The 56,342-nt window shown below is 64.4% G+C and carries 55 protein-coding genes (2 of these 55 only partly in view); 32 read left to right on the forward strand and 23 right to left on the reverse strand.

What is annotated here, in order from left to right; genetic code table 11:
• From coaBC to argB, 4 genes are all read left to right on the forward strand, one after another.
• A protein-coding gene (gene coaBC, locus KXR72_RS12825) for a bifunctional phosphopantothenoylcysteine decarboxylase/phosphopantothenate--cysteine ligase CoaBC (protein ID WP_437421489.1) crosses the window boundary here: on the forward strand, positions 1-1,177 show its 3' portion. Its footprint begins 32 nt before the window's first position; only the last 1,177 of its 1,209 coding nucleotides appear in the window; its start codon lies off the left edge, out of view; its stop codon occupies positions 1,175-1,177.
• A gap of 63 nt (positions 1,178-1,240) precedes the next feature.
• Positions 1,241-1,696 (forward strand): dUTP diphosphatase, encoded by a 456-nt coding sequence (gene dut, locus KXR72_RS12830; RefSeq protein WP_437421490.1) that lies wholly within the window; start codon positions 1,241-1,243, stop codon positions 1,694-1,696.
• A 1,227-nt stretch (positions 1,697-2,923) separates the two neighbouring features.
• Complete coding sequence (algC, locus tag KXR72_RS12835) at positions 2,924-4,315, forward strand: phosphomannomutase/phosphoglucomutase (protein WP_437421975.1); 1,392 nt, start codon at positions 2,924-2,926, stop codon at positions 4,313-4,315.
• 15 nt (positions 4,316-4,330) lie between these two features.
• A complete protein-coding gene (argB, locus tag KXR72_RS12840; protein ID WP_437421491.1) occupies positions 4,331-5,242 on the forward strand; it encodes an acetylglutamate kinase in 912 nt (303 codons plus the stop codon).
• A 75-nt stretch (positions 5,243-5,317) separates the two neighbouring features.
• Here the strand turns inward: argB and KXR72_RS12845 are convergent, their stop codons facing one another.
• Both KXR72_RS12845 and pyrE read right to left on the reverse strand, forming a co-directional pair.
• The gene (locus KXR72_RS12845; RefSeq protein WP_437421492.1) at positions 5,318-5,902 is read right to left on the reverse strand and encodes a DUF4124 domain-containing protein; all 585 of its coding nucleotides are present in this window, start codon (positions 5,900-5,902) and stop codon (positions 5,318-5,320) included.
• 316 nt (positions 5,903-6,218) lie between these two features.
• Positions 6,219-6,860: an orotate phosphoribosyltransferase gene (gene pyrE, locus KXR72_RS12850; protein ID WP_437421493.1), complete on the reverse strand. Its 642-nt coding sequence runs from the start codon at positions 6,858-6,860 to the stop codon at positions 6,219-6,221.
• Between the two features lie 84 nt (positions 6,861-6,944).
• Here pyrE and KXR72_RS12855 point away from each other — a divergent pair, with 84 nt between their 5' ends.
• Positions 6,945-7,724 carry an exodeoxyribonuclease III gene (locus KXR72_RS12855; protein WP_437421494.1) on the forward strand — a complete coding sequence of 260 codons (780 nt, stop codon included), beginning with the start codon at positions 6,945-6,947 and terminating at the stop codon, positions 7,722-7,724.
• Between the two features lie 78 nt (positions 7,725-7,802).
• On the opposite strand, the gene KXR72_RS12860 is transcribed toward KXR72_RS12855, so the two are convergent.
• Both KXR72_RS12860 and rph read right to left on the reverse strand, forming a co-directional pair.
• A complete protein-coding gene (locus tag KXR72_RS12860; protein ID WP_437421495.1) occupies positions 7,803-8,171 on the reverse strand; it encodes a DUF4870 domain-containing protein in 369 nt (122 codons plus the stop codon).
• A gap of 16 nt (positions 8,172-8,187) precedes the next feature.
• Entirely contained in the window at positions 8,188-8,910 is a 723-nt protein-coding gene (gene rph / locus KXR72_RS12865; protein ID WP_437421496.1) for a ribonuclease PH, read from the reverse strand.
• Positions 8,911-9,087: 177 nt separating this feature from the next.
• Between rph and KXR72_RS12870 the strand changes: the two genes are divergently transcribed.
• From KXR72_RS12870 to KXR72_RS12895, 6 genes are all read left to right on the forward strand, one after another.
• Complete coding sequence (locus tag KXR72_RS12870) at positions 9,088-9,951, forward strand: YicC/YloC family endoribonuclease (protein WP_437421497.1); 864 nt, start codon at positions 9,088-9,090, stop codon at positions 9,949-9,951.
• A 65-nt stretch (positions 9,952-10,016) separates the two neighbouring features.
• Complete coding sequence (gene gmk / locus KXR72_RS12875; RefSeq protein WP_437421498.1) at positions 10,017-10,637, forward strand: guanylate kinase; 621 nt, start codon at positions 10,017-10,019, stop codon at positions 10,635-10,637.
• Positions 10,638-10,800: 163 nt separating this feature from the next.
• Complete coding sequence (gene rpoZ, locus KXR72_RS12880; protein ID WP_243606830.1) at positions 10,801-11,064, forward strand: DNA-directed RNA polymerase subunit omega; 264 nt, start codon at positions 10,801-10,803, stop codon at positions 11,062-11,064.
• A gap of 61 nt (positions 11,065-11,125) precedes the next feature.
• Positions 11,126-13,234 (forward strand): bifunctional GTP diphosphokinase/guanosine-3',5'-bis pyrophosphate 3'-pyrophosphohydrolase, encoded by a 2,109-nt coding sequence (gene spoT, locus KXR72_RS12885; protein ID WP_437421499.1) that lies wholly within the window; start codon positions 11,126-11,128, stop codon positions 13,232-13,234.
• A gap of 134 nt (positions 13,235-13,368) precedes the next feature.
• The gene (locus tag KXR72_RS12890) at positions 13,369-13,749 is read left to right on the forward strand and encodes a RidA family protein (protein ID WP_437421500.1); all 381 of its coding nucleotides are present in this window, start codon (positions 13,369-13,371) and stop codon (positions 13,747-13,749) included.
• Positions 13,750-13,799: 50 nt separating this feature from the next.
• Positions 13,800-15,902, forward strand: a complete 2,103-nt coding sequence (locus KXR72_RS12895; RefSeq protein WP_437421501.1) for a CHASE2 domain-containing protein — start codon at positions 13,800-13,802, stop codon at positions 15,900-15,902.
• A gap of 6 nt (positions 15,903-15,908) precedes the next feature.
• Here KXR72_RS12895 and KXR72_RS12900 read toward each other — a convergent pair whose 3' ends face one another.
• A complete protein-coding gene (locus KXR72_RS12900) occupies positions 15,909-16,502 on the reverse strand; it encodes an OmpA family protein (RefSeq protein WP_437421502.1) in 594 nt (197 codons plus the stop codon).
• A gap of 5 nt (positions 16,503-16,507) precedes the next feature.
• Entirely contained in the window at positions 16,508-16,996 is a 489-nt protein-coding gene (locus tag KXR72_RS12905) for a FecR family protein (protein WP_437421976.1), read from the reverse strand.
• A 117-nt stretch (positions 16,997-17,113) separates the two neighbouring features.
• Here KXR72_RS12905 and KXR72_RS12910 point away from each other — a divergent pair, with 117 nt between their 5' ends.
• Complete coding sequence (locus KXR72_RS12910; protein ID WP_437421503.1) at positions 17,114-19,207, forward strand: HD domain-containing phosphohydrolase; 2,094 nt, start codon at positions 17,114-17,116, stop codon at positions 19,205-19,207.
• Positions 19,208-19,220: 13 nt separating this feature from the next.
• Here KXR72_RS12910 and KXR72_RS12915 read toward each other — a convergent pair whose 3' ends face one another.
• On the reverse strand, positions 19,221-19,418 hold the full coding sequence (locus tag KXR72_RS12915; RefSeq protein ID WP_437421504.1) for a hypothetical protein: 198 nt from the start codon (positions 19,416-19,418) through the stop codon (positions 19,221-19,223).
• Between the two features lie 418 nt (positions 19,419-19,836).
• On the opposite strand from KXR72_RS12915, the gene KXR72_RS12920 reads away from it, so the two are divergent.
• The 15 genes from KXR72_RS12920 to KXR72_RS12990 all read left to right on the forward strand — a co-directional run bounded on the left by KXR72_RS12920 (position 19,837) and on the right by KXR72_RS12990 (position 33,852).
• Complete coding sequence (locus KXR72_RS12920; RefSeq protein ID WP_437421505.1) at positions 19,837-21,207, forward strand: ABC transporter substrate-binding protein; 1,371 nt, start codon at positions 19,837-19,839, stop codon at positions 21,205-21,207.
• Positions 21,208-21,259: 52 nt separating this feature from the next.
• The gene (locus KXR72_RS12925) at positions 21,260-22,165 is read left to right on the forward strand and encodes an ABC transporter permease (RefSeq protein ID WP_243364282.1); all 906 of its coding nucleotides are present in this window, start codon (positions 21,260-21,262) and stop codon (positions 22,163-22,165) included.
• Positions 22,162-23,034 carry an ABC transporter ATP-binding protein gene (locus tag KXR72_RS12930; RefSeq protein ID WP_267934925.1) on the forward strand — a complete coding sequence of 291 codons (873 nt, stop codon included), beginning with the start codon at positions 22,162-22,164 and terminating at the stop codon, positions 23,032-23,034. Before KXR72_RS12925 ends, KXR72_RS12930 begins: the two co-directional genes overlap by 4 nt.
• A gap of 71 nt (positions 23,035-23,105) precedes the next feature.
• A complete protein-coding gene (locus KXR72_RS12935) occupies positions 23,106-23,849 on the forward strand; it encodes a GntR family transcriptional regulator (protein WP_437421506.1) in 744 nt (247 codons plus the stop codon).
• A gap of 11 nt (positions 23,850-23,860) precedes the next feature.
• Positions 23,861-25,597, forward strand: coding sequence for a fumarate reductase/succinate dehydrogenase flavoprotein subunit (locus KXR72_RS12940; RefSeq protein ID WP_133456522.1), 1,737 nt, complete (start codon positions 23,861-23,863; stop codon positions 25,595-25,597).
• 99 nt (positions 25,598-25,696) lie between these two features.
• On the forward strand, positions 25,697-25,930 hold the full coding sequence (locus tag KXR72_RS12945) for a 4Fe-4S dicluster domain-containing protein (RefSeq protein WP_014597289.1): 234 nt from the start codon (positions 25,697-25,699) through the stop codon (positions 25,928-25,930).
• A 10-nt stretch (positions 25,931-25,940) separates the two neighbouring features.
• Entirely contained in the window at positions 25,941-26,900 is a 960-nt protein-coding gene (locus KXR72_RS12950; RefSeq protein ID WP_133456521.1) for a HEAT repeat domain-containing protein, read from the forward strand.
• 181 nt (positions 26,901-27,081) lie between these two features.
• Positions 27,082-27,405, forward strand: coding sequence for a ferredoxin FdxA (gene fdxA / locus KXR72_RS12955; RefSeq protein ID WP_041014673.1), 324 nt, complete (start codon positions 27,082-27,084; stop codon positions 27,403-27,405).
• 3 nt (positions 27,406-27,408) lie between these two features.
• Complete coding sequence (locus KXR72_RS12960) at positions 27,409-27,606, forward strand: hypothetical protein (protein ID WP_423707005.1); 198 nt, start codon at positions 27,409-27,411, stop codon at positions 27,604-27,606.
• Positions 27,607-27,629: 23 nt separating this feature from the next.
• Entirely contained in the window at positions 27,630-27,983 is a 354-nt protein-coding gene (locus tag KXR72_RS12965) for a DUF971 domain-containing protein (RefSeq protein WP_437421507.1), read from the forward strand.
• Complete coding sequence (locus tag KXR72_RS12970) at positions 27,980-28,978, forward strand: YeiH family protein (RefSeq protein ID WP_437421508.1); 999 nt, start codon at positions 27,980-27,982, stop codon at positions 28,976-28,978. Before KXR72_RS12965 ends, KXR72_RS12970 begins: the two co-directional genes overlap by 4 nt.
• Positions 28,979-29,009: 31 nt before the next feature.
• The gene (locus KXR72_RS12975; protein ID WP_437421509.1) at positions 29,010-29,786 is read left to right on the forward strand and encodes a ferredoxin--NADP reductase; all 777 of its coding nucleotides are present in this window, start codon (positions 29,010-29,012) and stop codon (positions 29,784-29,786) included.
• A 176-nt stretch (positions 29,787-29,962) separates the two neighbouring features.
• Entirely contained in the window at positions 29,963-30,415 is a 453-nt protein-coding gene (locus KXR72_RS12980) for a (2Fe-2S)-binding protein (protein ID WP_423707008.1), read from the forward strand.
• Between the two features lie 11 nt (positions 30,416-30,426).
• A complete protein-coding gene (locus KXR72_RS12985) occupies positions 30,427-32,625 on the forward strand; it encodes a molybdopterin cofactor-binding domain-containing protein (protein WP_437421510.1) in 2,199 nt (732 codons plus the stop codon).
• 9 nt (positions 32,626-32,634) lie between these two features.
• The gene (locus KXR72_RS12990) at positions 32,635-33,852 is read left to right on the forward strand and encodes a c-type cytochrome (RefSeq protein WP_437421511.1); all 1,218 of its coding nucleotides are present in this window, start codon (positions 32,635-32,637) and stop codon (positions 33,850-33,852) included.
• A 27-nt stretch (positions 33,853-33,879) separates the two neighbouring features.
• Here KXR72_RS12990 and KXR72_RS12995 read toward each other — a convergent pair whose 3' ends face one another.
• On the reverse strand, positions 33,880-34,638 hold the full coding sequence (locus KXR72_RS12995; RefSeq protein WP_437421512.1) for a substrate-binding periplasmic protein: 759 nt from the start codon (positions 34,636-34,638) through the stop codon (positions 33,880-33,882).
• Positions 34,639-35,160: 522 nt separating this feature from the next.
• On the opposite strand from KXR72_RS12995, the gene KXR72_RS13000 reads away from it, so the two are divergent.
• A complete protein-coding gene (locus KXR72_RS13000) occupies positions 35,161-37,128 on the forward strand; it encodes an AAA family ATPase (RefSeq protein ID WP_437421513.1) in 1,968 nt (655 codons plus the stop codon).
• 106 nt (positions 37,129-37,234) lie between these two features.
• On the opposite strand, the gene KXR72_RS13005 is transcribed toward KXR72_RS13000, so the two are convergent.
• From KXR72_RS13005 to KXR72_RS13025, 5 genes are all read right to left on the reverse strand, one after another.
• A complete protein-coding gene (locus tag KXR72_RS13005) occupies positions 37,235-37,852 on the reverse strand; it encodes a TPM domain-containing protein (protein WP_437421514.1) in 618 nt (205 codons plus the stop codon).
• A 43-nt stretch (positions 37,853-37,895) separates the two neighbouring features.
• Positions 37,896-38,648 carry a TPM domain-containing protein gene (locus KXR72_RS13010; RefSeq protein WP_437421515.1) on the reverse strand — a complete coding sequence of 251 codons (753 nt, stop codon included), beginning with the start codon at positions 38,646-38,648 and terminating at the stop codon, positions 37,896-37,898.
• Entirely contained in the window at positions 38,645-39,253 is a 609-nt protein-coding gene (locus KXR72_RS13015) for a LemA family protein (protein WP_437421516.1), read from the reverse strand. Before KXR72_RS13015 ends, KXR72_RS13010 begins: the two co-directional genes overlap by 4 nt.
• Positions 39,254-39,542: 289 nt before the next feature.
• Positions 39,543-40,766, reverse strand: coding sequence for a CaiB/BaiF CoA transferase family protein (locus KXR72_RS13020; RefSeq protein WP_437421517.1), 1,224 nt, complete (start codon positions 40,764-40,766; stop codon positions 39,543-39,545).
• A gap of 127 nt (positions 40,767-40,893) precedes the next feature.
• A complete protein-coding gene (locus tag KXR72_RS13025) occupies positions 40,894-42,075 on the reverse strand; it encodes an acyl-CoA dehydrogenase (protein WP_437421518.1) in 1,182 nt (393 codons plus the stop codon).
• A 179-nt stretch (positions 42,076-42,254) separates the two neighbouring features.
• Between KXR72_RS13025 and KXR72_RS13030 the strand changes: the two genes are divergently transcribed.
• Positions 42,255-43,160, forward strand: coding sequence for a LysR family transcriptional regulator (locus tag KXR72_RS13030; protein ID WP_437421519.1), 906 nt, complete (start codon positions 42,255-42,257; stop codon positions 43,158-43,160).
• Between the two features lie 54 nt (positions 43,161-43,214).
• Here the strand turns inward: KXR72_RS13030 and KXR72_RS13035 are convergent, their stop codons facing one another.
• The 10 genes from KXR72_RS13035 to glcD all read right to left on the reverse strand — a co-directional run bounded on the left by KXR72_RS13035 (position 43,215) and on the right by glcD (position 54,309).
• Positions 43,215-43,601, reverse strand: coding sequence for an SCP2 sterol-binding domain-containing protein (locus KXR72_RS13035; protein ID WP_437421520.1), 387 nt, complete (start codon positions 43,599-43,601; stop codon positions 43,215-43,217).
• A 137-nt stretch (positions 43,602-43,738) separates the two neighbouring features.
• Complete coding sequence (locus KXR72_RS13040; RefSeq protein WP_014854330.1) at positions 43,739-44,011, reverse strand: HU family DNA-binding protein; 273 nt, start codon at positions 44,009-44,011, stop codon at positions 43,739-43,741.
• Positions 44,012-44,162: 151 nt separating this feature from the next.
• Complete coding sequence (locus KXR72_RS13045; protein WP_437421521.1) at positions 44,163-45,362, reverse strand: NAD(P)/FAD-dependent oxidoreductase; 1,200 nt, start codon at positions 45,360-45,362, stop codon at positions 44,163-44,165.
• Between the two features lies 1 nt (position 45,363).
• Positions 45,364-45,531: a rubredoxin gene (locus tag KXR72_RS13050; RefSeq protein WP_437421522.1), complete on the reverse strand. Its 168-nt coding sequence runs from the start codon at positions 45,529-45,531 to the stop codon at positions 45,364-45,366.
• Positions 45,532-45,685: 154 nt separating this feature from the next.
• Positions 45,686-47,395 (reverse strand): L-lactate permease, encoded by a 1,710-nt coding sequence (locus KXR72_RS13055; protein ID WP_437421523.1) that lies wholly within the window; start codon positions 47,393-47,395, stop codon positions 45,686-45,688.
• 224 nt (positions 47,396-47,619) lie between these two features.
• On the reverse strand, positions 47,620-49,800 hold the full coding sequence (locus KXR72_RS13060; protein WP_437421524.1) for a malate synthase G: 2,181 nt from the start codon (positions 49,798-49,800) through the stop codon (positions 47,620-47,622).
• A gap of 22 nt (positions 49,801-49,822) precedes the next feature.
• The gene (locus KXR72_RS13065; RefSeq protein WP_437421525.1) at positions 49,823-50,227 is read right to left on the reverse strand and encodes a heme-binding protein; all 405 of its coding nucleotides are present in this window, start codon (positions 50,225-50,227) and stop codon (positions 49,823-49,825) included.
• Positions 50,228-50,531: 304 nt separating this feature from the next.
• Positions 50,532-51,749 (reverse strand): glycolate oxidase subunit GlcF, encoded by a 1,218-nt coding sequence (gene glcF, locus KXR72_RS13070; protein ID WP_437421526.1) that lies wholly within the window; start codon positions 51,747-51,749, stop codon positions 50,532-50,534.
• Positions 51,750-51,751: 2 nt separating this feature from the next.
• Positions 51,752-52,810, reverse strand: coding sequence for a glycolate oxidase subunit GlcE (gene glcE / locus KXR72_RS13075; RefSeq protein WP_437421527.1), 1,059 nt, complete (start codon positions 52,808-52,810; stop codon positions 51,752-51,754).
• Positions 52,810-54,309 (reverse strand): glycolate oxidase subunit GlcD, encoded by a 1,500-nt coding sequence (glcD, locus tag KXR72_RS13080; RefSeq protein ID WP_437421528.1) that lies wholly within the window; start codon positions 54,307-54,309, stop codon positions 52,810-52,812. Before glcD ends, glcE begins: the two co-directional genes overlap by 1 nt.
• A 235-nt stretch (positions 54,310-54,544) precedes the next feature.
• Between glcD and glcC the strand changes: the two genes are divergently transcribed.
• The 3 genes from glcC to ubiA form a co-directional block, all read left to right on the forward strand.
• Positions 54,545-55,315 carry a transcriptional regulator GlcC gene (gene glcC, locus KXR72_RS13085; RefSeq protein ID WP_437421529.1) on the forward strand — a complete coding sequence of 257 codons (771 nt, stop codon included), beginning with the start codon at positions 54,545-54,547 and terminating at the stop codon, positions 55,313-55,315.
• 88 nt (positions 55,316-55,403) lie between these two features.
• The gene (locus KXR72_RS13090; RefSeq protein WP_437421530.1) at positions 55,404-55,943 is read left to right on the forward strand and encodes a chorismate--pyruvate lyase family protein; all 540 of its coding nucleotides are present in this window, start codon (positions 55,404-55,406) and stop codon (positions 55,941-55,943) included.
• A gap of 46 nt (positions 55,944-55,989) precedes the next feature.
• On the forward strand, positions 55,990-56,342 hold the 5' end (the start) of the coding sequence (gene ubiA / locus KXR72_RS13095) for a 4-hydroxybenzoate octaprenyltransferase (protein ID WP_437421531.1). It continues 541 nt past the right edge of the window; only the first 353 of its 894 coding nucleotides appear in the window; it begins with the start codon at positions 55,990-55,992; its stop codon lies off the right edge, out of view.

Genomic DNA, 56,342 nt, shown 5'->3' on the forward strand with positions numbered 1-56,342 from the left:
GGGTGTAGGCGGCGGCATTGCGGCCTATAAGAGTGCCGAGCTGGTGCGCCGGCTCCGCGATCACGGCGCCGAGGTACGCGTCGTTATGACCAGCGGGGGCCGCGAATTCATTACCCCGCTGACGCTCCAGGCGCTGTCCGGCCACCCCGTCCACCTTGACCTGCTCGACCCGGCCGCCGAAGCGGCCATGGGCCACATCGAACTGGCACGTTGGGCTGATCTGGTGCTGGTTGCACCGGCCACGGCCGATCTCATGGCACGCCTGGCCCAGGGCGTGGCCAACGACCTGCTCACCACGCTGGTGCTTGCCACCCATGCTCCCGTAGCCCTCGCGCCGGCGATGAACCAGGCGATGTGGGCCGATCCAGCGACCCAGGCCAATCGCACCCTACTGCAGCAACGCGGCATTCGCCTGTTCGGGCCAGCCTCCGGCAGTCAAGCCTGTGGCGATGTCGGCCTCGGCCGCATGCTCGAACCGAACGACCTGGCGCAAGCGGCAGCTGACTGCTTCGAACGTGATCTGCTAACGGGCAGGCACCTGTTGATTACCGCCGGGCCCACCCAGGAAAACATCGACCCGGTGCGCTACATCACCAATCACAGCTCCGGAAAGATGGGCTTCGCGCTGGCCGAGGCGGCTGCGGAGGCTGGCGCACGCGTGACGCTGGTCGCCGGCCCGGTATTCCTGCCTACACCGGATCGGGTCCAGCGCATCGACGTGGTCAGCGCGCGCGACATGCTCGCCGCCTGCGAAGCCGCGATGCCCTGCGATCTGTTCATCGCCGCCGCCGCCGTCGCCGACTATCGGCCGGAAGTGATCGCACCGCACAAACTCAAGAAGGACCCCACCAACGGCGACGGTCTGCTACTGCAAATGGTGCGCAACCCGGACATCCTCGCCACCCTGGCCAGCCGGGATGACCGCCCCTTCAGCGTCGGCTTCGCTGCCGAGACGGAAAATCTGCTCGAATATGCCACGCGAAAGCTGCGTGACAAGAATCTCGACCTGATCGTGGCGAACGACGTGGCCAACCCCAGCATCGGCTTCAACAGCGAAGAAAATGCCGTTACGGTGATCGACCGCCAGCAACACGAAACGCGTTTCAGCCAGGCCAGCAAGGGGCACATTGCCCGCCAGCTGATCGGCTTCATCGCCGACCGCTACCACCAGCACTGAGCGCCAACGACAACGACAACGCTAACGCTAACGCCGCCCCATCGACCTCGAACAGGCCAGACCATGCATAAGCTCCAAGCGAAAGTCCTCGACCCGCGCCTAGGCCGCGACTTCCCTCTGCCCGCGTATGCGACGAGCGGTTCCGCCGGGCTGGACCTGCGCGCCATGCTGCAGCAGGACCACGTAATCGAACCCGGGCAGACCCTGCTGATCCCGACCGGCCTGAGCATCCACATCGGCGACCCAACCCTCGCCGCTCTGGTACTACCGCGCTCGGGGCTGGGTCACAAGCACGGCATCGTGCTCGGCAACCTGGTCGGGCTGATCGATTCGGACTACCAAGGCGAGCTAATGGTGTCGTGCTGGAACCGTGGGCAGACCAGCTTCACCATCGCCGTAGGCGAGCGCATCGCTCAGCTGATGCTGGTGCCGGTGATCCAGGCGCAATTCGAGCTGGTAAGCGAATTCGACAGCAGCGACCGTGGTGCGGGAGGCTTCGGCCACTCCGGCAGTCACTGAGCCCACCTCTCGCCCATTAAGGATGAACCGAGCCCCATGAAACTCTTCAAGCGCTCCGCCAAGGATTCAGGTGTACTCAACCCCACCGAGGCCACCCGCGCGCCCCGCCGCAGCGGCAGCCTCGCACCCTTGATGCCGGGACTGCTGCCCGGGCTGATCGGCCTGGTGGCCGCCGGCGCCCTGCTCTGGTTCGCACAACAAACGAGCCAGAAAGAAGCGGACTACCAGCTGACCCAGGTCTGGGGGCAAAGCCAGGCCTCCGGCCTCGCCCAAGCGCTTCTCCAACTGGCGGCCGACACCCGTGCGGCAGCGAGCGCACCCGAGCTGATACAGGCACTGCGCAGCGACTCGCCTAGCCAGGTTCGCGCGGCTGAGCAGGCGCTTGGTTACCGCGATGGCGTGGTCGACGCCCACCTCAGCTTGCGCGGCCAGGCTCGGCAGGACACAGGCCGCCCGGGCCCCTTGAACTTCGCCGCGCTCGACCTGCTGCAGCGTGCCGAAAGCGGCCAGGCGCCCGCGCCGGAAGCCTTCAAGGTCGGTAATACCTGGTTGCTTTACAGCGCGGTCGCGCTGCGTCCCGATCCGCAGCAGCCGGCCATCGGCTCGCTGCTCTTGGTCACAACCCTTGACCGCTTGCTGGCCACCCTTCCGGCACTTCCCGCCGAGGCAGGCCAATTACGCCTCACCCAGCAATTCGCCAACGCGCCGCTGCAACAACTTGCACAGCGTGGCGGTAGCGGGCGCGAAGACCTGGCAATCAAGCTACCCAGCGGTAACCCGAACTGGACGCTCACGTTCCTGCCTGGCTCGCAGCTGAGTGCCGCCTCGCCATCACCCCTGTTCCTGTTGGCGGCGGCGCTTCTCGCGCTCGGTGGCTTGCTGCTCGGCCTGCAGATGGCGCTCAGCGCGCAACAGCGAAAGCTGCGCGAGGACGTTATCCACTTGGGACAGATGGTGCAGGAACTCTCCAACGGCAAGGCCATCAAAACACCGACCTTGAGCCTGCCGGCGCTCGATGCGCTGGCCAAGAGTCTGGCCCGTCTGCCACCCCGCACCGCCGGAGCGGCACCGGCCAAAGCCCCGGCTGCACCACAGCCCGGCCCCCGGCAAGCCCCATCCACCGAGTACGTCGACCCCTTGTTTCAGGACACCGATATTCTCGACATCGACATTCTCGACGAGGACCAGGACTGGCTTGGCCTCGACACCAAGGAGCGAGAAACCGCAATGAGCGCCCCCAAAGCCCCGCAATTGCCCGCGAGCATTTTCCGCGCCTACGACATCCGTGGCGTCGTCGGCGACACCCTGACCAACGAGGCCGCGTACTGGATCGGTCGCGCCGTCGGTTCCGAGAGCCTGGCCAAGGGCGAACCGAACGTTTCGGTCGGTCGCGACGGTCGCCTCTCCGGTCCGACGCTGGTCGAGCACCTGATTCAGGGCTTGGTGGACAGCGGTTGCACTGTCAGCGATGTCGGCATGGTGCCGACCCCTGTGCTCTATTACGCCGCCAATGTCCTGGCCGGCAAATCCGGCGTCATGCTCACCGGCAGCCACAACCCGCCGGATTACAACGGTTTCAAGATCGTCATCGCCGGCGACACGATCGCCAACGAGCAGATTCAGGCTCTGCGCGAGCGGATCGAGACTGGCAACCTCAGCGAAGGCGTCGGCCAGGCCGAACAGGTCGACGTGCTGCAAAGCTACTTCAAGCGCATTCGTGACGACATCGCGCTGGCCAAACCGATGAAAGTCGTCGTCGACTGCGGCAATGGCGTCGCCGGCGTGATTGCACCGCAATTGATCGAAGCCCTCGACTGCAAGGTCATCCCGCTGTTCTGCGACGTTGACGGGCACTTCCCGAACCACCACCCGGATCCGGGCAAGCTGGAGAATCTTGAAGACCTGATCGCCAAGGTGAAGGCGGAAAATGCCGACCTGGGCCTGGCTTTCGACGGCGACGGTGACCGCGTGGGCGTCGTGACCAACGCCGGGACCGTGGTATTCCCGGATCGCCTGTTGATGCTCTTTGCCAAAGATGTGGTGTCGCGCAATCCGGGCGCCGACATCATCTTCGACGTCAAATGTACCCGCCGCCTGACCCCTCTGATCAGCGGCTACGGTGGTCGCCCGGTCATGTGGAAGACAGGCCACTCGCTGATCAAAAAGAAAATGAAGGAAACCGGCGCATTGCTGGCCGGCGAGATGAGCGGCCATGTGTTTTTCAAGGAGCGCTGGTACGGCTTCGACGACGGCATCTACAGCGCGGTACGCCTACTGGAGATCCTCAGCCAGGACAAGCGCAATGCCGAGCAGGTGTTCGCCTCGTTCCCCAACGACATCTCCACGCCGGAGATCAACATCAAGGTCACCGAGGAAAGCAAGTTCACCATCATCGAGGCCCTGCATCGCGACGCTCACTGGGGCGAGGCGAATATCACCACGCTTGACGGCGTACGGGTCGACTACCCGAAGGGCTGGGGTCTGGTGCGCGCCTCGAACACCACGCCGGTCCTGGTCCTGCGGTTCGAAGCCGAAAGCGAAGAAGAACTCAAGCGCATACAGGAAGTCTTCCGTGCACAGCTTTATACTGTCGCGCCTGATCTCACCCTGCCGTTCTGACCTGCGGAGCCCTGCATGACCCTCAGCCGTGAAGCCGCCACCCAATTCGCTCAGGTTCTGTCCGAAGCGCTGCCCTATATCCGTCGATTCGTCGGCAAGACGCTGGTCATCAAGTACGGCGGCAACGCGATGGAAAGCGAGGAACTGAAGACTGGTTTCGCGCGCGACATCGTGTTGATGAAGGCGGTGGGGATCAATCCAGTGGTGGTGCACGGCGGTGGGCCACAAATCGGTGATCTGCTGAAGCGGCTCAATATCGAAAGTCAATTCATCGACGGCATGCGGGTTACCGACAGCCAGACCATGGATGTGGTGGAGATGGTGCTTGGGGGGCAGGTCAACAAGAGCATTGTCAGCCTGATCAACCAGCACGGCGGCGCAGCCATTGGCTTGACCGGCAAGGATGCCAAGCTCATCCGCGCCAAGAAGCTCAAAGCCACTCGCCAGACACCGGAAATGACCTCACCCGAGATCATCGACATCGGCCAGGTCGGCGAGGTTACCGGCGTCAACACCGAGCTGCTGGAAATGCTGGTGCGCGGCAACTTCATCCCGGTGATTGCGCCCATTGGCGTGGGCCCGGACGGCGAGTCGTACAACATCAACGCTGACCTGGTCGCCGGCAAGGTCGCCGAAGCCTTGAAATCGGAAAAGCTGATGCTGTTGACCAACATTGCCGGGCTGATGGACAAGCAAGGCCAGGTGCTGACTGGCCTGACCACCGCCCAAGTGGACGAGTTGATCGCCGACGGCACCATCTATGGCGGCATGCTGCCAAAGATTCGCTGCGCCCTAGAGGCGGTGCAAGGCGGCGTTCACAGCGCCCACATCATCGACGGCCGCGTACCGAATGCCGTCCTGCTGGAGATTTTCACCGATATCGGCGTCGGGACGCTGATCACCAACCGCAAGCACACGGGTCATTGATCGCTTAAAGAACGTCGCGCAAGAAAAAGCCCGGCTCTCATCGAGAAGCCGGGCTTTTTCTTGCCTGGATAACCACTATCGGGCGTCGCCAAGCAGCTCCGCTACGCGGGCACGTTCTTGGGTGAAGCTCACTTCAGCCTGCTTGCGAGCCTGCCGATAGCGCGCGACGTCTCGCTGCAAGCTGGCCTGCTCTCGGCTCAGGTTATCGATCTGCTTCAGCAATGGATCCGGAACTGGCCGACCAGCGCGCTCGTGGTTGGCAGCCTGGCTCTGCAGGTTGGCCTGCTGGGTGCGCAGCGACTGCAGGTTGCCACGGGTAATGCCGATAACACTGTCGAGCTCCGACAGCTTGCGCGCCTTGGCACGCTCGACATCCTCGACACTGGCATACAGACGCAGTAGCCGCGCATCGGAGCCGGCGCGCTCCTTCGCTTCGAGCATGCGCTTGCGCTCCTGGGCGGTGGGCGCCGGCGGTACCACACGGGTGACCCGGCCCTGATCGTTCAGGACCTCATAGCCCTTCCCAATGAATTGCGGCGGCACGCCGTGACGGTCCAGCACGGTGACGCCCTTATCATCGACATAACGGTAGAGCTCAGCATGCGCCTGGACGGCACCCAGCAAGCTCAACAGCAACACCATCCGGCTCCCTAACTGCATTTTCCGCCTCTTCCGTATTCCACCAGCCCAAGACGGGCCATTGGACACGCCTGCTTGTCGTTGTGGGCTCAGCTTATACAAGCCCATCACAGCGGTGAGCAAGAAGCACACCAACCGTGGCGATAGGAGGCTTCGACTTCTCGCCAGACCTCGGCGACGCTGATCGATACGAGCGCAGCGGCCAACGCAGCTGACCATAATCCGCAACGAAAGCCATCGAAGTGCCACCACACAAACATGCAAAGCGTCACAAAACGTCAGTTGCTGACGAAAGCTGCAGGTCAACTTAGACCCCGGTCACAAACGGCAATCGGGGCTAAATGCCGAAGCGGTCCCGATAGGCTTCTACGGCAGGCAAGTGCTGCTTCAGTTGCACGTCGCCTGCTAGAAACTCAAGCACTTGCGCGAGCGAGACGATGCTCACCACCGGAATACCGTAATCTCGCTCCACTTCCTGGATCGCAGAAAGCTCCCCCTGGCCACGCTCCTGCCGATTGAGCGCGATCAGCACGCCGGCTGCCTTGGCCGATTGATTTTCGATGATCTGCATCACCTCGCGGATCGCAGTGCCCGCAGTAATGACGTCATCGACGATCAGCACGCGACCGTCGAGCGGGGCGCCGACCAAGGTGCCGCCCTCACCATGATCCTTCGCCTCCTTGCGGTTGAAACACCAGGGCACGTCACGTTGATGGTGCTCGGCCAGCGAAATCGCCGTCGCGCTCGCCAAGGGTATCCCCTTGTACGCCGGCCCGAATAGGACGTCGAACTCAATCCCGCTGTCCACCACAGCCGCCGCATAGAATCGGCCCAGTTGCGCCAGGGCGGTCCCGGAATTGAACAAGCCGGCATTGAAAAAATAGGGGCTGGTGCGACCCGATTTCAGGGTGAACTCACCGAAGCGCAGGACACCGCGCTCGATGGCGAAGCGAATGAAATCGCGCTGGTACGCCTGCATGAAGGATATTCCCGGAAGACACTGATTTAGCTAATTGCAAAGAGCTTGGGTTATCATACACGCACGTGTTTTTAGGGGCCATTTATGCGGATCATCAGCGTCAATGTGAATGGTATTCAAGCGGCAGCACAGCGAGGCTTACTCAGCTGGCTGCAAGCGCAGAATGCCGATGTCATCTGTCTGCAGGATACCCGCGCCTCCGTAATCGAACTTGACGACCCGGCCTACCAGCTCGACGGCTATTTTCTCTATGCCGTCGATGCGGAAATTCCGGAACAGGGTGGCGTCGCGCTCTACTCCCGCCTACAACCCAAAGCCGTGATCATGAGCCTCGGCTTCGAAACCGCCGACCGCTACGGCCGTTATCTACAGGCCGACTTCGACAAGGTCAGCATCGCCAGCCTACTGCTGCCTAGCGGTCGCGGCGGCGACGAAGAGCTGAACCAAAAATTCAAGTTCATGGACGATTTCGCCCATTACCTCGACAAACAACGGCGCAAGCGCCGCGAATATATTTATTGCGGATCGCTTTATGTGGCCCACCAAAAGCTCGACGTGAAGAACTGGCGCGATTGCCAGCAGGCGACAGGCTTTCTCGCGCCGGAACGGGCCTGGCTCGACGAAATCTTTGGCAACATGGGATACATCGATGCGTTGCGGGAGGTTTCCCGCGAAGGCGATCTGTATAGCTGGTGGCCAGACACCGAACAGGCCCAGATGCTCAACCTCGGCTGGCGCTTCGACTACCAGATCCTCACCTCCGGCATGCGCCGCTTCGTGCGCAACGCTCGCCTGCCTCGCCAGCCGCGTTTCTCCCAGCATGCACCGCTGGTAGTCGACTATGACTGGACGCTGAGTCTTTGACCTTTCGTTGAACGCAGCTTAGCCAGCCCGAGCCTGGGCAAACCAGGCAACGGGCCAACATCAGCCCCTGGCTCACGGCTACTTAACGATTCGCCAGCAGAATGGATAGCGGTACGGCTTGCCTTCATTGGCGCGGATGCCGGCGATCACCACCAGCACCAGCGCCACGACGCTTATCAGCGCCATCAGCGGGAACCCGATCAGGATCCACGCCAATACGCCGCATACCATCAGCAGGATGCTGAAGGTGATCTGGAAGTTGAGCGCCTCCTTGCCCTGCTCGTCGACGAATGGGTCCATATCCTTCTTAAGTTGCCAGACGATCAGCGGGCCCAGCACGTTGCCAATCATCGGCACCAGGAACCAGCAGAACGACGAGTAGTGACAGAACATGGCCCACTGCCGCGCCTTAGGCGACGGCAACGGCATCAACTCCTGATCGGACATGGCAATACCCTCTGGATCAGTCCGCCAGCGCCGCGAGCTGCAGGGCGAACAGTTCCTGCATTCCCGACTGCGCCAGCGCAAGCATGGCATTGAGCTCGGCGGGCTGAAACGGCGCACCCTCGGCCGTGCCCTGAACCTCGATGAAACCACCGGTACTCGTCATCACCACGTTCAGGTCGGTCTCGGCTGCCGAGTCCTCGAGATAATCCAGGTCTAACACGGGCTCGCCCTGGTAGATGCCCACCGACACCGCCGCGACCATCTGCTTGAGCGGGTCGCCACTCTTCAAGCCGCCGCGCTTCTTCAGGACTTTCAGCGCATCCGCCAGGGCAACCATCGCACCGGTAATCGACGCGGTGCGCGTCCCGCCATCGGCCTGGATCACATCGCAATCGATGTACAGCGTGTTCTCGCCCAACTTGCTCATGTCCAGCGAAGCCCGAAGCGAACGACCAATCAAACGCTGGATTTCCAGAGTCCGGCCGCCCTGCTTGCCTCGACTGGCCTCACGCTGATTACGCTCGCCAGTGGCGCGAGGCAGCATGCCGTATTCGGCGGTGAGCCAGCCCTGTCCCTGCCCTTTGAGGAAGCGCGGCACACCATTTTCGATACTTGCCGTGCAAATCACCTTGGTATCACCGAACTCGACCAATACCGAGCCTTCTGCATGCCGGGTGTAATTGCGGGTGATACGAATCTGACGCAGCTGATCGGCGGCGCGGCCACTGGGACGCTTCATGGAGGGTTCCTGCTTCTTTGCGGTATGAGTGGCGGCATTATAGGGCCCTGCAAAGTGAATAGGGGTCGTCGGCAGGGAATCGCTTGCACCGGGCGACGGGACGCGCACCCCTCACCGGGCGCCAAGGAGGCCCGTTTTCCTTTACAATCTCCGACCTTTAAATCCCGAGGGTTACCCATGATCCACAGCATGACCGCCTTCGCCCGTGCCGAATTGGCCGGCGACCACGGCACTCTCAGCTGGGAGATCCGCTCGGTGAATCACCGTTACCTGGAGCCGCACCTTCGGCTACCGGAAGCCTTTCGCGACCTGGAAGGCGCCGTGCGCGACGCGCTTCGCAAAGGCCTCTCGCGTGGCAAGGTCGAATGTACCTTGCGCTACGCAGAAGACGCCGCAGGTCGTTCGATGCAGGTCGACGAATCCCGCGCCAAGACCCTGATCGCAGCCGCCGAAGCAGTGGCCCGCTTGATCGAGCGCCCCGCCCCGATCAACCCGCTGGACGTCCTTGCCTGGCCTGGAGTCATCGTCGGCGACGCGGCTGACCCGCAGGCGCTCGGCAAAGCGGCGCTGCAACTCTTCGACAAGGCGCTAGCGGAGCTTAAGACCGGGCGCCAGCGTGAGGGGGAAGAGTTGGCACGCCTGATCAACGACCGGCTGGATGCCATCACTCAAGAAACCACGACGTTGCGCGGCCTCGTCCCGCAGATGCTCGCCGCCCAGCGGCAAAAGATGCTTGATCGTTGCGCCGAGATGCGCGTCGAGCTCGACCCCCAGCGGCTCGAGCAGGAGCTGGCGCTGCTTGCGCAGAAAAGCGATGTCACCGAGGAGCTCGACCGGCTCGCGACCCACGTGAGCGAAGTGCGCCGCGTCCTACAATCCGGTGGCGCAGCGGGGCGCAGGCTCGACTTCCTCATGCAGGAACTCAACCGCGAAGCGAATACCCTCGGCTCCAAGGCGATCGACACCCGCAGCACCCAGGCGGCAGTGACTCTCAAGGTGCTGATCGAGCAGATGCGCGAACAGGTCCAGAACATCGAATAGCGAATGCAGTCGATGAAAGCAGCACCTATCGCTGCCTAATTTCCAGTCACAGGTCCAGAAAACTCATGTCAGCCTCCACCGGTACGCTCTACATCATTTCCGCGCCCTCCGGGGCCGGCAAGACCAGCCTGGTCAAGGCACTGCTCGATGCCCAGCCGCAGGTCAAGGTATCGGTCTCGCACACGACACGCCCGATGCGACCGGGCGAGGTGGATGGCGTCAACTACCATTTCGTCACTCGCGACGCCTTTCTCGAACGCCTTGCGCAGAACGAATTCCTCGAACATGCCGAAGTATTCGACAACCTCTATGGCACTTCGCAGCGCTGGGTCGAGCAAACGTTGGATGAAGGCTTCGACCTGATCTTGGAGATTGACTGGCAGGGCGCGCAGCAGGTGCGCAGACTGATGCCACAAGCCAAGTCGATCTTCATCCTGCCGCCGACACAGGAAGCGCTCCGCCAGCGCCTGACCAACCGCGGCCAGGACAGCGACGATGTGATCGAAAAGCGGATGCGTGAAGCGGTTAGCGAGATGACCCATTACGTTGAATACGACTACCTCGTCATCAACGACGATTTTGCCCATGCATTGATTGACCTGCAGGCGATCTTTCGCGCCAATCAGTTACGGCAGGACGCCCAGCAGCAGCGCTTCGAAGGGCTGCTCAAGCAGCTACTCGCGTAACGCAGCGATCGATAGCCCACCTCGAATCGCGTCGATCATTGGCCAGCACCTTGGGCAAGGCCGCTTTTGCCTTTTACCGCTTCCCTAATGGCTGGTGATTTTTTAGACTATCCCGTCCGCTCGCCCATTCGGGCATGCTTTACCGCAATTGATGAGGAAGACCATGGCCCGCGTCACCGTCGAAGACTGCTTGGACAACGTAGATAACCGCTTCGAGCTGGTCATGCTCGCCACCAAGCGCGCCCGCCAACTGGCCACCGGTGGCAAGGAACCGAAGGTCGGCTGGGAAAACGACAAGCCCACCGTCGTCGCGCTGCGTGAGATCGCATCGGGCCTGGTGGACTACGACGTCATCGCCCAGGATGACGTCGTGGATGACGAGCCGCTGTTCATCCAATACGAGGAAGAGCCCAACGAGGCCCTCTGATACGAATGCCAGGTCGACGTCGAATCGCCCGCCAACCGTCATGCCGGCAAGGAGCACTGCCTTGCCAGCCATAGACGCGCTTGCCGATCGCCTGTCGACCTACCTCGGCGCCGAACAGGTCAACCTGGTCCGCCGTGCGTACTTCTACGCCGAGCAGGCCCATGACGGCCAGCGGCGACGCAGCGGTGAAGCCTACGTCACCCACCCCCTCGCGGTAGCCAATATCCTTGCTGACATGCACATGGACCATCAGAGCCTGATGGCCGCCATGCTGCACGATGTCATCGAGGACACCGGCATCGCCAAGGAAGCGTTGACCGCGCAGTTCGGCGAAACCGTCGCCGAACTGGTCGATGGCGTCAGCAAGCTCACCCAGATGAAGTTCGAGACCAAGGCCGAAGCGCAGGCCGAGAACTTCCAGAAGATGGCAATGGCCATGGCGCGTGACATCCGCGTCATCCTCGTCAAGCTCGCTGACCGCCTGCATAACATGCGCACGCTTGAAGTGCTCGCGGGCGAGAAGCGCCGGCGTATTGCCAAGGAAACCCTCGAAATCTATGCGCCCATCGCTAACCGCCTGGGCATGCACTCGATGCGCGTCGAGTTCGAAGACCTGGGCTTCAAAGCGATGCACCCGATGCGCTCCGAGCGGATTCGGGCCGCGGTACGCCGGGCGCGCGGCAACCGCAACGAAATCGTCGAGAAGATCGAGCAGTCGCTGATCCATTGCCTTGAACGCGAGGGCCTCGGCGGCGAGGTCGTGGGCCGCGAAAAGCACCTTTACAGCATCTACAAAAAGATGCGCGGCAAGCGCAAGGCGTTCAACGAGATCATGGACGTCTATGCCTTCCGTATCGTGGTCGACAAGGTCGACACCTGCTATCGCGTGCTCGGCGCCGTACACAGCCTCTACAAGCCGCTGCCCGGGCGTTTCAAGGATTACATTGCGATACCCAAGGCCAACGGCTACCAATCGCTGCATACCACCCTGTTTGGCATGCATGGCGTGCCTATCGAGATCCAGATTCGCACCCGCGAGATGGAAGAGATGGCCAACAATGGTATTGCCGCACATTGGCTGTACAAATCCAACGGCGAGGAGGCGCCCAAAGGCACTCACGCCCGTGCGCGCCAATGGGTCAAGGGCGTGCTCGAACTGCAGGAGCGCGCCGGCAATTCGCTGGAGTTCATCGAAAGCGTAAAGATCGACCTGTTCCCCGACGAGGTCTACGTCTTCACACCCAAGGGCAGCATCATGGAGCTGCCCAAGGGCTCGACCGCGGTGGACTTCGCCTACGCCGTGCATACCGACGTCGGCAACACCTGCATCGCCTGCCGCGTCAATCGCCGTCTGGCGCCGCTGTCACAAGCACTGGAAAGCGGCAGTACGGTAGAAATCGTCACCGCGCCAGGCGCCCGGCCGAACCCCGCCTGGCTCAACTTCGTCGTCACCGGCAAGGCCCGCACCCATATTCGCCACGCGCTCAAGCAACAACGCCGCTCGGAATCGATCAACCTGGGCGAACGCCTGCTGAACAAGGCGCTCACCGGTTTCGAGACGAGCTTGGAGAAGATTTCGCAGGAACGCATCCGCACGGTGCTCAACGAGTACCACATGGATTACGTCGAAGACCTGCTCGAAGACATCGGCCTCGGCAACCGCATGGCCTACGTGATCGCCAGGCGCCTGGTGGCCAGTGAAGGCGAGCAGGCCCCCACCGCTGAAGGACCGCTGGCGATCCGCGGCACCGAAGGCCTGGTGCTCAATTATGCCAAATGCTGCACCCCGATCCCCGGAGACCCCATCGTCGGTCACCTCTCGGCCGGCAAGGGCATGGTCGTGCACCTGGAAACCTGCCGCAATATCGCCGATGTGCGGCACAACCCTGACAAGTGCATTCAACTGTCCTGGTCCAAGGACGTCGCCGGCGAGTTCAACGTCGAATTGCGCGTCGAACTGGAACATCAGCGCGGCCTGATCGCCCTGCTCGCCGGCAGCGTAAACGCCGCCGACGGCAACATCGAGAAGATCGGCATGGACGAGCGCGACGGCCGTATCAGCGTTGTCCAGCTGGTCGTCAGCGTGCATGACCGGGTCCACCTCGCCCGGGTCATCAGAAAGCTGCGAACCATAAAGGGCGTCACGCGTATCACACGGGTGAAGGCCTGACAGCCGATCGAAGCGCCGAAGATTCGAGGCGGGTCGCGAAGGCCAGTCACGGTGCGCGCTGATTCACCCACTACGCTTTTGTCGGCTTTTCCCACTATCCTTGCCCATCCGTTCACTTCACGCAGGAGCTACCCGTGAGTAAGACTGTCATTTCCACCGACAAAGCCCCCGCCGCCATCGGCACCTACTCTCAGGCCATCAAGGCGGGTGACACCGTCTACCTGTCGGGCCAGATCCCTCTGGATCCGAAGACCATGGAGCTGGTCGAAGGCTTCGAGGCGCAGACGGTGCAAGTCTTCGAGAATCTCCAGGCGGTTGCCGAGGCCGCGGGTGGTTCGCTGAAGGACATCGTCAAGCTGAACATCTTCCTCACCGACCTCGGCAACTTCGCCACGGTCAACGAAGTAATGAGCCGTTACTTCCAGCAACCCTACCCTGCCCGTGCCGCCATCGGCATCGCCGCGTTGCCCAAGGGTGCGCAGGTCGAGATGGACGCCATCCTGGTACTCGAGTAAGCGCCTGCGATCCGGCCTGATACTCGATCCGGCAGCAGGGAGCGCGACGGATGACGCCGCCCAGCCGTCTTTGGCCACGCCTGGGGCTCGCCTGCGCTGGGCTGCTGGCGGCTTGCGCGCTCTATCTGGCTGAACCCGCCCTGCTTCAAACCTTGCGCAACGCGCTGTTCGATCAGTATCAGCGCTGGCAGCCGCGCACGGCGCCGACTCAATCCAGCGTGCAAGTGCTGGACATCGACGAAGCCAGCCTGGCCCGTATCGGCCAATGGCCCTGGCCACGAGAACGCATGGCGGAACTGGTGGAGCGCCTTCAGCAGGCTGGCGCCGCGGTGGTGGTATTCGACGTCCTCTTTGCTGAGGCGGACCGTGGCGCGGCGGCGCGCCTGCGAGATAGCCTTCCCGCAGCGCTGGCGGCACAGCTCGAACAGCTTCCCGATCCCGATCAGCGCTTCGCCTCCTCACTGGCAGGACAGCCGACCGTACTGGGCTTCGCCGCGACCCGCACGCCTTCGGGGGCGGCGCCGCAGAGCCGCTTCGGGGTGCAGCGCTCAGCCGAAGCCGGAACGCCCCGGGTGCCGGCTTATGCCGGAACCGTCAGCCCCTTGCCGAGCTTGGGGGCTGCCGCTGCGGGCAGTGGCGCCATGACCTTCGAGTCGGACCACGACGGTGTGGTGCGGCGCGTCCCGCTGATGATTCGTGTTGGCGAGCATCTTTGGCCCTCCTTGGTCGCCGAGTCGATACGCGTCTACCTGGGCCAGCGCCTGTACCGCATCGAAGCTGACGCGCGCGGCAATGTCGCCCGGTTGGACATTGGCCACCTCCAGCTCCCCACGAACCGACGGGGTGAACTCTGGATTCACTACCGCGAAGACATGCGAGCCCATCGAACGCCCGCCTGGCAGCTATTCGAGCAGGCCTCCACCTCGAAACTAGACGGCGCCATCGTGCTTGTCGGGAGCTCAGCGCAGGGTCTGCAGGATTTGCGTTTCAGCCCGCTCGGCGGCATGGTTCCCGGCGTCGAAATCCATGCGCAGGCGATCGAGCAGGCGCTGTTCGGTCGCGCGTTGCAGCGGCCGCATTGGGCGGCGCCGATCGAAGCGATGACCTTGTTGCTGGCCGCGCTACTGCTGTGCGGACTCACCCTCGGCACCGGCGCATTGAGCAGTGCGCTGGCCGCGACGGCCATGCTGCTCATACTGAATCTTGGCGCCTGGTGGGCCTATTCGCGGCACGGGTTGCTGTTCGATGCACTCAACCCATCGATAGGCCTGCTGCTGGCCTATCTCGGTGCCAGCATCGCTCGCCACCTTGCCAGCGAGCGGCAACAGCGCTGGGTCCGCGGTGCATTTTCCCGCTACATCTCACCCAATCTTGTCGAATACCTGGTGCAACATCCCGAGCAGTTGCGCCTGAGCGGGGAGCGCCGGCAGTGCAGCTTCGTCTTCACCGATTTGACCGACTCCACCCGCCTGATGGACGGGCAGCCGCCCGAGCGCGTGGTCAGCCTGCTCAACGATTACCTCGACGGCATCATCCAGATCGCTTTCCGGCATGAGGGCACGCTCGAACGCATCATGGGCGACGGCATGGCGATCCTGTTTTCCGCGCCCCTGGCCCAACCCGACCATCAACGCCGCGCCCTCGCCTGCGCGCTGGACATCCGCCGCTTCACCCGCGAGCACGCCGCAGCTCAGCAGGCGGCCGGCGTCGCCCTCGGCTGCACGAGGATCGGCGTGCACAGCGGCGACGTGGTGGTGGGCAATTTCGGTGGGTCGACGCTGTTCGATTACCGGGCGCTGGGCGATGCCGTCAACATCGCCGCACGCCTGGAAAACCTCAACCGACATCTGGGCACCGACCTGTGCGCGTCCCAGACGATCCGCGACGCCAATCCGTCCGTGCCGATGCGGCCGATCGGCGACGTGCAACTCAAGGGCAAGGCGGAGCCCGTTCGCCTGTACGAACCCTGCGAACTGACCCATGACGCTGCCTACGACGCTGCGTTCGCCCTCATCGCAACGGACGGCAACGCTGCACAGGCGGCCTTCGAACAGCTGCACGCGCAACGGCCGGGCGACGGTCTTGTGAAATTCCAGCTGGAGCGCCTGCGCGCGGGTGTGCACAGCGAGCGCATCGTGATGACGGCTAAGTAGCCGCGCTTAGCGCACGCTGATCTCGACCCGCCGATTGCGAGGCTCCGAGACACCATCCGGTGTCGCGATCAGCAGGTTGCGCTCACCATGCGACGAGACGCGCAGATCGATAACCTCGATATTCCGATTGCGCAGCATCTCGGCTACCGCCGTAGCGCGGATCAGACCGAGCTGCTCGTTCCACTGCGGGCCGCTGAGCGTGTCGGTATGTCCAATCACCGAAACCGCCGAAGGGCCGCGCTGACGGATCACCCCGACGATATGTTCGATCTCGCGCCGGGACGAGGCGGTCAGTTCGGCACTGCCTATCTCGAAATACAGCTGAAAGCGTTGCGGAAGCGCTGGCTGGGCATCCAGCGCAGCAGAGAAATCGCGAGCGATGCGCAGATCGCCAACCTCGAACGGCCCGGCGCCCAACCCTCGTGCGCCGATCCGCATGCCCTGCTGCTTGCGGTCGAGCCGCGTCTGGCCGCGCGCATCCTCGACCACCACCGCGCCGGTCGTGCCATCCGGGCTTTCCAACAACACTACGTAATCGCCCGTGGCACACCCGGTCAGCCCCAGGGCGACGCTACATGACAGCAACAACCTTCGCAGCATTCGCCTCACTCGCTGACCTTCACCAGGAAATGGGTGCCTCGCACCCCGATGGTGCCCGTCGGAGTCTTCAGCTCGACCGCTTCGGGTTTGAGCTTGGCAATCACGCCGGAGATGAAGTTGAGCGTGCCCTGGGTAATCCGTGCGCTGAGCCGCAACTCTTCGCGAGCCGGATCGAAGGCGTAGTCGTCGAGGATGAATTCACTGTTCGGCCCGAAGGACATCACCGTGTTGTCGCTCAAGGTCACGCCCATGGCGCCGCTGGCGCCGGTGCGCAGGGTCGCGCCGGCAATGACCGCCTGGCCGACTCGGGCTTCGATGGTCTGACCTCGGCTCGTAACCGTGGCCTCGCCCTGAACCTTCATGATGTAACCGACCGGCTCGCTGACCGGCTCGCTGACCGGCTCTTGCGCAGCCACCCAGCCTGGGGCCGTCAACAGGCCAAGGAGCACTGCTGTTCGGGCAAATTTCGGCATTGCATCCATCTTCGGGACCATGATCAATGTACTCTCCATAGCTGGCCAAAGGCCTGCGATCTGGCGCAACTGCCGCTGCGTAGTAGGGCCGTCATCGTTTTCTGGCACGTCCGTCAAGTAACCGCCGCAGGATGCAGTATGACCTCCAGCAAATACAAGCTCAGCTACGAAACCTGCACCGCAGCGCTCGTCATGCTGTTCGTGCTGATGCCAACCGTACCGGCTCTGATGCTAGTTGGCTTCGAATGGTTCGACCTGCGCCGCTTGCTGCTCACCGAATTGCTGATCATGTTCATCGGCCTGCCGCTGCTGTGCGCCTGCCTTACCAGCCTGCGGCGCTCCCTGGACGCGCTCGCCGACGATGCCAGGCGCATCCGCGAGCTGGATTTCAGCCGCCGCGAGCGCCCCGACTCGCCCATCCGCGAACTGGATGCGCTGCATCGTCAGCACGATGCCATGCGGCGCTCGCTGGAAACCCAGCACCGCGCCTTGGAACATGCGCAGGAGAAACTCGCCGGGCTGGTAGAAAACGGCATGCTGCTCTCATCCGAACGCGACCGGCATCGCTTGCTCGAGCACATCCTGCTGCAGGGCAAGCGCATCTGTCATGCCGACGCCGCCACGCTCTATCTGATGACCGATCACGACAGCCTGCGCTTCGCCCTACGCTCGAAGGCCGACCCGCTGCCAATCATCGAGCTGCCCCTGCACGACCCCGACACCGGCGCCCCCAACGAGCATCACGTATCGACCTACGTGGCCCTGCGCAAAGAAACGGTGGTCATCGATGACGTCTACCGTGAGCAGCGCTTCGACCTTTCGGGCACCCGCCATTTCGATCTGGAATCCGGCTATCGCACGGTCTCGATGCTTTGCGTGCCGCTGGTTGGACAGAGCGGAGACGTGCTGGGCGTACTGCAATTCTTGAACGCCACGGACCCCGGCACCGGGCTGCCTACCGAGTTTTCCAGCCACAACCTAAGGTACGTCGAGGCGCTGGCGTCGCAATCGGCCGTCGCGCTGGAAAACAAGAACCTGATCGATTCGCAGACGGCCCTGATCGACGCCATGATCGAGATTCTTGCCGGTGCCATCGACGCCAAGAGCGCCCATACCGGCGGGCACTGCGCGCGCGTGCCGGAGCTGGCCCTGCTCCTTGCAGAACAGGCCTGCGCCGCGCAGCAAGGCCCCCTGGCCGAGTTCCGCTTCGACACCGAGGAACAATGGCGAGAGTTTCGCATCGGCGCCTGGCTGCATGACTGCGGCAAGATCACCACGCCCGAGCAGCTCGTCGACAAGTCCACCAAGCTGGAAACGCTCTACAACCGCATCCATGAAATTCGCATGCGCTTCGAGGTACTACTGCGTGACGCCATGATCGAGCGGCTCCAGGCACTGGCCGCGGGCGAGCAGGAGGATCGGGTAGCGGCGCGCCATGCCGAGACAGTGGCCCGCCTGCACGAGGAGTTTGCTTTCGTCGCCGAATGCAACATTGGCGGCGAGCGGATGGCGCCCGAGCGGATAGAGCGGCTGAATCGGATCGCCGAACGGACATGGACCCGCCACTTCGACGATCGCGCCGGCCTCTCCCATGAGGAGTCCGCGCGGCTAGAGGCCTTCCCGGTGCAGCCGCTACCGGCGACCGAGGCGTTGCTGGCCGACAGACCCGAGCATCGCATCCCGCGCCTGCCGACCAAGGCGCTGGACCCGCGCTACGGGTTCAAGATGACGGTGCCGGACTACCAGGCCAACCTCGGCGAGCTCTACAACCTGAGCGTCACCCGCGGCACGCTGACGGCCGAAGAGCGATTCACCGTCAACGAACACATCGTGCAGACCATCGTGATGCTGGAAAACCTGCCATTCCCTCGTAACCTGCAGCGCGTGCCTGAATACGCCGGCACTCATCATGAAACGTTGCTCGGCACCGGATACCCGCGTCAGCTAGGGCCGGAGCAACTATCGATTCCGGCCAGGATCATGGCCATCGCCGACATCTTCGAGGCGCTGACGGCCTGTGATCGCCCCTACAAGAAGGCCAAGCCGCTGAGCGAGTCACTTCGCATCCTCGCTGGCCTGCGCGATAGCGGGCACATCGACGCCGACCTGTTCGCCCTTTTTCTCACCTCCGGCCTGCACCTGACCTACGGCGCCCGGCACCTCAAACCCGAGCAGATGGATCACGTCGATGTCGACGCGCTGCTGGAACGCCCGGCCGCACCATTAGCGTGAATCGCTGCCTCGCTCAACTGGCGACGCGGTTCTCCCACAGCGACGTATCGGCCAGCTGGCAAGTATCGACGTAGCGCGGCACGCCGCTGATCTCTTCCAGCTCGGTGGTACCGGCCAACTGGCTGACGATGCGATAGCGCTTACCGACAGTTTTGTCATGCAGCGGATAGAGCGCAGCGATCTGCTGCGCGAGTTCGGTGAGGGTGGACATGGGCGGGTACTGCTCTGGGGTTTAAAAGCCAGCCTATTTACTACGGAACCGCACCAATTGCGCGAAGCAGCCGACGCCTAGCAGGCCGCTTATCGGAACGCCTCGCAAAGCCTCGTCAGCGCCCTCGACAAACCCCTTCATCCGCCCCCAGCGGCGACCTCTCTCGACTTGTTCCACTTGTTCTAACCGCGGCATCGCCGGCTGCGCCGCGTTGGGACGGCGTGACCCGGTGCGCACCATCGGCGGGCGCCGAAGCGCTGGGCAGCCGCCTGATCGAGTAGTCAACCGCAGGCCGAAATCCATTCCCAAAACAGGGACATAGTTCCGATCCGCGGCGTTCTGGCACAGCCGGTGCACCTTCAAAAGCAGGCGTCATGCCCTGTTAGTACAAGTTGCTCAACCGCCAAGGTGAAGACAAATGGACAACCGGAATAGCCTGCTTGCGACCTCGTTACTCGGATCCGTCCTGCTGTTCAGCGGCCCGCTGGCAGCGGAAACCATCCGCATCGGTATCGGCCATCAGAGCATGGTCACCAACACCGTTTCCGGCGGCATCGTGCTGAAGAAACTCGACCTACTGAACAAGCACCTGCCGCACACGGGCAAGTACGCGGACGCCGACTACCAGATCGAGTTTCGCGACTACGATTCCGGCCCGCCGATCACCAACCAGATGCTCGCCGGCAAGCTCGACTTCGGTGTCATGGGCGACTACCCGCTGATCGTCAATGGCGCCAAGTTCCAGGCCACCGGCAAACAGCAGACGCGCTTCATCGCGGTGACCGGCTACAACCTCAAGGGCACCGGCAACGGCATCGTGGTGCCCAAGGACTCACCTGTGCAGTCGCTTGCCGACCTCGCCGGCAAGAGCCTGTCCACGCCGGTCGGCAGTGCGGCCTGGGGCATGACGCTGAAGGTGCTGCGCGACGCCGGCCTGTCCGACAAGGTGACGCTAGTCAACCAGAGCCCCCCGGTGGGCGCGGCGAACATTGCCGCCGGCAAGATCGACGCGCATGCCGACTTCTGCCCCTGGTCCGAGATCATGGAATTCCGCGGCACCGCGCGGAAGATCTACGACGGCAGCGAGGCCGGCATCCCCACCTTCCACGGCATCGTGGTGCGCGACGACTTCGCCAGGCAGTACCCCGAGGTGGTCGAGGGCGTGCTCAAGGCCACCCTGGCCGCGCAGCAATGGATCAGCGAAGACCCACGGCGCGCTGCGGAAAAGGTCGCCGAATGGACCGGCGTGGAGCAGGAGGTGCTCTACCTCTACTTCAGCCAGGGCGGCATTTCGACCATGGAGGCCAGCATCAAGCCGCAGTGGGTCGAGGCGATGAAATACGACCACGCCCTGCTGCAGCAGGAAATGCAGATCCCCGATCTGGATTTCGCCAGCTGGATCGACGACAGCTACCTGAAGAAGGCCTACGCCGACATGGGCCTGGACTACGCCGCCGCGGTCGCCAGCGTGGTCAGTCCGACGCCCCGCGCCGCCGGGCGCAAACCGGCGGAAATCTGGTTCGCCGATCAGGGCATCGTCGCCTATGACAGCACCGCCACCATGCTCGACGCCGAAGCCGACGCCAAGGCGTCCGGCAAAGCCATCAACGCCACCTACGTCTACGACAACCTCACCGGCCTGAAGCTGTTCGGCAAGGCCGCCTACCTGGTCAAGGACGCCAGCGGCGAGGTGCTGGCCTTCATGAAGAAAAGCGACTCGGAGCAGCACATCGCCCAGCACGGCGGCAGCGCCCTGCTGACCGATGCACCCGTGGCGATGCTGGACTGAGCCCCTGCGCGGCCCGTGCCACGGGCCCCGCCTCAAGCCGAGGAGTGACCGCATGAGCGTCAAACCGACCCCCCTGTTCGATAGCGATCCGGCAACGCCAGAAGCCGACCGGCCGCTGCTGACCGCTGCGCCGGCTCCGCAGCCAGCGCCGGTTGCCACCCCTTCCGCGCCGCGTCGCCTGCCGCCGATGGCCGGGCGTTACCTGGTGCGCGTGTTGGCGCTGCTCGCAGCCTTGCTGATCTGGCACCTGGCGACCGCGACGGGCTTCAACCTGTTCATCAATTTCGAGAACGTGCCGGCACCGCTGCTGGTGGGCCAGACGCTGATCCAGCAGCTGGGCAGCAGCGAGTTCTACCTGCATATCGTCCACAGCCTGGAACGCATCGCGCTGGCCTATGCCTACGCCGTGGTGCTCGGCGTCCTTTGCGGCGTGCTCATCGGCCGTTCGCGCTGGGCCGAGGACATCCTGCTGCCCTACATCGAGCTGTTCCGGCCGATTCCGGCGGTGGCCTGGATTCCGTTGGCGATCCTGATGCTACCGACCGAGCAGTCGAGCATCGTCTTCATCACCTTTCTCGGCGCCTTCTTCCCCATCGTGCTGAACACCGTGCACGGCGTGGAGCAGACGCCGGACGTGCTGGTGCGTGCCGCGCGCAGCCTGGGCGCCAGCGACCGGGCGATCCTCTGGCACGTGGTGATTCCCGGTGCGATGCCAAGCATCGTCGCCGGCCTGGCGATCGGCATGGGCGTAGCCTGGTTCTCGCTGCTGGCCGGCGAAATCATCAGCGGCCAATACGGCATCGGCTACTTCACCTGGACCAGCTACACCCTGGTCAAGTACCCGGAAATCATCATCGGCATGCTCACCATCGGCGGGCTCGGCACGCTCTGCACGCTGCTCGTGCGCAAGGCCTGCGTGCCTCTGCTGCGCTGGCAGCAGCAGGGGGGCCGGTCATGAATGCGATCGTCTCCGACAACCGCCTCGCCGTGCTCGATCACAGCCGACTGCGCGCCAAGGCCGCGGCCAAGGGCGACGGGCGCGGCCATGTCAGCGTGCGTGCGCTGTCCATCGAATTCGACCACGCCGGCGGCAAGCGCGCCGCGGTGCAACAGGCCAGCCTGGAGATTCGCCCCGGCGAGTTCGTCTGCCTGCTCGGCCCCTCGGGTTGCGGCAAGTCGACCCTGATGAACGCCATCGCCGGCTTCGTCAAACCCACCCGCGGCGAGCTGACCGTCGACGGTCAGCCCATCGCCGGACCTGGCCCGGACCGCGGCATGGTGTTCCAGCAGCACTCGCTGTTCCCCTGGAAGACGGTGCGCGAAAACGTCGCCTTCGGCCCGCTGATGGCCGGTGCCTCGCGTAACGAGGCCACCGGGGTGGCGCGCACCTTCCTTTCGCTGGTGGGGCTCGCCGCCTTCGAGGACGCCTACCCCGGCACGCTGTCCGGCGGCATGCAGCAGCGCGTCGGCATCGCCCGAGCGCTCGCCAACTACCCCAGCGTGCTGCTGATGGACGAGCCGTTCGGCGCACTGGACGCACAGACCCGGATCATGATGCAGGAGAACCTGCTGGAGATCTGGCGTGAGTTCAAGAACACCGTGGTGTTCGTCACCCACGACATCGACGAGGCGGTGTTCCTCTCCGACCGCATCGTGGTGATGAGCGCCAGCCCCGGACGGATCATCGCCGACATCCGCGTCGAGCTGCCGCGACCGCGCGAGCAGAGCCTGCTCACCGACCCTGCCTTCATCGACTACAAGCGCCAGTGCCTGGACCTGATCCGCCAGGAAACCCTGCGCGCCTTCCAGCAGCAGAACGGAGGCTGAGCCATGCATATCCGTCCTTTACCTGCGCCCACGCTCGACATGACCTGTCATGACAGGCTGGAGCCACGCCCATGAGCCGCCTCGAACCGCTCGCCCCGGGTCAGTCGCCACTGCCGCTGTACGTGCAGATCCGCGACACCCTCAGACGCAAGATCCTCGAAGGCAACTATGCCGTGCATGAACGGCTGCCCTCGGAAAACGAGCTGATGACCGCCTTCGGCGTCAGCCGCATCACCATCCGCCAGGCGCTGCGCGACCTGCACAACGAAGGGTTGGTGTTCAGCGCCCAGGGCAAGGGCACCTACGTCAGCAAGCCCAAGGCGGTGCAGAACGTGCAGCGTCTGCAGGGCTTCGGCGAGGCCATGGCCGCCCAGGGCTACGAAGCGACCGCGCGGCTGCTGTCGATTCAGGAACGCAAGCCACCCAAACCGGCGGCCGCCGCGCTGAACCTCGCGCCCGGCGCGGATGTGGTCGAGGTCAAGCGCGTGCGCTTTCTCAACCGCGCCCCGGTGTGCCTGGAGCACAGCTACTTCCCCCTGGACATCGGCCAGCGCCTGTTCGGCCTGGACCTGTCCGGCGACATCTTCCCTCTGCTGGAGAACCGCTTCGGCATCGGCCTCGGCCATGCCGCGATCGGCCTCGACGCCACCCTGGCCGACGACGAGCACCAGCCCTACCTCGGCCTGAAGGCCGGTGAACCCATCCTGCGCGTCGAGCGGCTGACCCATGACCGCAGCGGTCGGCCGATCGATTTCGAATACCTGTGCTACCGCGGCGACGCCTTCAAGTACCAGTTCCGGGTCGACCGGAAATAGAGGAGACCACCATGACCACGATTCACGACATTCCCGTCATCGAAACCGACGTGCTGGTGATCGGCGGTGGCACCGCCGGCCCGATGGCCGCCGTCACAGTCAAGGAGCAGGACCCGACGCTCAAGGTGCTGCTGCTGGAGAAGGCCAACGTCAAGCGCTCCGGGGCGATCTCCATGGGCATGGACGGACTGAACAACGCGGTCGTGCCCGGCCACGCCACGCCCGAGCAGTACGTCAAGGAAATCACCATCGCCAACGACGGCATCGTTCACCAGCCGGCGCTGATGGCCTACGCCACGCGCTCGTTCTCGATGATCGAGCAGCTCGACGCCTGGGGCGTGCATTTCCAGAAGGACGAGACCGGCGACTACGACATGAAGAAGGTCCACCACCTCGGCACCTACGTGCTGCCGATGCCGGAGGGCCACAACGTCAAGAAGATCCTCTACCGCCGCCTGCGCCGGGTGCGCGTGGATATCGAGAACCGCTTCATCGCCACCCGCCTGCTGAAGGACCCGGACGGCAACATCGCCGGCATGATCGGGGTGAACACCCGCACCGCCGAGCCGATCATCATCCGTGCCAAGGCGGTGATCATGGCCACCGGTGCCGCCGGGCGCATCGGCCTGCCAAACTCGGGTTATCTCTTCGGCACCTACGAGAACCCGGCCAACTGCGGTGACGGCCACGCCATGGCCTACCACGCCGGTGCGGACCTGGCCAACCTCGAGTGTTTCCAGGTCAACCCGCTGCTCAAGGACTACAACGGCCCGGCCTGTGCCTACGTCACCGGCCCGCTCGGCGGCTTCACCGCCAACGCCTACGGCGAGCGCTTCATCGAGTGCGACTACTGGTCCGGGCAGATGATGCTGGAGTTCTTCAAGGAGCTCGAATCCGGCACCGGCCCGGTGTTCCTCAAGCTCGACCACCTGGCCGAGGAAACGATTCAAGAGATCGAGACCGTCCTGCACACCAACGAGCGGCCTTCACGCGGGCGCTTTCACGAAGGGCGGCACATCGACTACCGCCAGCGCATGGTGGAAATGCACATTTCCGAGATCGGTTTCTGCTCGGGCCACTCGGCTTCGGGCGTGTGGACCGACGAGACCGGCGCGACCACCGTACCCGGGCTGTTCTGCGCTGGCGACATGGCTTCGGTGCCACACAACTACATGCTCGGCGCCTTCGTTTACGGGCAGATCTGCGGCGAGAGCGCAGCGGCCTTCGTCAAGGACCGCGCCGAACCCCAGCTGGACGAAGCCTTCATCGCTGCCGAACTCGCCCGCATCCAGGCGCCGCTGAAAGTCACCGAAGGCATCCCACCGGAGCAGATGGAATACAAGGTCCGCCGCCTGGTGAACGACTACCTGCAGCCGCCGAAAGTGACCAAGAAGATGGAGATCGGCCTGGAGCGCATCCTCGCCGTGCGCGAGGACGTCCCGCGGCTGGCCGCCGCCGATCCGCACGAACTGCTCCGTGCGCTGGAAGTGCAGTCGATCATTGACTGTGCCGAGATGGCCGCCCGCGCCTCGCTGTACCGCACCGAGTCGCGCTGGGGGCTGTACCACTACCGCGTCGACCACCCCGAGCAGAACAGCGCCGAGTGGTTCTGCCACACCCGCCTGTTCAAGGACGCTAACGGCCAGATGGCCCACGGCAAGCGACCCATCGCCGACTACATCGTGCCGCTCGGCGAAGAGAAGGACGCCTACAACCGCCTGCGCGTGAAGAAGGCCGCCAATGCCTGACCGTGGGGGCGAACTCGTTCGCCCAACACCTGATGCCATGGGCGAATGAATTCGCCCCTACAGGCCGGCAGCGAGCCGACCGTACCGAGGAGATCAACCATGCCCGTCGCCACCCACCGCTCCGCCGTCCCGGTCATCGTGGACGAAGAAAAATGCATCGCCGAAAAGGGTTGCCGTGTCTGCATCGACGTCTGCCCGCTGGACGTCCTGTGGATCAACCCGGACACCGGCAAGGCGCACATGAAGTACGACGAATGCTGGTACTGCATGCCCTGCGAGGCGGACTGCCCGACCGATGCGGTGACAGTGAACATTCCCTACCTGCTGCGCTGAGGGCCGACCAATGAAAACCTACGACGACCCTCTGCTGCAGGACATCGCCACCAACCTGACCTCGAGCGACCCCGGCATCCGCCGCGTGGCCGTGCTCGAGCTGGTCGACAGCGGCGAACCGGAAGCCGCCGAGCTGCTGATCCTGGCGCTGAACGACCCGGACCCGTCGGTGCGCCAGGAGGCGGCCAAGGTGGTCGACGAGTTCGACGCCGCCGACATCGCCGACGCCCTGATCGCCGCCCTGCAGGACAGCGACGAGGTGGTGCGCAACGCCGCCGCCCACGCGCTGGCGGACCTAAAGGACCCCGCCGTCGCGTTGCCGCTGCTCGAAGCGTTGGCCGGCAGCGACGATCCCTTCGTCGTCGCCGGCATCCTCCGTGCGCTCAAGCCGCTGCGCAATCCACAGGCGCAGGCGCCGGCCCTGGCGCGGATGCAGCACGCCGACCCGGGCGTGCGCCGCGAAGCGGTGGCGGTGATCGGCTGGCTCAAGCAGCCAGCGAATCTGCCGGCACTGATAGAGCGGGCGCAGCACGACGACGATGCCGACGTCCGCCGCGCCGCGACCGGCGCGCTGGTCTATGCCGCGCCCGAACAGGTCGGCCCGGCGCTGATCGGCATCCTGCGCGACGAACACTGGCAGGTGCGCGTCGAGGCCGCGGTGAGCATCGGCAAGCTCGACTACCAGGCCGCACTGCAGCCCCTGGTCGAGGCCACGCACGACAGTTTCTGGCAGGTCCGGGAAAAGGCCGTCGATGCGCTCGGCAAGCTCGGTGCGGTGGGTGCGATCCCGGCGCTCGGCGTCTGCGCCCGCGACCCGATGAGCAACCTGCGCAAGGCCGCCATCGGCGCGCTGGGCGCCATCGCACACAACGATGGCCGCCCCTTCGTCGAACTGGCCATGGACGACCCCGACCCGGACGTCCGCAAGCTCGCCCGCTGGGCCATGTCGAAACTCGAGGCCGCGGCCTGATTTTTATGCGCTTTTTGTTGCACAGAACTTGAAGCCGAAACGTCACGAGCGCAGCGGGGCGGGGGCGCCCAGCCAAGGCGAAGGTCGCGCGCGGGAGCGGAGTTTACAGGCCGTAAATGAGCATCCCGCGCGCCGCCTTCAACGCAGCATCCGCAAGCGCAGTGGTTTCGAGGAGAACGAAATGACCTACGTCGTTACAGAGAACTGCATCCGCTGCAAATACACCGACTGCGTGGAAGTCTGCCCGGCCGACTGTTTCCACGAAGGCCCGAACTTTCTCGTGATCAACCCCGAGACCTGCATCGACTGCAGCCTCTGCGCGCCGGAATGCCCGGCCGATGCGATCTTCGCCGACAACGCCTTGCCCGAAGGCCAACAGCACTTTCTCGAACTCAACGCCGAGCTGGCCGAAGTCTGGCCGGTGATCACCCAGAGCGCCTCGCCGCTGGCCGAGGCCGAAACCTGGGTGGACCAGGGCGGCAAGCTGGCCTTTCTGGAGCGCTGAAGCATGCCCCAACTTGTCATGACGAGTGGGTTGCGCCACGGCGTACTGGCCCTGGTCACGGTCAGTGCCGCCACGCTCGGCAGCGCCCGGCCGGTGGACACGCCGGAACGCTCCGTGCGCAGCCCGGAAGCGCCCACGCTGCTCGTCAGCAGCGGCCCGGCGCCCCTGCCGCGCGGCCTCGTCACACCGTTCATTCGCTAGAGGCCGCAGGCCCGGAGGGTTTCATGAACGCCTTCAACGCATCGAATCACGACGCCACGTTCCCCATCGCACAGCCCCAACGGCCGATCGACCCACCCCGAGAGATCCGCCTGCGCAAGGCGCAGCGCGTGCTCGAACTGACCTGGCCGGATGGCGCGCAGAGCCGCATCAGCTGCCTGACGCTGCGGCGGGCCTGCGCCTGCTCCAATTGCCAACGCCTCCAGCAGACCGGCGCGCTGACGCTGATCGACGCCGAGGTCGGCGTGAACCGCCTGGAACTGTCCGGCATCAGCGGTCTGCAGTTGTATTTCAGCGACGGTCATTTCCGCGGCCTGTACCCCTGGGCCTACCTGCGCGACCTGGGCAATCCGGCATGAACGCCCGGCTCGAAGCGCTCGCCCCGCCCGTCGCGCTGTGTCGCAAGCACTACCCGGGCCTGGCCCTGTGTGCGGTGCTGGCACTGGCCGGCAGCTTTCTCGCCGATCACTACGGCGCGCCCGCGCTGCTGATGGTGTTGCTGCTCGGCCTGGGTTTCGCCAGCCAGGGCAGCGAGGCACGCATGCAGCCGGGCGTGGCGTTGTGCAGCCGGCAACTGCTGCGCATCGGTGTGGCGCTGCTCGGCGCGCGCATTGGCGTCGCGCAGCTGGAAGCGGTCGGTGCGCGGCCCTTGATGCTGGTGCTCGTCACGGTGCCGCTGGTGCTCGGCCTGGCGCTGCTGCTCGGCCGGCTGCTGCGGCTGCCGACCCTGCACAGCCTGGTGGCGGGCGCGGCAGTGGCGATCTGCGGCGTGTCGGCAGCGATTGCCGTGGCGGCGGTGATCCCGGCTGGGCGCCTGGAAGAGCGCCGGCTGCTCGCTGTGGTGGTCGGCGTGACGGCCCTCGGCACGCTGTCGATGCTGCTCTACCCGCCGCTGACCGGCCTGCTCGGGCTGGATGCGCTCGACAGCGGTCTGCTGCTCGGCGCCAGCATTCATGACGTCGCCCAAGCGGCCGGTGCCGGGTATCTCGTCTCGGAGACCGCTGGCGACGTCGCGACCCTGACCAAGCTGTTGCGCGTCGCCCTGCTCGCGCCGCTGGTGCTGGTGATCGGCCTGCTGCTGCGTCGGCAGGAACCGGGCAGCCCGGACTTCCCGCTGTTCCTGCTCGGCTTTCTCGGCCTGTTCACGCTGAACAGCCTCGGCTGGCTGCCGGCCGGGCTGCGCGAGGCGCTGGTCGCCGGCTCGCAGGCCTGCCTGCTGCTGACCATGGCCGCGCTCGGCATGCGCACCCGTGTCGGCGACCTGTTTGCCCAGGGCTGGCAGCCCTTTGCCCACCTGGCCCTGCTCAGCGCCGCGCTGCTGCTGGCGACGAGCCTGCTGCTGATCCTGTTCTGATCGACTCAATCCACGAGAGAGGAAGGCCCCCATGTCTGCACTCGGCACCGAAAGCGTTCTATCCGTGCACCACTGGAACGACACCCTGTTCAGCTTTCGCACCACCCGCGACCCGGCGCTGCGCTTCGAGAACGGCCACTTCGTGATGATCGGCCTGGAAGTCGACAGCAAGCCGCTGATGCGCGCCTACAGCATCGTCAGCGCCAACCACGACGAGCACCTGGAATTCCTCAGCATCAAAGTGCCAGACGGCCCGCTGACCTCGCGCCTGCAGCACCTGAAGGTCGGCGACTCGCTCATTGTCAGCCGCAAGCCGGTCGGCACCCTGGTGATGCATGACCTCAGGCCCGGCAAGCACCTCTACCTGCTGGGCACCGGCACGGGGCTGGCGCCGTTCATGAGCATCGTCCGCGATCCGGAAGCCTACGAGCGTTTCGACAAGGTCGTGCTCGTGCACGGGGTGCGCGAGGTCAGCGAGCTGGCCTACCACGACTACCTCACCCAGGAACTGCCGGCGCACGAATTCCTTGGCGAAGCGGTGCGGGCCAAGCTGCTCTACTACCCGACGGTGACGCGCGAGGCGTTCCGCCACACTGGGCGCATCAATACACTGATCGAGACCGGCAAGCTCACCGACGACCTCGGCCTGCCGCGGCTGAACCCCGAGACCGACCGCGTGATGCTCTGTGGCAGCCCGGCGATGCTCGACACCCTTACCGGCCAGCTCGATGCCCTGGGCTTCCAGGCCTCGCCCAGCCAGGGCGTACCGGGTGATTACGTCATCGAGCGAGCGTTCGTGGAAAAGTAGAGCCGTACACCGTGGCTCTACAGGGAAGGACTCGCTCCTGGCTCAGCCTTGGCCCGTCCGGCGCTTGATTCGCGCCGGACGGGCAACTTTCGCCTCTTTCGTTGTCTCGTTCTAAGGCGCGCATCCAACCAAACATAAGCGCGCCGTTTCCGAGCCTGACGTGAGGTCCCTGTTCCATGCTGACACTTTCCATCAACGGCGCCGACCTTCAGGTCGACGTGCCCGAAGACATGCCTCTGCTCTGGGTCCTGCGCGACGTGCTCGGGCTCACCGGCAGCAAGTACGGCTGCGGTATCGCCCAGTGCGGCGCCTGCACCGTGCACCTGGATGGCCAGGCGGCGCGCGCCTGCGTCTTGCCGGTCGGCGAGGTGAAGGGCCGCAAGGTGGTCACCATCGAACGCATCGGCAACACGGAGCTCGGCCGGAAGGTGCAACAGGCCTGGCTGGAGGATGAGGTGGTGCAGTGCGGCTATTGCCAGTGCGGGCAGATCATGTCCGCCGTTGCCCTGCTGGAGCAAAATCCGCAGCCCGACGACCGCGCCATCGACCAGGGCATGGCCGGCAACCTCTGCCGCTGCTGCACCTATACCCGCATCCGCAGCGCCATCAAGCGCGTCGCCCAGGCATGAGGAGGCGCGAGATGAGCCAACCCGAAACGACCCTGCAATCCCCTTCGCGCCGCACCTTGCTCAAAGTCGGCAGCCTGGCCCTGGGCGGGCTGGTGATCGGTTTCACCCTGCCGTTCGCCGGGCGCAGCTTCGCCGAGCAGATCCTGAACGAAGGCCCGGAAGACCAGCCAATGTCCAACGCCACGGCGCTGGATGCCTTCATCAGCATCGACCGCGACGGCCAGGTCACCTTCACCGTGCCGAAAATCGAAATGGGCCAGGGCGCGCAGAGCGGGCTGGCCGTGATGGTCGCCGAGGAGCTTGAGATCGGCCTCGACCAGATCACGCTCAAGGAAGCGCCGCCGAACGAAGCCATCTACAACGACAAGCTGCTGAATTTCCAGGCCACCGGCGGCTCGACTTCAATCCGCAGCAATTGGGAGCCGCTGCGCCAGGCCGGTGCGGCCGCGCGGTTGTTGCTGATCCAGGCCGCGGCGCAGCGTTGGCAGCTAGCCGCCGATGGCCTGCGAGCAGAGAACGGCCGTGTGCTCGGCCCTAATGGCCAGAGCTTCGGCTACGGCGAGCTGGTCGAGGATGCCTCGAAATTACCCGTCCCGGAGAACATTCCGCTCAAGCCGGCCAGCGAGTTCAAGCTGATCGGCAAGCCCACCCGGCGCCTTGACACGCCTGCGAAAGTCGACGGTACGGCACGCTTCACCATCGACCTGGTGCTGCCCGGCATGAAGTACGCCTCGATCCGCGCCTGCCCGGTGATCGGCGGCACGGTGCGCAGCGTCGATGACGCTGCCGCTCGAAAAGTCCCTGGGGTACTGGAGGTGATCGCCCTAGGCAACGCCGTGGCGGTGATCGGCGAGCACACCTGGGCCGCCATCGCCGGCGTGCGCACGCTGGAAATCGACTGGGAGCTGGGCGAGAACGCCAACATCGACTCAGCGCAGATGGAGCGCGAGATCAAGGAGGCGCTGGACAAGCCTGGTGCCATCGCCAACGAACAGGGCGACATCGACGGTGCGCTCAAGGACGCGGCCAAGACGTTTGAAGCCGAGTACCAGATGCCCTTCCTCGCCCATGCGGCGCTCGAGCCGATGAGCTGTGTAGCGCAAGTGCGGCCCGACGCCGTGGAGGTCTGGGTCGGCACCCAGGTGCCGGTGCGCGCGCAGACGGCCGCCGCCGAGGCGGCGCAACGGCCCGCCGAGCAGGTGATCATTCACAACCAGCTCATCGGAGGTGCTTTCGGTCGTAGACTGGAAGTCGATTTCATCCATCAGGCAGTCGCCATCGCAGCAAAGGTCGATTACCCCATCAAGCTGACCTGGACACGCGAGGAAGACACCACCCACGACATGTACCGGCCGCACTACATCGACCGCTTCGCCGCCGCATTCGACGCCGAGGGCCAGCTGCTGGGCTGGCGTCACACCATTGCCGGCGCCTCGGTGCTGGCCCGCTTCGCACCCGAGGCGGTGCCTGAGAACGGGCTGGATGGCGATGCGGTGGAAGTGGCCATGCACCCCATCTACGCGCTGCAGCACCTTCGGGTGAACTACGTGCCGGTGCCGCCCAGGGCGCTGCATCAGTCCTGGTGGCGCGGCGTGGGCCCGCTGCGCAGTACCTACATGCTCGAGAGCTTCGTCGACGAGCTCGCCCGCCACGCCGAGCGCGACCCGGTGGACTTCCGCATGGCGCTACTCGGCAGCCATCCACGCGCGCAGGCAGTTCTGCAACTGGCGGCCGAAAAGTCCGGTTGGAGCGAGCCGCTGGCAAGCGGGCATGGCCGCGGCGTAGCAGTACAGGAGGTATTCGGCAGCTTCCTTGCCACTGTGGTTGAGCTGCAGGTCACTGAGGACAAGGGCATCAAGCTCAAGCGCCTGGTGGTTGCGATCGATTGCGGGCAGGTGATGAACCCGGTATCCGTCAAGTCGCAGATCGAGGGCGGCACCCTGTTCGGGCTCTCCGCCGCGCTGTTCAACGAAATCACCGTCAGCGGTGGCCGCGTCGAGCAAACGAACTTCCATGATTACCGCCAATTGCGGATCACCGAGGCGCCGCCGGTGGAAACCTACATCGTGCAGAGCACCGAGGCGCCCGGCGGAGTTGGCGAAGCCGGCACAGCGATGATCGCCCCGGCGCTTGTCAATGCACTTGCCGCAGCCAATGGCACCCGCATCCGCCGCCTGCCCCTGGCACGCGCCGGCTATTACGTGATCTGAGGAACGAGCATGACGATTCGACTGCCCTATCGCGGCCTGCTCGGCGCTGCGCTCGTGCTGAGCGCGGCGACCGCCTTGGCCGACCCGACCCTTGAGCGCGGCGAGTACCTGACCCGCGCAGCGGACTGCCTGGCCTGCCACGTCACCGAAGGCGGAAAGCCTTACGCCGGCGGCCTGCCTGTGGAGATGCCGTTCGGCACCCTGTACTCGACCAACATCACACCAGACAAGGAAACCGGCATCGGCAACTGGACCGACGACGAGTTCGTCGAGGCCATGCAGCAAGGTATCGGGCCGGACGGCCGTCACTACTACCCGGCCTTCCCCTACACCTCTTACACACTGATGCCGCGCGAAGACATTCTCGCAATCAAGGCGTACCTGTTCAGCCTCGAGCCGGTGCACCAGCCGAACAAGGAAAACGACATCGGCTTTCCCTTCAACCAGCGCTGGGGCATCGCGTTGTGGAACCTGCTTTTTCTCGACGACGAGCGTTTCGAACCGGACCCGGAACAATCCGAACAGTGGAACCGCGGCGCCTATCTGGTCGAAGGGCCGGGGCATTGCGGCGAGTGCCACACGCCGCGCAATTTCATGCAGGCGAAGAAGGGCTCCGAGGCGCTCGCCGGCTCGACGATCCAGGGCTGGGCCGCCTGGAACATCACCGGTGATAGACAGGGTGGGATCGGCGACTGGCCGGACGACGCCCTGGCACGCTACCTGGCTACCGGCGTCGCACCCGGCTACGGCGTTGCGGGCGGGCCGATGGCCGAGGTGGTCAACCACAGCCTGCGCCACCTCACGCCCGAGGACATCCAGGCCATGGTCGTCTACCTCAAATCAGTGCCAGCCCAACCCGCGGAGATCGAGCGGCCCGAGGCCAAGACGCTCGCCAACGAGCCGCCCGCCAAAGCGGTCGATCCGCTGGGCCAGAAGCTGTTCGCGGATGCCTGCGCCAGTTGTCACAAGTGGGACGGCAGCGGCCGGCAGAGCGATTACGCCTCGCTGCGCGGCCTGCGCACGCTGAATGACCCGCAGGGGTTGAATCTGGTTCGGGTCATCCTCGACGGCGATGCCCTGCACGGCCCCAGCGGGCATCACCTGATGCCGGCTTTCAACCGGCACTTCAACGACCGGGAAGTGGCCGCGCTGGCCAACTTCATGCTCGGCCACTTTGGCGCGCAACCCGGCACGTTGAGCGCCGAGACGATCTCCGAGCGCCGCTGAGAGGCTCGGCAAGCCCGCCCTTCGACCTCAATCAACGTAGCGGCGGGCAGCCTGTTCCAGCAGGCCATCCTGCTTCATCTGGTCCAGGGTGCGCTGCAGCTTCTCGACCACGTCGTCGGGGGTGTCCTTGTTCAGGGCGAGATACAGGTCGACCCGATTCAACGTCAGGGCCACGACCAGAGGCCCGACGCCGGCTTGCTTGGCTTCGTATTCGCCGGAGGGGTTGGTGGTCGCCCAGAGATCGAACTGACCGCTTTTGAGCTTGGCCGGCGTGTCGATCAACGAGTTCTGTACCTCGATACCGCGCGTGATCAGGTACTGGCTGCCGACGCTGCCATCCTTCGATCCGATCCGGTACTGCTTGGCATCTTCCAGGCTGGTGAGCTGGATGGGGCTTTCCGGGGTTTTGAGCAACACGATCTGGATTTCGCTCAGCGGGCCAACCCATTTGTATTTGGGCTCACGCTGCGGCGTGCGGCTGAGGGAAAACACACCAAACCCGTGCGTCTTCTCCGCCAGGTCTTGCAGGCGGCTCCAGGGGAAGCGCAGCGTCATCTCGTAGGGCACGCCCGCTCGCTTGAATAACTCAGCCACGACCTCGGCGTCGATGCCGTTGATCGCACTCTCCTTGGCGAAGTTCTTCCCATCGACGGCCATGCTGAACGGCGGGAAGTTCTGGGTGAGCAGGTTGATCTTTTCGCCGGTGGCATGAGCCTGGGCGAGCGGCAGGAGGGTGAACAGCGCGCCCAGAACGGCGCCGCGAACACTGTTGTGTTTGGTTGGCATGTCAGACTCTCGGTCGTTGAATTTATTGTTGTATGGGCGTGCCACGGTCGGGCGGCGGGCTCGGCACCTGTCGCTAACGCCTGCGGGCCGATTCAGACAGACCGACCGCGCGGACGAACGGTAGCAGGCATGCGCAGCGCAAACGCTGCGCCGGGTCACTTAAGTGACAGTCATTCGAAGCCGCTCAGCCCGCTTTGCCAGGCTGCGCCAGCGGACCCGCTCTGCCCCGAGGTCTCCAACGATTGCAGCGATCTGAAGGGGTTCCGCGACCCAGCGGTCGTTCGTCGCAAACCGGGGCGCCATTCGTCGCTCCGCCACTTCGGCGCAGGTGCTTGCCGTATTCTCGCCGGCTATCGGAGTCCGCCGACCCGATTCACAGTCCGGCATATAAATCGCATCCGACACGTCCGAGCTGTGTTGCGCCATCTGATTGGCGCCGCGGGAAATTCCCCGCGAACAACTGTGGTCCGCCTTCCCGGGCGGTTGTTTGTCGAGACATCGGGCTTCCCGATTGGATGTGAAATGAAAACACCACGCCTGCTACAAGGTCGCCGCGGCCCTGTACTCTCCGTTTTCCTGTTGCTACTGGTGGCCGCCTGCGTGGCCTATTGGCAGTTACGCCCGAGCGCACCCTCGACACCGGCCACCGGTGCAGCGGCGAGCATGCTCGACGCCCTGCAGGAGTCCACCGACCCTTGGCAAGCCAATCGCCGGGATCTGTCCGTGCTGATGAGCGATCTGCGCGGCGCCACCATCGCCAGCGCCGCGCTGGGCAAGGATGCGGTCTATATCAGCCTGCACGACGGCCTGCGTTATTGGGTTCCGGATCAGTCCGGACGCGTCGCCCAGCTGCTTCTGGACCAGTACGCCAGCAGTGACGGTGAGCTGTTTCCGCTAACCCTGTTCGATACTGACGGCGAGAAGCCCTGGTATCGAATGGTGCTGCCCTATGCGCCATTCATTCTGCTGCTGGTTGGCGCCCTGACGTACCTGGCGATCAAGAGCCAGGCGTTCCAGGTGCACCGAAAAGGCAGCGGTATCAGCTTCAGCGATGTGATTGGCGCGAGCGAAGCCAAGCAGGCGCTGAGTGACGTCACGGCCTATCTGCGCGATCCGGCCGCCTATACCGCGCTGGGCGCACGGCCGCCGAAAGGCGTGCTGCTCACCGGCGAACCCGGCACCGGCAAGACGCAGCTGGCCAAGGCGCTGGCCACCGAATCCAACGCCAGCTTCATTCAGGTGACCGGTAGCGATTTTTCCTCGATGTATTTCGGCGTCGGCATCCAGAAGGTCAAGGCACTGTTCCGTACGGCGCGCCGCCAGGCCCCCTGCATCATCTTCATCGATGAGATCGATGGCATCGGCAAACGTGCCGAACAGCAGCGATCCAGCGACGCCGAAAGCAATCGCATCATCAACCAGTTTCTTGCCGAGATGGACGGCTTCGACGGTGCGAGCGGTGTGCTGGTACTGGGGGCGACCAACTTCCCCAACTCGCTGGACCCGGCGCTGGTGCGCGAGGGCCGCTTCGACCGCTCCATTGCGGTCGGCCTGCCGGGCCTCGCAGACCGTGAGGCGCTGTTCCGCCTTTACGCCGCTAAGATCCGCGCCGAACAAGCGTTGGACTATCCGCAGCTGGCCCGCAATACCGTCGGCCTGACGCCCGCCGCCATCGCCTACATCGTGAACCATGCGGCGCTGCTGGCTGCGCGAAGCGAAGCGAAGGCGGTGACCATGGCGCATTTCGTCGATGCCGTGGAAACCTGCCGGATCGGCGAGCAGCCGTCCGGCGTCACGCCGATGTCGCCGACCGACCGCAAGCGCATTGCCGTGCACGAGGCTGGCCACGCGTTGGTCGCCGCCGCGCTGAAAACCGGCCGCGTGGAAAAGGTCACCATCCTGCCCCGAGGCCAAGCGCTGGGCGTGACCCTGGTCACCCCGGTCGAGGACAAGCGCTTGCACATGGAATCCGAGCTTCGCAACCGCATTCAGATGCTGCTGGCCGGCCGTGGCGCCGAGCAGCTGTACTTCCACGAAGTCTCCTCCGGTGCCGGCCAGGATCTGCAGGAAGCCTCGAAAATCGCACTGTCGATGGTCGGCGCGCTGGGCATGGACCCGAACGGTTCGCTGCTCAGCCTGCAGGCGGTGCGCGACGCTCACATTGAGTTCGATTCCGGCGAATCCATCCGCGCCGCCGACGACCTGCTCAAGCAGCTCGACCGCGACTGCATGGCGCTGCTGCAACGGCTCAAGCCGGCACTGGACGAAATCGCCGACAAGCTGCTGGCTGAAGAAACCGTGCCGGGCGAAGAAGTATTGGCTGCCATCGAGCGGCTGCCTGATCACCACCTTGACGCCAATGTCAGCTCGATCATCGGTCATGCCATGAGCACCATCGACCGCGTTGCTGCCAGCGCTATGGAGAACGCTCCGTTCCTTGATCTGGCGCCAGTCGAACAGCCCGAGGATGACGGGCCGGGGATGGTCTGACCCGCTGAGACGGGTCAAGAAGCGATGAACGGGAGGCTGGTGCCACGTAGCTGACGAAACAGGGAGGCCGGTCTGGCCTCCGGCCTCCCACGTTCGGCTTTACGCTTTACTCGATTACCACCAGATGATTTGGCAACTCGTTGCGTTCGTGAGTGGCTGGAAGGTGTTCCGTGAGCAGCGCACCGCAGGTTTCGATGCAGGTCAGAAAACCTTCAAGCACCTGGCCGTTGCGCACGTCTTCGGTGAAGGAAGCAACGACGGACTGCCAGACCGCGTCATCGATGCGGCTGGAAATGCCGCGGTCCACAAGAATCTCCACATAGCGCTCGGCTTCGGACACGAAGATCAGCATGCCTGTCCCGGCGGCGGTGTGGTGCAGGTTCTGCTCGATGAACTGACGCCGCGCCAGGTTGCAGGCGCGCCAGTGGCGAACGGAGCGTGGAATGAGTCGGCTGGTCACCGCATCGATGCGAAAGACCAAGGCCAGCACGATGAAGGTTGCCCATTGCGCCAGCAGCATCTGCCACGCGCTCAGCCAGCCCGTGAAGAACACCAGCGCGCCCGGTAACAGCAGCGCCAGCAGGCTCGCCCAGAGCAGCGGAATGTAGCGGTAGTCGTCAGCCTGCGCAGCAAGCACGGTCACCAGTTCGGCGTCGGTGTGCCGCTCGACGCGGTTGATCGCTTCGGCGACCTGCTCGAGCTCGCGTTCGGTCAGTAGGGTCATCTAGTCATCCGTCTGAGAATTCGTTGTCCTGTGCTGCTCGGCTTCACCAGCCACCTGAGGCGCCGCCGCCACCAAAGCCGCCACCCCCGCCACCGAAACCACCCCCACCAAAGCCGCCGCCTCCGCCGCGCCCCATCCCGCCGAGGAGCGCGCCCAGAAGGACCGCGCGACCCGCACCGCGCCCGCCACGCCCACCTCGACCGCCTCCGATGACGAAAATCGCCACCAGCATGAGGAAGAAGCCGAGGATGCCGAAGCCGCCCGGCTCCTGTGCGTGCATCGGCATGGCCGGCTGGGTCGCAGCCGTGCGCAGCGGATCGCCGCCAAGCACCTGAATCATCGCTTCGGCGCCCTCGACGATGCCGCGGGTAAAGTCGCCCTGTTGAAACGCCGGCGCAATGATCCGGTTGATGATCACCGAAGACTGCGCATCGGTCAGGCGGCCTTCCAGGCCGTAGCCCACCTCGATGCGAATCCGCCGGTCATCGCGCGCGACGATCAGTAACGCGCCAGTGTCCTCATCCTTCTGGCCAATGCCCCACTCGCGCCCCAGCGCCAGCCCGACCTCCTCGATACTCTGGCCCTGCAGGTTCGGCAAAGTGACGACAACCACCTGCTCGCCGCTGGCCTGTTCGTGTGCAGCGAGCATCCCCGTCAGCCGCGCTTTGGACTGGGTATCGAGCAGCTCGGCACGGTCGACCACGCGCCCGGTCAGCGGCGGGACCTCGAACGACTGGGCGACGACGCCGCCTGCCCACAGGAGCAGCGCCAGCAGCAGCGCGACGGTGCGGGTCATTGAAACTGCACGCGTGGAGCCTGATCGGCGTTTTCAGCGGTGGCTTCGAAGTTCTCCCGCACTGGCATATCGCTGTACATCAGGGTGTGCCAGATCCGACCGGGGAATGTGCGGATCTCGGTGTTGTAACGCTCGACCGCCTGAATGAAATCCCGCCGTGCCACTGCAATCCGGTTCTCGGTGCCTTCGAGCTGCGACTGCAATGCCAGGAAATTCTGGTTCGACTTCAAGTCCGGGTAGCGCTCGGACACCGCCATCAGGCGGCTCAGCGCGCCAGTCAGCTGGTTTTGCGCTTCCTGGAAGCGGCGCAGTTTTTCTGGATCATCGAGATCGTCGGCGCTCATCTGGATGGACGTAGCACGTGAGCGCGCCTCAGTCACGGCGGTCAGGGTTTCCTGTTCCTGGCGAGCGAAGCCCTTGACCGTCTCGACCAGATTGGGAATCAGGTCCGCACGCCGCTGGTATTGGTTTTCAACCTGCGACCAGGCCGATTTCACCTGCTCGTCATACTGCGGAATGTTGTTGATCCCGCATCCGGCCAGCAGCCAGGACAGGAACAGAACCCCGGCGACCTGCCAGGTGAGTCGATAGCGCTGCGTCTGCATGATTCGCTTATCCGTAAGTGTGATGAATTCCACATATAGGGATGACCTAACGGCAAGAGAGTTCAGCGTGGGGCACAGGACCGACCCGTTCCGGTAAGTGGGCGAGGCAGCTGATGACGGTCCGGGTAGCTGATCGTCAGCAAGCGGGCTCCTACAGCACTCACTTCGCGGCGCGCTGTTTTGTTAGGAGCAAGCCTGCTACAGGCGCTGCTCTAATCTTCGCGTAGCAAGCCCGTGCGGAGCTCGTGTGCTGGCGGTCCAGATCGGGCAGCGACCGCTGATCACGCGTTCAGATCACGCCGGACTGCCGCAGGGACAGGATCTTTTCGAAGCTCAACCCCAGCACGTTCTGCAGCACCGCTTCGCTGTGCTCGCCCAGCAGTGGCGGCGCCTTGCGATAGCTCACTGGCGATTCGGACAGCCGGAGCGGGCTCGCCACTTGCGGCACGCTGCCAGCCAGCGGATGTGGCAAGTCCAGACGCAGGCCCCGCGCCTGTACCTGCGGGTCCGCGAATACCTGGGACAAGTCGTTGATCGGCCCGCAAGGCACGCCGGCCGCTTCCAGCAGGGCAACCCACTCGGCGGTGGTGCGGAACACCGTGGCCTGGCGAATCAGCGGGATCAGCTCGGCGCGGTGCGCCACCCGCGCCTTGTTGTTGGTAAAACGCGGATCACTCGCCCATTCAGCATGCCCCGCCACCTCGGCGAACTTGCGGAACTGGCCGTCGTTACCGATGGTGAGAATGATGTCACCGTCGGCTGTCGGGAAGTCCTGGTAGGGCACGATGTTCGGGTGCGCATTGCCCATGCGCTTGGGTGCCACGCCGGTGGTGAGATAGTTCATCGCCTGGTTGGCCAGGCAGGCGACCTGCACGTCCAGCAGCGCCGTTTCGACATGCTGGCCGACACCCGTTTGCTCGCGGTGATTCAACGCGGCGAGCACGCCGACCGTGGCATAGAGCCCGGTGAGGATGTCGGTCAGTGCCACGCCCGCCTTTACCGGCCCGGCGCCCTCCTCCGCATCGCTACGCCCGGTCAGGCTCATCAGCCCACCCATGCCCTGGATCATGAAGTCGTAACCGGCCCGCCCGGCGTAGGGGCCGTCGCTGCCGAAACCGGTGATCGAGCAATAGATCAGCCGCGGGTTGATGGCTTTCAGGCTTTCATAGTCCAGCCCGTACGCCGCCAACCCGCCGACTTTGAAATTTTCCAGCAGCACATCGCACCGTTCGACCAGCTCACGGATGATGCGCTGGCCTTCAGGCTGGGTGAAATCCAGCGTCAGCGACTGCTTGTTGCGGTTGGCTGACAGGAAATAAGCCGCTTCTGAGGTGTTTTCGCCCTGCTGGTCTTTCAAGTACGGCGGCCCCCAGTGACGGGTGTCATCGCCCGTGCGCGGACGCTCGACCTTGATCACCTCGGCGCCAAGGTCACCGAGGATCTGCCCGCACCAGGGGCCGGCGAGCACGCGCGACAGGTCGAGGACGCGGATGTGGGAAAGAGCGCCGGACATAGAGGTCTCTCAGTAGCGGATGGGGTAAAACGTGATCGCTTGCTAGATGGCGCACACGAGTGCGCCCACCTACAGCAGTTGAGCCTTGTGTGGGAGCGAGCTTGCTCGCCCCACATCGACGTCCCGCTTAGAAGAACGCCTGGATGCCCGTCTGCGCGCGACCCAGGATCAGCGCATGCACGTCATGCGTGCCTTCATAGGTGTTCACCACCTCGAGGTTGACCAGGTGACGGGCCACGCCGAACTCATCGCTGATGCCGTTGCCGCCCATCATGTCGCGGGCCATGCGCGCCACGTCGAGCGCCTTGCCACAGCTGTTGCGCTTCATGATCGAGGTAATTTCCACCGCCGCGGTGCCTTCGTCCTTCATACGGCCGAGGCGCAGGCAGCCCTGAAGCGCCAACGTGATCTCGGTCTGCATGTCGGCCAGCTTCTTCTGGATCAGCTGATTGGCAGCCAGCGGGCGGCCGAACTGGTTGCGGTCCAGCACGTATTGCCGGGCGGTATGCCAGCAGAATTCGGCAGCGCCCAGTGCGCCCCAGCTGATGCCGTAGCGCGCGCTGTTCAGGCAGGTGAATGGGCCCTTCAGGCCACGCACGTCCGGGAAGGCGTTTTCTTCGGGGCAGAACACGTTGTCCATCACGATCTCGCCGGTGATCGAAGCGCGCAAGCCGACCTTGCCGTGGATCGCCGGCGCGCTGAGGCCTTCCCAGCCCTTCTCGAGCACGAAGCCACGGATAGCGCCATCATCATCCTTGGCCCACACCAAGAAAACATCGGCGATCGGGCTGTTGGTGATCCACATCTTGCTGCCGGACAGCCGATAGCCGCCGTCGACCTTCTTGGCACGCGTGACCATAGAGCCCGGATCGGAGCCGTGGTTCGGCTCGGTCAGACCGAAGCAGCCGATGTATTCGCCGCTGGCCAGCTTGGGCAGGTACTTCTGCTTGGTTTCTTCGTTGCCGAATTCATTGATCGGCACCATCACCAGAGAGGACTGCACGCTCATCATCGAGCGGTAGCCGGAATCGACGCGCTCGACCTCGCGCGCAATCAGGCCGTAGCACACATAGTTCAACCCGCTGCCACCGTAGGCTTCAGGGATGGTCGCACCGAGCAGGCCGGTCTCGCCCATCTCGCGGAAAATGGCCGGGTCGGTCTTTTCATGACGGAATGCCTCCAGCACCCGCGGCGCCAGCTTGTCGGCACAGAACTGCGCGGCACTGTCACGCACCATGCGCTCGTCTTCGGTGAGCTGCTGGTCGAGCAGCAGCGGGTCGATCCAGTTGAAGCTTGCGGTGCCGGCCATGGGAGGTCCTCTTGTTGGAAGCGGTACGTCGAGCGACGCCCGACGTGGTCGATAGGACGGATGCTAGAAGCAGGGGCGCGAGGCGGCAAACGAGTTATTCGCAAACACCTGTGCGTAAAGCGCACTAAAACGTATGCTCTTCGCCCGATCAGGACCGAGTTTAGTGAGGCTGCCGCATAATGCGCCGCAAAATACCAAGCACCGCCGCGCTTATCGCCTTCGAGGCCGCTGCGCGTCATCAAAGCTTCACCCGCGCCGCTGAGGAGCTGTCGCTGACGCAAAGCGCGATCTGCCGACAGATTGGTGGTCTCGAGGAGTTTCTAGGGCTCGAACTGTTCCGCCGCTCACGCCGCGGCGTGAAGCTGACCGAAGCGGGCCAGTCCTATGCACGCCGAGTGGCCACGCAGCTCGATGCGGTCGAGCGCGACACGCTTTCGGTGATGGGCCAGCAGGGCGCGCAGACGATTGAGCTGGCACTGGTGCCCACCTTTGGCACCCAGTGGCTACTGCCGCGCCTGCATCAGTTCCAGCAAATGCATCCGGAAATTACCGTCAACCTGACCAACCGCACCCGCCCGTTTCTCTTCGCCGATACCGAGTTCGATGCAGCCATCTATTTCGGTGATGGCGACTGGTCCGGCACCGTGGCTTATCCGTTGATGCCCGAGCACTCGGTGCCCGTGTGCAGCCCGGCCCTGCTGGGCGGCGCCGGCTCGCTCACGGCTACGCGGATTGCCGACATGCCGCTCCTGCAACAGACCACCCGCCCCTACGCCTGGCGGCAGTGGTTCGACTCTCTGGGCATGAAAGTCGCGCGCGACATGACCGGCCCACGCCTGGAACTGTTTTCCATGCTGGCGCAGGCGGCCGAACACCAGATGGGGGTAGCGCTGATTCCGCCGTTTCTGATTCAGCGCGAGCTGGCCGAGCAACGCCTGGTAATCGCTCATCCGCACGCGTACCGCCGCGAAGGCCAGGCCTATCACCTGATGATCCCAGAGCGCCGCGTGGAATCGGCGGCGCTGAATGCTTTTCGAGACTGGTTGCTGGACGAAGCGCGCGCCTGGGTGGCGCAGTCGGTCTAGCCGTCACTCAGGCCGGGCACGCGATGAGCGAACCGCCTCGCTGGGCGGGGGCGATCAGACCGCAGCGGGCTTCGGCTTGCGGGGCTTGAGGTATTTGGTCAGGCCTTGGAACCACATCACCAAGGCGGGATTACCCTGGATCTGAATGTGCTTGTCCTGAATGCCCTGCATGAACGCCAGCTGCTTGTTCTTGGCGTTCAGGGTGGCGAAGCCGTAGGCGCTGTCCTTGAAGCCGATGGCAAAGGCCGGATCGGTGGCTGGGCCGGCATGGTGGGTCATGCGCTGGTCTTTCACTACGTAATGTCGGGCAACCTTGCCGTCCAGGGTGTGGAGCTGAAAGGTCAAAGCCTTGTCGCCGAGTTGCTTCTGAAAGTCGGGGTTGGTGCGGCTGGCCTTGGTCATCAGACGGCCAAGCATCCAGAGGAGAAAGCGAAATTTCATGAACGGGCCGACCGTGGCAGAAAAAACGGGATTGTAGCGGCTGGTTCGGGCGGTGGAAGCGGGAGAACAGGCCGGTCCAGAGCGGACCGTTCGGTCAAGCTGACCCGGAGCCTGGGCGGCCCCGGGGCCAGGCGAGGTCAGTTGATCGCGTCTTTCAACATCTTTCCCGGCTTGAAGGCCACGGTGTTACTGGCCTTGATGGTGACGGGCTCACCTGTCTGGGGATTCTTTCCGGTGCGGGCGCCACGGTGGCGTTGCAGGAAGGTGCCAAAACCAACCAGGGTCACGCTGTCCTTGCGGTTGAGCGCGTTGGTGATTTCATCGAGAACGGCATTAAGGACCCGATTGGCCTGATCCTTAGTGAGATCGGCCTTTTCGGCGATGGCGGCTGCGAGTTCCGGTTTGCGCATAGGTAGCCTCTTTAGACTTTATTGTTGTTGTGTCCACGGTTCTCCGAACCGTGGGTTACAAGGCGCTGCAGCGGCTCTAGCGTGCGGCAGCGCTCTAGGAGAATGGCACGCTGCTAGCACTCGCGCCAGCCCCCGCCAGCGCTTTGAACGGTCAATCCGACGTCTTAAACGACAGAACCTGCGGTACTTCCGCCAGCACTGGCGGCAGCTGCTTGTTCAAGGCCAGGCGCGCCTGAACGGCCGTTCCGGTGAGCGCATAGCCCAGCAGCCGGCCGTCTGCGCCGCGGTACTCGGCTTGCAGGTCGTTGCCCTCGCCTTCGACCTGCCAAGCGCCTTCACTGCCCACGGCGGGCGGCGAAACCACCAGCGGACAGACCGGCGTCTTGACCGTGATCGGCATCGGGCCGTAAGTGACCGGCGTCGGCTGGCCGGCCAGCGTGCGGGCAAGCGCGCGCACCCCACTCATCAATGGCATCACGTAGAGCAGATTGAGCCCTTCGACCTCGGCGCAGTCGCCCAGCGCATAGACGTGGTCAGCCGAGGTTCGCAGCTGGCGATCCACCTCGATGCCGCGATTGACGTTCAGTCCTGCTGCCTCGGCCAGCTCGATACGCGGGCGCAGGCCGACAGCGCTGACGACCAGGTCGCAGGGGATGCGTTGGCCATCGGACAGGCTCGCCTGCAAGGTATCGCCTTCGCGGTCGAGGCGTTGGAGCACCGGCCCCAGGTGAAAGCGTGCGCCCAGCGACTCAAGCCCGCGCCGGACCGCTGCAGCCGGTTCCGGTGGCAACAGGGATGGCATGATCTGGTCACAGGGCGCCACCAGCTCCACCTCGTAGCCGCCCTGCAGCAGGTCGTTGGCGAACTCACAGCCAATCAACCCGGCGCCAAGGATCAGCACCCGCCGCTTGCCCTGTGCGGCCTCGCGGAAACGGCCGTAGTCGAGCAGGTCGTTGATTGGGTAGATCGCATCCTGCGCGTCGCCCGCAACCGGCACCGAAATAGTTTGCGCGCCCCAGGCGATCACCAGGTCGCGATACGCGACTGGCTCGTTGCCAATCCACACGCGACGCGCTTGCGGCTCGAGCCGGGTAACGCGCGTGTGGGTGCGGATCTCGGCGTCGAGCTGAATGGCCATCTGCCCGACCGTCATCATGCCCAGCGCGTCTGCGTCCTTGTTCATGGCGAAGCCGGTGGAGAGCATGGGTTTGGAATAGGAGCGGCCATCGTCCGCCGTGATCAGGAGCAGCGGCGTCTCGCTGTCGAGCTTGCGAAACTCCCGGGCGAGGTTATAGCCCGCCAGCCCGGTGCCGATGATGACCAGCGGCGCCATATCGTTCGATGCATTCATATCAGCCGATCGCAATCATTTCGAAGTCCATCTTGCCGACGCCACAATCAGGGCAGAGCCAGTCTTCGGGTACGTCTTCCCAACGGGTGCCCGGCGCGATGCCTTCGTCCGGCCAGCCTTCGGCCTCGTCGTAGATGAAACCGCATACCACGCATTGCCACTTCTTCATTATTCACCTCGATCAGTCTCGGTTGCGCTGACGCTATAACAGAACCGCGGAAAGCGCCAAATGGCCCGCTCGGATTAAGGACAACGCCGCGCGTGCTTTTCCTGCACCAAAGGAAACGGGCGGCCTGGGCCGCCCGTTCGGTGTCACAGCGCTATCAGCTTCCGTTGGCGATGCCCACCAGCGGATCGCTGATACCCATCACATAGAAGCCGATCAGGCCGATGGTGCCGGCCAGTACGAGGTAGTACAGCGTCGGCAACATGGTCTTGCGAAGCGTGATGCCTTCGCGGCCGAGCAAGCCGACCGTGGCCGACGCCGCAACCACGTTGTGAATCGCGATCATGTTGCCCGCGGCAGCACCCACTGACTGCAGCGCCACCATCAACGCGCCGGAGATGCCGAGCAGCCCCGCCGTGTTGAACTGGAACTGCGACAACATCAGGTTGGAGACGGTGTTGGAGCCGGCAATGAACGCACCCAGCGCACCGACGGCCGGCGCGAAGAACGGGTAGACACTTCCAACGCTGTTCGCGACCAGCTGCGCCATCGCCACCGGCATCGAAACCAGGTCCGACCCGTTAACGCCGGAGTTGATCAGAATCCGCACCATCGGAATGGTGAAGATGAGCACGAAGCCCGCACCCAGCAGCGTCTTGCTCGATTCGGAGATCGCCGCGCCCAGCTGAGCGGCCTTCATCCGATGCAGGAAGAAGGTCACCAGAACCACCATGCAGAGGATTCCACCCGGTAGATAGAGCGGCTCCAGGGTTCCGGAGACGCCCGTTTCACCGAGGATGTCCTTCCAGCCGAAGCTGACCGACATCAGTGCAGCCTTCACACCGGGGAACACACGCGAGATTACGAGGAAGGCCGCCAGCAGCAAGTACGGCGCCCAGGCCATCGGCACGGAGATCGGCGTGCGTCCGGCGACGTCCTCGATCTTCATCTCGATCTTGCCCATCCACTCCACCGGCCACTCGCTGGCCGGGGCGAAATCCCAGCTGGACTTGGGCAGCAGGAAGCCCGCCTTGGCCGCCGGCACCACGATGGCGAGGCCAATCAGCGCACCGATCATCGAAGGGAATTCCGGCCCGAGGAACACGCCAGCCGCCGCATAGGGAATCACGAACGCCAGCCCGGTGAAGATGGCGAACGGTGCCATTGCGAGGCCTTCGCTCCAGGAGCGGTTACGGCCGAAGAAGCGGGTCATGATGCAGATCATGATCAGCGGCATGAGGATGCCGCACAGCGCATGGATGATCGCCACGCGGGAGAAGATCAGGTGGAAGAACACCTCCCAGCTGCTGCCCGCGGCTGTGAGCTGGCCGCCTAGCGTGGCTTGGTCGAGGCCACCGGCAACACCCACCAGAATCGGCGTTCCCACCGCACCGAACGACACGGGCGTGGATTGCACCATCATGCCGAGCACGACCGCGGTCAGCGCCGGGAAGCCCAGTGCCACGAGCAGCGGCGCCGCGACGGCGGCCGGCGTACCGAAGCCCGACGCCCCTTCGATGAAGCAGCCGAACAGCCAAGCCACGATCAGCACCTGAACGCGCTTGTCGGGGCTGACGTTGGCGAAGCCCCGGCGAATGGATGCGATCCCCCCGGAATGCTTGAGCGTGTTGAGCAACAGGATGGCGCCGAAGATGATCCAGAGGATCGCGGCGGTAAGAATCAGACCTTGCAGCGTGGAAGCCAGGACCCGGTTGAAGGTCATGTCCCAGGCCAGGAGGCCGATCAACGCAGTGAGCACGAAAACCAGCGGCATTGCGTACTTGGCCGGCCAGCGAAAGCCGATCAGCAGTACCCCCGCCAGCACCAGCGGCACGAAGGCCAGTATGGACAGCAGTGTCTGACTCATTGTTGGGTTCCTTGTTTTTTGTTGTGAACCACTTCTATCCGGGAAAGCCCGGTCCCACGCATGGCTGAAATGAACGTGTCACCTCAGTCCGAGCGACTGACCAACAGGTCATGTTGGCCGGCCCCTCTTGCTCGAAAGCCCCGAGCGCTGAAAGGCGCCCGGGGCTCGTCAAATCACGTCGGTGATCAACAAATGCTGACCGCCGACTGTCCGGCTGATAACGCTCAACCGGCCTGCTGCTTGAAGCGCTGACGCCAGGCATGCAGCAGCGGCTCTGTGTAGCCGCTCGGCTGCTCGCGACCCTTGAACACCAGATCACAGGCCGCCTGGAACGCTGCTGACTGAGAATAGTTGCCCGCCATCGGACGGTAGGCCGGATCGCCCGCGTTCTGCTGGTCGACCACCTTGGCCATGCGCTCCAGCGTTTCGCGAACCTGCGCCTCGTCGACCACGCCATGACGCAGCCAGTTGGCCAGGTGCTGGCTGGAGATACGCAGCGTGGCGCGGTCCTCCATAAGGCCGACGTCATGGATGTCTGGCACCTTGGAGCAACCGACGCCCTGTTCGACCCAGCGCACTACGTAGCCGAGGATGCCCTGGCAGTTGTTGTCCAGCTCCTGCTGGATCTCCGCGGCCGACCAGTTGCGCTCCGGCGCGACCGGGATGGTCAGCAGGTCATTAGTCAGCTTGTCGCGCTCGGCGGCCAGATCGATCTTCTCCAGCTCGGCCTGGACCGCCTGGACGTCGACCTGGTGGTAATGCAGCGCATGCAGCGTGGCGCCAGTCGGTGATGGTACCCAGGCGGTGTTGGCGCCGGCCTTGGGGTGGGCGATCTTCTGCTCGAGCATGGCGGCCATCAGGTCCGGCATGGCCCACATGCCCTTGCCGATCTGCGCCTTGCCCCGCAGGCCGCAATTCAGGCCGACCAGCACGTTGTTGCGCTCGTAGGCCTGGATCCAGGCGGTACCTTTCATGTCGCCCTTACGCAGCACGGCGCCGGCTTCCATGATGCTGTGCATCTCATCGCCGGTACGGTCGAGGAAGCCGGTGTTGATGAAGGCCACGCGGTTCTTCGCTGCGCCGATGCAGGCCTTGAGGTTGACGCTGGTGCGGCGCTCCTCGTCCATGATGCCGACCTTGAGCGTATAACGCGGCAGGCCGATCAGGTCTTCGACGCGACCGAACAGCTCGTCGGCGAAGGCGACCTCGGCCGGTCCGTGCATTTTCGGTTTGACGATGTACATCGAGCCGGTGCGCGAGTTGCCCTTGCGCTGCTGATCGTGCAGAGCGATCAGGCTGGTGACCACGCCGTCCATGATGCCCTCGGGAATCTCGTGGCCTTCGCCGTCGATGATCGCCGGGTTGGTCATCAGGTGACCAACGTTGCGGATGAACAGCAGCGAACGGCCGTGCAGCTTCAGGTTGGAGCCGTCGGCGGCGGTGTATTCACGATCGGCGTTAAGGCGACGGGTGATACGCTTGCCGCCCTTCTCCAGGTCTTCGACCAGATCGCCCTTCATCAGGCCCAGCCAGTTGCGGTAGACCAGCACCTTGTCGTCGGCATCGACCGCGGCGGTGGAATCCTCGCAGTCCATGATGGTGGTGACGGCGGCCTCCATCAGCAGATCCTTCACGCCGGCAGCGTCGGTCTGGCCGATCGGGCTGTTCGGATCGATCTGGATCTCGACGTGCAGGCCGTTGTTCTTCAGCAGGATCGCAGTCGGCTCGACAGCTTCGCCCTGATAGCCCACGAATTTCTCGGGCTGCTTGAGCTCGGTAACGCTGCCGTTTTCCAGCGTGACCTTGAGCGCGCCGTCCTGCACCCGGTAGCTGACCGAGTCTGCGTGGCTGCCTTCAGCCAATGGGGCGGCCTGATCGAGGAAGTTGCGCGCGAAGGCGATGACCTTGGCGCCGCGCACTTCGTTGTAGCCCGGCCCCTTCTGTGCGCCGTTCTCTTCGCTGATGGCGTCGGTGCCGTAGAGCGCGTCATACAGCGAGCCCCAGCGGGCGTTGGCAGCATTCAGCGCGTAACGCGCATTGCCGATCGGCACGACGAGCTGCGGGCCGGCCTGAGTGGCGATCTCGCTGTCGACGTTGCTGGTGCTGATCTTCACCTCGCCCGGCTCGGGCTGCAGGTAGCCGATGGATTCGAGGAAGCGGCGGTAAGCCGGCATGTCGCTGATCGGGCCGGGATTGCTGCGATGCCAGTTGTCCAGCTCGACCTGCAGGCGGTCGCGCTCGGCCAGCAGGGCGCGGTTCTTCGGTGCCAGGTCGTGAACCAACTGATCGAAGCCCTTCCAGAAGGCTTCTACCTCAACGCCGGTGCCCGGCAGAACTTCGTCTTCGATAAAGCGTTGCAGGTTGGCCGCGACTTGGAGCCGGCCCAGGGTTACGCGCTCGGTCATGCTGTTGTTCTCCTTTTCCGAATCAGTTGGCGACAGCGGCAACGCCGGCCTTGGCGATCTGGGCATCCTGGGCGGCCGTCACGCCGGAGACGCCGACCGAACCGATCACCTGCCCGTCGACGATCACCGGCACGCCACCTTCCAGCGAGCAGACCACCGGGGCGGACAGGAAAGCGTTGCGCCCGCCGTTGACCATGTCTTCGTAGCCCTTGGTTTCGCGACGCCCCACCGCGGCGCTGCGCGCCTTTTCGGTGGCGATGTAGGAGGCGATCGGCGCACAGCCGTCCAGACGTTCCAGCGCCAGCGGGTGGCCGCCGTCGTCGGCGACCACGATGGTCACGGCCCAGCCGTTGTTCTGCGCTTCGCTGCGCGCGGCGGCCAGGATGGCGGTCACTTCGGTCTGGGTCAGCATGGCTTTGGTTTTCATGTTTTCTCCTGTCGATTCGAGGTGCGTCACGGCGCGTACTTGTGTTGCAGCGAGCCTGCTCGCTATTGATGCATCGTTTAACTGCGGTCCTTGCTCCGGTAAGCGTGGAGTCCATGCTCCAGAGCCGCTCCGGTGTGCGGCCTGGCACTCGGTGTGGGCCGCTTTCCCCTCACCCTAACCCTCTCCCCAGCGGGGAGAGGGGATGGTTGCGCCGTGCTGTGGCCAGCACCACGCCGAATTCGCGCACGCGCCGCCTTGCTCCCTCGCCCCTCTGGGGAGAGGGCCGGGGTGAGGGGTGGTCGGGTCACCCCATCGCCTCCTCGACGATCTCGATCCAGTGCCGCACCGGCGTGCGGCCGGCACCGTCGAGGTGTGTCTGGCAACCGATGTTGGCGGTGACGATCACTTCCGGCTGGCCGCTTTCCAGCGCATTGAGCTTGTTGTCGCGCAACTGGTGGGAGATCTCCGGTTGGGTGATCGAATAGCTGCCCGCCGATCCGCAGCACAGATGCGCATCCGGCACCGCGGTGAGGTGGAAGCCGAGCCGGGTGAGCACGTCTTCGACCGCGCCGCCGAGCTTCTGTGCGTGCTGCAGGGTGCAGGGGCAATGAAAGGCCATGCGCTTGTCGGTCTCGACCTTCAGGCGCTCAAGCTCGGCGCTGCGCATCACCTCCACCAGATCCTTGGCCAGCGCGCTGACCCGCGCGGCCTTGGTCGCATAGGCCGGGTCGTTCCGTAGTAAATGACCGTAGTCCTTGATGAAGGCGCCGCAACCGCTGGCCGTCTGAACGATGGCTTCAGCACCGCCTTCGATGGCCGGCCACCAGGCTTCGATGTTGCGCCGTGCACGGTCCAGGCCTGCTTCCTGCGCATTCAGGTGATAGTCCACCGCGCCGCAGCAGCCCGCTTCGCGCGCAGTCGTCACGCTGATACCCAGGCGATCGAGCACCCGCGCGGTGGCGGCATTGGTGTTGGGCGACAGGCTCGGCTGCACGCAGCCTTCGAGAATCAATACGCGGCGGGCATGCAGCACCTGGGGGCGCGGCTTGGCCGGAGTGACCTTGCGCGGCATGTGCGCCTTGAGTGTCGCGGGCATCAACGGACGCAGCGCGTTACCGGTGCTGAGCAGACTTTTGAACAAGCCCGGACGTGGGATCACCGTGCGCAGGCCGGTGCGCAACAGACGCTCACGCGCCGAGCGCGGCACCTGCTGCTCCATGAAGTCGCGACCGATATCCAGCAGATTGTGATACTGCACGCCAGAGGGGCAGGTGGTTTCACAGTTACGGCAGGTCAGGCAGCGATCCAGGTGAGTCTGGGTGGCCTCGGTAACCTCACCGCCTTCGAGCATCTGCTTCATCAAATAGATGCGCCCGCGCGGGCCATCCAGCTCGTCTCCGAGCAGCTGGTAGGTCGGGCAAGTAGCGTTGCAGAAACCGCAATGCACGCAGGAGCGCAGGATGCTCTCGGCTTCCTCGGCGCGCGGCAGCTTCTTCGCGGCTTCACTCAGATTGGTTTGCATGGTCAGACCTCGGAATACATACGGCCGGGGTTGAAGATCCCCTGCGGGTCCAGCGCGGCTTTCAGCTGGCGGTGATAGCGCAGCAACGGCTCGGCCAAAGGCTGAAACGGACTCGCCGTGGCGCCAGCGGTGAAACAGGTGGCATGACCGCCTACTTCACTGACGATGGCGCGAATGATCTGTGCGTCGGCATCGGATTTCAGCCAACGCTGGGCGCCGGCCCAGTCGATCAGCTGCTCACCAGGCAACGCCAGCTCCGGGGTATCGGTGGGCAACGAGAGGCGCCACAGCGGGCGCGCGTCGCTGAAGAAGCCCAGGCGCTGTTCGCGCAGGTCGTTCCAATAGCCGGCCTCCAGCGTCTCGCCACCGATACGGTCGCAGGCGGCATTGACCGAACCTTCGCCGCCTTCCAGGCGCAGATGCAGCGCCTGGCCGTCATGGCTCGCCGCGGTGATTGGTACGGGTTGCTGACCCCATTCGGCCAGCTTGAGCAGCGCGCGATCGACCGGCATGTCCACCCGCAAGCTGCGCGAAAGGCGCGGCTTGGGCAGTACCTTGAGCGAGACTTCGGTGAGCAGGCCGAGGCAGCCGAAGCTGCCGGCCATCAGGCGCGACAGGTCGTAGCCAGCGACGTTTTTCATCACCTCGCCGCCGAAACGCAGGTGCTTGCCGTGGCCGGTGATGACCCGCGAGCCCAGCACGAAGTCGCGCACCGAGCCACTCCAGGGGCGCCGCGGGCCGGACAGGCCGGTCGCGATCATGCCGCCCACGGTGGCACCTTCGCCCAGGTGCGGTGGCTCGCAGGGCAGCATCTGGTTGGCCTCGTCGAGCGCGGCCTCCAGCTCAGCCAGCGGGGTGCCGGCGCGAACGCTGATCACCAACTCGGTCGGGTCATAGCTGACGATGCCGCGATGGGCACGGGTGTCGAGCGGCGTGCCCTGGACTTCACGACCGAGAAACGCCTTGCTGCCACCGCCCTGAATACGCAGCGGGGTGTTGCTGGCCAACGCCTGGTTGACGTGGTCGAGCAGCTGCTGGCTGTCGTCGAAGGAAACCGTCATCAGAAGCGCTCCAGTTCAGGGAAGGGCAACTGCCCGCCATGGACGTGCATGCCGCCGAATTCGGCGCAGCGGTGCAGCGTCGGGATGTTCTTGCCGGGGTTGAGCAGGCCGCTGGGGTCGAAGGCCGCCTTCACGGCATGGAACAGGGTCAGCTCGTCGGCGTTGAACTGCGAACACATCTGGTTGATCTTTTCGCGGCCGACGCCGTGCTCGCCGGTAATCGAACCACCGACCTTGACGCAGAGCTCGAGAATCTTGCCGCCCAGCGCCTCGGCGCGTTCCAGCTCGCCTTCGGTGTTGGCATCGAAGAGGATCAACGGGTGCATGTTGCCGTCACCGGCATGGAATACGTTGGCGACGCGCAGGCCGTACTCGTCCGACAGGTCACTGATGCCCTTGAGCACGCCAGGCAGCTCGCGGCGTGGAATGGTGCCGTCCATGCAGTAGTAGTCCGGCGAGATGCGCCCGACCGCCGGGAAGGCGTTCTTGCGACCGGCCCAGAACTTGACGCGCTCGGCCTCGTCCTTTGCCAGCCGTACCTCGGTGGCGCCGGCCAGCTTGAGCACTTCGCCCACGCGGGCGCAGTCGTCGTGCACGTCCGCTTCGACTCCGTCCAGCTCGCAGAGCAGGATCGCCTCGGCGTCCACCGGGTAGCCGGCACGGATGAAGTCTTCGGCGGCGCGGATCGACAGGTTGTCCATCATTTCCAGGCCGCCGGGGATGATGCCGGCAGCGATGATGTCGCCCACGGCGCGGCCAGCCTTTTCCACCGAGTCGAACGCCGCCAGCAGCACCTTGGCCACCTGCGGCTTGGGCAGCAGTTTGACCGTCACCTCGGTGACGATGCCGAGCATGCCTTCGGAACCGGTGAACAGCGCCAGCAGGTCGAAGCCCGGCGAATCCAGGGCATCGGAGCCAAGCACCATGCGCTCGCCATCGACGGTGAGAATGTCCACCTTGAGCAGGTTATGTACGGTCAGCCCGTATTTCAGGCAGTGCACGCCGCCGGCGTTCTCAGCGACGTTGCCGCCAATGGAGCAAGCGATCTGCGAGGATGGATCGGGCGCGTAGTACAAATCATAGGGCGCCGCCGCCTGTGAGATCGCCAGGTTGCGTACGCCGGGCTGAACGCGGGCGAAACGACCGGCCGGGTCGACTTCGAGAATCTTGTTGAAGCGCGCCATCACCAGAAGGATGCCCTGCTCCAGCGGCAACGCGCCGCCGGAAAGTCCGGTCCCTGCGCCACGCGCCACCACCGGCACGCCACGCTTGTGGGCAATCTTCAGCAGGGTTTCGACCTGTTCGACGCGCTCCGGCAACACCACCAGCATCGGCGTGGTGCGGTAAGCGGACAGGCCGTCGCACTCGTAGGGCTTGAGGTCTTCGCCTCGATGGAGGATGTCCATGCCCGGCAGCTGCGCCTGCAACTCGGCCAGCAAGGCGGCCTTGTCGACCTTGGGCAGCTCACCGTCGACGCGTTCGTCGTAGAGGATATTCATGGCAGTCGGTGCTCTTGATGATTCACCGCGCGCACGGCCCGCTGCGGTGGTTTGTCGCATCATTAGCCCGACAGTTCTCATCCGTCCATATTGGAAACCACTGGTCCTACCAGTTTCTTTCGTAAGCCTTTCAATCTCTGGATCAGTAATTGCCGCAGATCAAGCGTTTCAGCGCTGGATGCGGTGATTGAGTTAAGATCCGACCCAACTGGTCCTACCAGTCTCGGAGACTTTGATGTTGAGTGAGAATAAGGGTGAACGGCGCCAATTGGCGGATGTGGTCGCCGAGCGCATCGAGCGCCTGATCGTCGACGGCGTACTCAAGGTCGGCCAGGCGCTGCCGTCGGAACGGCGCCTGTGCGAGAAGCTCGGCATCTCGCGTTCCGCCCTGCGCGAAGGGCTGCGCGTGCTGCGCGGCCGCGGCATCATCGAGACCGCGCAGGGACGCGGCTCGCACGTGGCGAAGCTCTCCGGCGAGCAGGATGCCAGTCCGCTGATGCACCTGTTCAATTCGCAGCCGCGCACGCTCTACGACTTGCTCGAAGTGCGCGCCCTGCTCGAAGGCGAATCGGCCAGGCTGGCCGCGCTGCGCGGCACCGAGGCCGACTTCATCCTGCTGCGCCGACGTTATGAAGAAATGCTCGCCGCGCATACCGCCGAAGAGGCCGACCCGCGTGAGCATGCGCGCCTCGACCATGCCTTCCACCTAGCCGTCAGCGAGGCCTCGCACAACCCGGTGCTGGTGCACACGCTGCAGTCGCTGACCGACCTAATGCTCTCCACCGTTTTCGCCTCGGTAAACAACCTCTACCACCGGCCCATGCAGAAACGGCAGATCGATCGCCAGCACTCACGGCTGTTTCACGCCATTACCGAACGCCTGCCAGACCAGGCTCAGCGCGCGGCCCGCGACCATATCCACAGCATTCGTGACAACCTCAAAGAGATCGAACAGGAAGAGCAGCGACTGGTGCGCGCGACGATGCGGCTGGAGGGGTGGGCATAAGGGAGGCTGCTGTCGCCGGTGACCGATCCAAGCGGGCACCAACCCTCATGCTAGACTCGCCGCTTCTTTTCGTTGCTCGAAACCGCTCGTGTCCGATTACCACGCCTGGTTGCCCGCCGACCGCCGCCCCACCCCACTGCCTGCAGACTTGCATGACTGGCTCTACACCGATCGTGGCTCACTGACGCGCCGCCTTACTGTGCAGGCCGGAGGAGCATTCAGTGTGGTGCCTATTGATGAGGGCTGGCGTGTACTGCGCAGCGATGAATGTGCCGCGCTAGGCGTGGCCGAGGGGAGCGAGGGCTGGGTGCGTGAGGTCTATCTATGCGGCCACGAGCAGCCGTGGGTATTCGCTCGCAGTGTTGCGGCGCGCAGTGCGCTGATGCGTTCCGAGCTGGATCTACCGCATCTGGGTAGCCGCTCGCTCGGCGAACTGCTGTTCAGCGACCCAGCGTTCACCCGCGGCCCGCTGGAAGCCCGCCACTACCCAACCGATTGGCTGCCCGAGCCGATCCGCCAAGGCGGCCTTTGGGCGCGCCGCTCCTGCTTCAGCCAGGGCACGCTGCGTGTGTTGGTGGCCGAAGTGTTCCTGCCCGAGCTGTGGCGCGCGGCACGGATCGACGGTTGAACAGCGCCCAGACTGCCAACACGCCAACCCACACGGAGACCTGCTGATGTTCCAGAAGCTTCTGCAATCGAGCAATCGCCTGCATCCGCGCGCCTGGGACTTCATCCAGCTGATGCGCCTGGACCGCCCCATCGGAACCTACCTGCTGTTGTGGCCGACACTCTGGGCGCTGTGGATCGCTGGCGAAGGCTCGCCGAGCGTGAAGAACATCGTCATCTTCGTGCTGGGCGTCATCCTCATGCGCGCCGCCGGCTGCGTGATCAACGACTTTGCCGACCGCAACTTCGACGGCCACGTCTCGCGCACCAAGGGCCGCCCGCTGGCCACCGGCAAAGTCACCCCGAAGGAAGCCTGGATACTGTTCGCCGTCCTTGTCGCGCTGAGCTTCGGCCTGGTGCT

Source organism: Stutzerimonas chloritidismutans (genome assembly GCF_051486945.1).
Taxonomy (GTDB): domain Bacteria; phylum Pseudomonadota; class Gammaproteobacteria; order Pseudomonadales; family Pseudomonadaceae; genus Stutzerimonas; species Stutzerimonas chloritidismutans_B.

Bases quoted from the DNA above. Each gene is read 5' to 3' on its own strand.
- algC (WP_437421975.1), top strand. From the start codon at position 2,924: ATGAGCGCCCCCAAAGCCCCGCAATTGCCCGCGAGCATTTTCCGCGCC.
- KXR72_RS12855 (WP_437421494.1), top strand. From the start codon at position 6,945: ATGCGGATCATCAGCGTCAATGTGAATGGTATTCAAGCGGCAGCACAG.
- argB (WP_437421491.1), top strand. From the start codon at position 4,331: ATGACCCTCAGCCGTGAAGCCGCCACCCAATTCGCTCAGGTTCTGTCC.
- KXR72_RS12925 (WP_243364282.1), top strand. From the start codon at position 21,260: ATGAGCGTCAAACCGACCCCCCTGTTCGATAGCGATCCGGCAACGCCA.
- pyrE (WP_437421493.1), bottom strand. From the start codon at position 6,860: ATGCAGGCGTACCAGCGCGATTTCATTCGCTTCGCCATCGAGCGCGGT.
- KXR72_RS12950 (WP_133456521.1), top strand. From the start codon at position 25,941: ATGAAAACCTACGACGACCCTCTGCTGCAGGACATCGCCACCAACCTG.
- KXR72_RS12960 (WP_423707005.1), top strand. From the start codon at position 27,409: ATGCCCCAACTTGTCATGACGAGTGGGTTGCGCCACGGCGTACTGGCC.
- KXR72_RS13040 (WP_014854330.1), bottom strand. From the start codon at position 44,011: ATGCGCAAACCGGAACTCGCAGCCGCCATCGCCGAAAAGGCCGATCTC.
- KXR72_RS13045 (WP_437421521.1), bottom strand. From the start codon at position 45,362: ATGAATGCATCGAACGATATGGCGCCGCTGGTCATCATCGGCACCGGG.
- KXR72_RS12845 (WP_437421492.1), bottom strand. From the start codon at position 5,902: ATGCAGTTAGGGAGCCGGATGGTGTTGCTGTTGAGCTTGCTGGGTGCC.
- KXR72_RS13000 (WP_437421513.1), top strand. From the start codon at position 35,161: ATGAAAACACCACGCCTGCTACAAGGTCGCCGCGGCCCTGTACTCTCC.
- KXR72_RS12945 (WP_014597289.1), top strand. From the start codon at position 25,697: ATGCCCGTCGCCACCCACCGCTCCGCCGTCCCGGTCATCGTGGACGAA.
- KXR72_RS12985 (WP_437421510.1), top strand. From the start codon at position 30,427: ATGAGCCAACCCGAAACGACCCTGCAATCCCCTTCGCGCCGCACCTTG.
- KXR72_RS12860 (WP_437421495.1), bottom strand. From the start codon at position 8,171: ATGTCCGATCAGGAGTTGATGCCGTTGCCGTCGCCTAAGGCGCGGCAG.
- KXR72_RS12870 (WP_437421497.1), top strand. From the start codon at position 9,088: ATGATCCACAGCATGACCGCCTTCGCCCGTGCCGAATTGGCCGGCGAC.
- KXR72_RS13055 (WP_437421523.1), bottom strand. From the start codon at position 47,395: ATGAGTCAGACACTGCTGTCCATACTGGCCTTCGTGCCGCTGGTGCTG.
- KXR72_RS13015 (WP_437421516.1), bottom strand. From the start codon at position 39,253: ATGCAGACGCAGCGCTATCGACTCACCTGGCAGGTCGCCGGGGTTCTG.
- KXR72_RS12965 (WP_437421507.1), top strand. From the start codon at position 27,630: ATGAACGCCTTCAACGCATCGAATCACGACGCCACGTTCCCCATCGCA.
- KXR72_RS12970 (WP_437421508.1), top strand. From the start codon at position 27,980: ATGAACGCCCGGCTCGAAGCGCTCGCCCCGCCCGTCGCGCTGTGTCGC.
- gmk (WP_437421498.1), top strand. From the start codon at position 10,017: ATGTCAGCCTCCACCGGTACGCTCTACATCATTTCCGCGCCCTCCGGG.
- glcC (WP_437421529.1), top strand. From the start codon at position 54,545: ATGTTGAGTGAGAATAAGGGTGAACGGCGCCAATTGGCGGATGTGGTC.
- KXR72_RS13065 (WP_437421525.1), bottom strand. From the start codon at position 50,227: ATGAAAACCAAAGCCATGCTGACCCAGACCGAAGTGACCGCCATCCTG.
- dut (WP_437421490.1), top strand. From the start codon at position 1,241: ATGCATAAGCTCCAAGCGAAAGTCCTCGACCCGCGCCTAGGCCGCGAC.
- KXR72_RS12900 (WP_437421502.1), bottom strand. From the start codon at position 16,502: ATGCTGCGAAGGTTGTTGCTGTCATGTAGCGTCGCCCTGGGGCTGACC.
- fdxA (WP_041014673.1), top strand. From the start codon at position 27,082: ATGACCTACGTCGTTACAGAGAACTGCATCCGCTGCAAATACACCGAC.
- KXR72_RS12930 (WP_267934925.1), top strand. From the start codon at position 22,162: ATGAATGCGATCGTCTCCGACAACCGCCTCGCCGTGCTCGATCACAGC.
- KXR72_RS13035 (WP_437421520.1), bottom strand. From the start codon at position 43,601: ATGAAATTTCGCTTTCTCCTCTGGATGCTTGGCCGTCTGATGACCAAG.
- KXR72_RS13050 (WP_437421522.1), bottom strand. From the start codon at position 45,531: ATGAAGAAGTGGCAATGCGTGGTATGCGGTTTCATCTACGACGAGGCC.
- KXR72_RS12995 (WP_437421512.1), bottom strand. From the start codon at position 34,638: ATGCCAACCAAACACAACAGTGTTCGCGGCGCCGTTCTGGGCGCGCTG.
- glcE (WP_437421527.1), bottom strand. From the start codon at position 52,810: ATGACGGTTTCCTTCGACGACAGCCAGCAGCTGCTCGACCACGTCAAC.
- KXR72_RS12980 (WP_423707008.1), top strand. From the start codon at position 29,963: ATGCTGACACTTTCCATCAACGGCGCCGACCTTCAGGTCGACGTGCCC.
- glcF (WP_437421526.1), bottom strand. From the start codon at position 51,749: ATGCAAACCAATCTGAGTGAAGCCGCGAAGAAGCTGCCGCGCGCCGAG.
- KXR72_RS12940 (WP_133456522.1), top strand. From the start codon at position 23,861: ATGACCACGATTCACGACATTCCCGTCATCGAAACCGACGTGCTGGTG.
- KXR72_RS12990 (WP_437421511.1), top strand. From the start codon at position 32,635: ATGACGATTCGACTGCCCTATCGCGGCCTGCTCGGCGCTGCGCTCGTG.
- KXR72_RS12975 (WP_437421509.1), top strand. From the start codon at position 29,010: ATGTCTGCACTCGGCACCGAAAGCGTTCTATCCGTGCACCACTGGAAC.
- KXR72_RS12935 (WP_437421506.1), top strand. From the start codon at position 23,106: ATGAGCCGCCTCGAACCGCTCGCCCCGGGTCAGTCGCCACTGCCGCTG.
- KXR72_RS13025 (WP_437421518.1), bottom strand. From the start codon at position 42,075: ATGGCCGGCACCGCAAGCTTCAACTGGATCGACCCGCTGCTGCTCGAC.
- KXR72_RS12910 (WP_437421503.1), top strand. From the start codon at position 17,114: ATGACCTCCAGCAAATACAAGCTCAGCTACGAAACCTGCACCGCAGCG.
- KXR72_RS13030 (WP_437421519.1), top strand. From the start codon at position 42,255: ATGCGCCGCAAAATACCAAGCACCGCCGCGCTTATCGCCTTCGAGGCC.
- KXR72_RS12915 (WP_437421504.1), bottom strand. From the start codon at position 19,418: ATGTCCACCCTCACCGAACTCGCGCAGCAGATCGCTGCGCTCTATCCG.
- KXR72_RS12920 (WP_437421505.1), top strand. From the start codon at position 19,837: ATGGACAACCGGAATAGCCTGCTTGCGACCTCGTTACTCGGATCCGTC.
- KXR72_RS13020 (WP_437421517.1), bottom strand. From the start codon at position 40,766: ATGTCCGGCGCTCTTTCCCACATCCGCGTCCTCGACCTGTCGCGCGTG.
- KXR72_RS12905 (WP_437421976.1), bottom strand. From the start codon at position 16,996: ATGGTCCCGAAGATGGATGCAATGCCGAAATTTGCCCGAACAGCAGTG.
- KXR72_RS13005 (WP_437421514.1), bottom strand. From the start codon at position 37,852: ATGACCCTACTGACCGAACGCGAGCTCGAGCAGGTCGCCGAAGCGATC.
- rph (WP_437421496.1), bottom strand. From the start codon at position 8,910: ATGAAGCGTCCCAGTGGCCGCGCCGCCGATCAGCTGCGTCAGATTCGT.
- KXR72_RS12895 (WP_437421501.1), top strand. From the start codon at position 13,800: ATGACGCCGCCCAGCCGTCTTTGGCCACGCCTGGGGCTCGCCTGCGCT.
- KXR72_RS13060 (WP_437421524.1), bottom strand. From the start codon at position 49,800: ATGACCGAGCGCGTAACCCTGGGCCGGCTCCAAGTCGCGGCCAACCTG.
- KXR72_RS13010 (WP_437421515.1), bottom strand. From the start codon at position 38,648: ATGACCCGCACCGTCGCGCTGCTGCTGGCGCTGCTCCTGTGGGCAGGC.
- rpoZ (WP_243606830.1), top strand. From the start codon at position 10,801: ATGGCCCGCGTCACCGTCGAAGACTGCTTGGACAACGTAGATAACCGC.
- glcD (WP_437421528.1), bottom strand. From the start codon at position 54,309: ATGAATATCCTCTACGACGAACGCGTCGACGGTGAGCTGCCCAAGGTC.